The sequence below is a fragment of the Pseudoalteromonas sp. XMcav11-Q genome (assembly GCF_040104525.1).
Lineage (GTDB): Bacteria > Pseudomonadota > Gammaproteobacteria > Enterobacterales > Alteromonadaceae > Pseudoalteromonas.
Genome location: NZ_JBECOX010000004.1, coordinates 230687 through 288357, shown reverse-complemented (window position 1 = coordinate 288357; position 57671 = coordinate 230687). Strand labels below are relative to the sequence as shown.

At 42.0% G+C, this 57671-nt stretch carries 40 protein-coding genes and 1 pseudogene (2 of these 41 running past the window's edge); 24 read left to right on the top strand and 17 right to left on the bottom strand.

Features of this window, described 5'->3' with window-relative positions:
- The 9 genes from glgB to rluF all read left to right on the top strand — a co-directional run.
- Positions 1-1853: the 3' portion of a 1,4-alpha-glucan branching protein GlgB gene (gene glgB, locus ABMY45_RS08780; protein WP_349288766.1), read on the top strand. 388 nt of this gene lie to the left of the window's left edge; 1853 of the gene's 2241 nt are visible here — the last part of the coding sequence; the start codon falls outside the window, past its left edge; the stop codon is at positions 1851-1853.
- Positions 1847-3898 carry a glycogen debranching protein GlgX gene (glgX, locus tag ABMY45_RS08775; RefSeq protein ID WP_174169233.1) on the top strand — a complete coding sequence of 684 codons (2052 nt, stop codon included), beginning with the start codon at positions 1847-1849 and terminating at the stop codon, positions 3896-3898. The genes glgB and glgX overlap by 7 nt, the downstream gene beginning before the upstream one ends.
- Positions 3891-6374, top strand: coding sequence for a glycogen/starch/alpha-glucan phosphorylase (locus ABMY45_RS08770; protein ID WP_010605395.1), 2484 nt, complete (start codon positions 3891-3893; stop codon positions 6372-6374). The genes glgX and ABMY45_RS08770 overlap by 8 nt, the downstream gene beginning before the upstream one ends.
- A gap of 32 nt (positions 6375-6406) precedes the next feature.
- A complete protein-coding gene (gene glgC, locus ABMY45_RS08765; protein WP_010372983.1) occupies positions 6407-7681 on the top strand; it encodes a glucose-1-phosphate adenylyltransferase in 1275 nt (424 codons plus the stop codon).
- A 16-nt stretch (positions 7682-7697) separates the two neighbouring features.
- Positions 7698-9233, top strand: a complete 1536-nt coding sequence (locus tag ABMY45_RS08760; RefSeq protein WP_206471999.1) for a glycogen/starch synthase — start codon at positions 7698-7700, stop codon at positions 9231-9233.
- 258 nt (positions 9234-9491) lie between these two features.
- Entirely contained in the window at positions 9492-10709 is a 1218-nt protein-coding gene (locus tag ABMY45_RS08755) for an HDOD domain-containing protein (protein ID WP_174169230.1), read from the top strand.
- On the top strand, positions 10709-11806 hold the full coding sequence (locus tag ABMY45_RS08750; protein WP_227387912.1) for a DUF418 domain-containing protein: 1098 nt from the start codon (positions 10709-10711) through the stop codon (positions 11804-11806). The genes ABMY45_RS08755 and ABMY45_RS08750 overlap by 1 nt, the downstream gene beginning before the upstream one ends.
- Entirely contained in the window at positions 11799-12872 is a 1074-nt protein-coding gene (locus ABMY45_RS08745) for an ABC transporter substrate-binding protein (RefSeq protein ID WP_174169229.1), read from the top strand. Before ABMY45_RS08750 ends, ABMY45_RS08745 begins: the two co-directional genes overlap by 8 nt.
- Positions 12873-12937: 65 nt before the next feature.
- Positions 12938-13924 carry a 23S rRNA pseudouridine(2604) synthase RluF gene (gene rluF / locus ABMY45_RS08740; RefSeq protein WP_206472062.1) on the top strand — a complete coding sequence of 329 codons (987 nt, stop codon included), beginning with the start codon at positions 12938-12940 and terminating at the stop codon, positions 13922-13924.
- Between the two features lie 124 nt (positions 13925-14048).
- On the opposite strand, the gene minE is transcribed toward rluF, so the two are convergent.
- Genes minE through minC form a run of 3 tightly spaced genes read right to left on the bottom strand, consistent with a single transcriptional unit; the run spans position 14049 to position 15830 of the window.
- Complete coding sequence (gene minE / locus ABMY45_RS08735; protein WP_010372964.1) at positions 14049-14309, bottom strand: cell division topological specificity factor MinE; 261 nt, start codon at positions 14307-14309, stop codon at positions 14049-14051.
- Position 14310: 1 nt separating this feature from the next.
- A complete protein-coding gene (gene minD, locus ABMY45_RS08730; protein ID WP_010372960.1) occupies positions 14311-15120 on the bottom strand; it encodes a septum site-determining protein MinD in 810 nt (269 codons plus the stop codon).
- A gap of 5 nt (positions 15121-15125) precedes the next feature.
- Entirely contained in the window at positions 15126-15830 is a 705-nt protein-coding gene (gene minC / locus ABMY45_RS08725) for a septum site-determining protein MinC (RefSeq protein ID WP_010372958.1), read from the bottom strand.
- Positions 15831-15965: 135 nt separating this feature from the next.
- On the opposite strand from minC, the gene ABMY45_RS08720 reads away from it, so the two are divergent.
- Both ABMY45_RS08720 and ABMY45_RS08715 read left to right on the top strand, forming a co-directional pair.
- Positions 15966-16247 (top strand): YcgL domain-containing protein, encoded by a 282-nt coding sequence (locus ABMY45_RS08720; RefSeq protein WP_010605401.1) that lies wholly within the window; start codon positions 15966-15968, stop codon positions 16245-16247.
- Complete coding sequence (locus ABMY45_RS08715) at positions 16244-17260, top strand: lytic murein transglycosylase (protein WP_010605402.1); 1017 nt, start codon at positions 16244-16246, stop codon at positions 17258-17260. The genes ABMY45_RS08720 and ABMY45_RS08715 overlap by 4 nt, the downstream gene beginning before the upstream one ends.
- 195 nt (positions 17261-17455) lie before the next feature.
- Here ABMY45_RS08715 and ABMY45_RS08710 read toward each other — a convergent pair whose 3' ends face one another.
- From ABMY45_RS08710 to ABMY45_RS08700, 3 genes are read right to left on the bottom strand one after another with little or no spacing between them, the layout of a single operon-like run.
- Positions 17456-18454: a cytochrome d ubiquinol oxidase subunit II gene (locus ABMY45_RS08710; RefSeq protein ID WP_010372949.1), complete on the bottom strand. Its 999-nt coding sequence runs from the start codon at positions 18452-18454 to the stop codon at positions 17456-17458.
- The gene (locus ABMY45_RS08705; RefSeq protein ID WP_039495168.1) at positions 18447-19793 is read right to left on the bottom strand and encodes a cytochrome ubiquinol oxidase subunit I; all 1347 of its coding nucleotides are present in this window, start codon (positions 19791-19793) and stop codon (positions 18447-18449) included. The genes ABMY45_RS08710 and ABMY45_RS08705 overlap by 8 nt, the downstream gene beginning before the upstream one ends.
- Before the next feature lie 15 nt (positions 19794-19808).
- The gene (locus ABMY45_RS08700; protein ID WP_010605404.1) at positions 19809-20354 is read right to left on the bottom strand and encodes a MarR family transcriptional regulator; all 546 of its coding nucleotides are present in this window, start codon (positions 20352-20354) and stop codon (positions 19809-19811) included.
- A 249-nt stretch (positions 20355-20603) separates the two neighbouring features.
- Between ABMY45_RS08700 and ABMY45_RS08695 the strand changes: the two genes are divergently transcribed.
- From ABMY45_RS08695 to ABMY45_RS08680, 4 genes are all read left to right on the top strand, one after another.
- Positions 20604-21788 (top strand): ectonucleotide pyrophosphatase/phosphodiesterase, encoded by a 1185-nt coding sequence (locus ABMY45_RS08695; protein ID WP_010605405.1) that lies wholly within the window; start codon positions 20604-20606, stop codon positions 21786-21788.
- 475 nt (positions 21789-22263) lie between these two features.
- A complete protein-coding gene (locus tag ABMY45_RS08690; RefSeq protein ID WP_206472001.1) occupies positions 22264-23853 on the top strand; it encodes a sensor domain-containing diguanylate cyclase in 1590 nt (529 codons plus the stop codon).
- A 93-nt stretch (positions 23854-23946) separates the two neighbouring features.
- Positions 23947-25350: a TIGR00366 family protein gene (locus tag ABMY45_RS08685; protein WP_102058047.1), complete on the top strand. Its 1404-nt coding sequence runs from the start codon at positions 23947-23949 to the stop codon at positions 25348-25350.
- 174 nt (positions 25351-25524) lie between these two features.
- On the top strand, positions 25525-28071 hold the full coding sequence (locus ABMY45_RS08680; RefSeq protein WP_102058048.1) for a GGDEF domain-containing phosphodiesterase: 2547 nt from the start codon (positions 25525-25527) through the stop codon (positions 28069-28071).
- A 55-nt stretch (positions 28072-28126) separates the two neighbouring features.
- On the opposite strand, the gene hemH is transcribed toward ABMY45_RS08680, so the two are convergent.
- A complete protein-coding gene (hemH, locus tag ABMY45_RS08675; protein WP_174169225.1) occupies positions 28127-29146 on the bottom strand; it encodes a ferrochelatase in 1020 nt (339 codons plus the stop codon).
- Positions 29147-29382: 236 nt separating this feature from the next.
- Between hemH and ABMY45_RS08670 the strand changes: the two genes are divergently transcribed.
- Positions 29383-30936 (top strand): PAS domain-containing methyl-accepting chemotaxis protein, encoded by a 1554-nt coding sequence (locus ABMY45_RS08670; RefSeq protein ID WP_174169224.1) that lies wholly within the window; start codon positions 29383-29385, stop codon positions 30934-30936.
- Positions 30937-31036: 100 nt separating this feature from the next.
- Here the strand turns inward: ABMY45_RS08670 and ABMY45_RS08665 are convergent, their stop codons facing one another.
- From ABMY45_RS08665 to ABMY45_RS08635, 7 genes and pseudogenes are all read right to left on the bottom strand, one after another.
- Positions 31037-32503, bottom strand: coding sequence for a S41 family peptidase (locus ABMY45_RS08665; RefSeq protein WP_211865613.1), 1467 nt, complete (start codon positions 32501-32503; stop codon positions 31037-31039).
- Positions 32504-32588: 85 nt separating this feature from the next.
- Positions 32589-33848 carry an ATP-binding protein gene (locus ABMY45_RS08660; RefSeq protein ID WP_227387914.1) on the bottom strand — a complete coding sequence of 420 codons (1260 nt, stop codon included), beginning with the start codon at positions 33846-33848 and terminating at the stop codon, positions 32589-32591.
- Complete coding sequence (locus tag ABMY45_RS08655; protein WP_174169221.1) at positions 33845-34549, bottom strand: response regulator transcription factor; 705 nt, start codon at positions 34547-34549, stop codon at positions 33845-33847. Before ABMY45_RS08655 ends, ABMY45_RS08660 begins: the two co-directional genes overlap by 4 nt.
- A 36-nt stretch (positions 34550-34585) precedes the next feature.
- Positions 34586-35794 carry a site-specific integrase gene (locus ABMY45_RS08650; protein ID WP_102058052.1) on the bottom strand — a complete coding sequence of 403 codons (1209 nt, stop codon included), beginning with the start codon at positions 35792-35794 and terminating at the stop codon, positions 34586-34588.
- A 180-nt stretch (positions 35795-35974) separates the two neighbouring features.
- Positions 35975-37207, bottom strand: a complete 1233-nt coding sequence (locus ABMY45_RS08645) for a DUF642 domain-containing protein (RefSeq protein ID WP_174169215.1) — start codon at positions 37205-37207, stop codon at positions 35975-35977.
- Between the two features lie 253 nt (positions 37208-37460).
- Positions 37461-38309, bottom strand: a pseudogene (locus ABMY45_RS08640) (substrate-binding domain-containing protein); the annotation flags it as partial.
- A 265-nt stretch (positions 38310-38574) separates the two neighbouring features.
- Complete coding sequence (locus ABMY45_RS08635; protein ID WP_010605430.1) at positions 38575-39462, bottom strand: LysR family transcriptional regulator; 888 nt, start codon at positions 39460-39462, stop codon at positions 38575-38577.
- Positions 39463-40221: 759 nt separating this feature from the next.
- On the opposite strand from ABMY45_RS08635, the gene ABMY45_RS08630 reads away from it, so the two are divergent.
- Positions 40222-41445 carry an alpha-xenorhabdolysin family binary toxin subunit A gene (locus ABMY45_RS08630; protein WP_010605431.1) on the top strand — a complete coding sequence of 408 codons (1224 nt, stop codon included), beginning with the start codon at positions 40222-40224 and terminating at the stop codon, positions 41443-41445.
- Positions 41446-41553: 108 nt separating this feature from the next.
- The gene (locus tag ABMY45_RS08625) at positions 41554-43902 is read left to right on the top strand and encodes a hypothetical protein (RefSeq protein WP_349288765.1); all 2349 of its coding nucleotides are present in this window, start codon (positions 41554-41556) and stop codon (positions 43900-43902) included.
- A 386-nt stretch (positions 43903-44288) separates the two neighbouring features.
- On the opposite strand, the gene ABMY45_RS08620 is transcribed toward ABMY45_RS08625, so the two are convergent.
- Positions 44289-45473 (bottom strand): MFS transporter, encoded by a 1185-nt coding sequence (locus ABMY45_RS08620; RefSeq protein ID WP_239421578.1) that lies wholly within the window; start codon positions 45471-45473, stop codon positions 44289-44291.
- Between the two features lie 114 nt (positions 45474-45587).
- Here ABMY45_RS08620 and ABMY45_RS08615 point away from each other — a divergent pair, with 114 nt between their 5' ends.
- The 4 genes from ABMY45_RS08615 (at position 45588) to ABMY45_RS08600 (ending at position 51092) form a co-directional block, all read left to right on the top strand.
- Entirely contained in the window at positions 45588-46475 is an 888-nt protein-coding gene (locus ABMY45_RS08615; RefSeq protein WP_349288764.1) for a LysR substrate-binding domain-containing protein, read from the top strand.
- A 102-nt stretch (positions 46476-46577) separates the two neighbouring features.
- Positions 46578-47687, top strand: coding sequence for an alkene reductase (locus ABMY45_RS08610; protein WP_239421577.1), 1110 nt, complete (start codon positions 46578-46580; stop codon positions 47685-47687).
- Between the two features lie 221 nt (positions 47688-47908).
- Positions 47909-49804, top strand: coding sequence for a S9 family peptidase (locus ABMY45_RS08605; protein ID WP_349288763.1), 1896 nt, complete (start codon positions 47909-47911; stop codon positions 49802-49804).
- A 343-nt stretch (positions 49805-50147) separates the two neighbouring features.
- Positions 50148-51092, top strand: a complete 945-nt coding sequence (locus ABMY45_RS08600) for a hypothetical protein (RefSeq protein WP_349288762.1) — start codon at positions 50148-50150, stop codon at positions 51090-51092.
- Positions 51093-51154: 62 nt separating this feature from the next.
- On the opposite strand, the gene ABMY45_RS08595 is transcribed toward ABMY45_RS08600, so the two are convergent.
- Entirely contained in the window at positions 51155-52861 is a 1707-nt protein-coding gene (locus ABMY45_RS08595) for an alkaline phosphatase D family protein (RefSeq protein ID WP_349288761.1), read from the bottom strand.
- 106 nt (positions 52862-52967) lie between these two features.
- The gene (locus ABMY45_RS08590; RefSeq protein ID WP_349288760.1) at positions 52968-53891 is read right to left on the bottom strand and encodes a sensor domain-containing diguanylate cyclase; all 924 of its coding nucleotides are present in this window, start codon (positions 53889-53891) and stop codon (positions 52968-52970) included.
- Positions 53892-54094: 203 nt separating this feature from the next.
- On the opposite strand from ABMY45_RS08590, the gene ABMY45_RS08585 reads away from it, so the two are divergent.
- Positions 54095-55270, top strand: coding sequence for an efflux RND transporter periplasmic adaptor subunit (locus ABMY45_RS08585; protein ID WP_235367330.1), 1176 nt, complete (start codon positions 54095-54097; stop codon positions 55268-55270).
- Between the two features lie 2 nt (positions 55271-55272).
- A protein-coding gene (locus ABMY45_RS08580; RefSeq protein WP_349288759.1) for a multidrug efflux RND transporter permease subunit crosses the window boundary here: on the top strand, positions 55273-57671 show its 5' portion. It continues 784 nt past the right edge of the window; only the first 2399 of its 3183 coding nucleotides appear in the window; it begins with the start codon at positions 55273-55275; the stop codon falls past the right edge of the window.

The following is a 57671-nucleotide window of genomic DNA, read 5'->3' as shown; positions in this document are numbered from 1 at the left end:
TGCATTTAGGAGCACATCAAGTAGAAATAGAGGGTGTAATTGGGTTTCGCTTTGGTGTTTGGGCGCCAAATGCGTTGTCTGTTTCTGTGATAGGTGAGTTTAACCATTGGCAGGCCGTGCAGCATCCAATGCGATTACACCCAGCCAGTGGTGTATGGGAGCTTTTTATTCCGGCACTGGAGGTAGACTGCTGCTATAAATTTGCAATTACTACATTTGAGGGTGAGCGCATAGAAAAGGCCGACCCCTTTGCATTTAAAATGGAACAAGCACCGGGCACGGCGAGTATAACTCAGGCTCGACCAGCCGCTTTCACATTGAGCCAAGCAGATCATGATAAAAAGGCGCTGCGTAATAAAATCAATGCACCCATTAGTATTTATGAGGTGCATTTGGGCTCTTGGAAACGCCGAGAGGAAGAAGGTAATCGCTATCTTACGTATCGAGAGTTAGCGGACGACCTTATCCCCTATGTAAAGGCACTGGGGTTTACTCATTTGCAACTGATGCCTATCAGTGAATATCCTTTTGATGGCTCCTGGGGTTACCAACCGGTGGGGTTATTCTCGCCAACCAGTCGCTTTGGTGGCGTTGAGGATTTTGCTTACTTCGTTGAGTGCTGTCATCGTGAAGAGCTCGGATTACTTATCGACTGGGTACCGGGACATTTCCCATCAGATCCCCATGGTTTACATAAATTTGATGGCACACACCTATTCGAACATGCTGATAAGCGGCAAGGGTTTCATCCAGATTGGAACACCTATATTTTTAACTACGACCGCGCTGAAGTAAAAAGCTTTTTGTTGTCGAATGCGATGTATTGGATAAAAGAATACGCCATCGATGGCTTAAGGGTGGATGCTGTGGCATCGATGCTTTATTTGGATTACAGCCGTAAGCATGGGGAATGGGTGCCAAATCAATATGGTGGCCGTGAAAATCTAGGTGCAATAGAATGCCTCAAATCAGTCAATACCAAATGTTATGGCGTTGATGAAGGTATAATGATGGTCGCTGAAGAATCCACAGCTTGGCCCGGTGTTACCCGCAGTGTTGAACACGATGGTTTGGGTTTTGGTTATAAGTGGAATATGGGGTGGATGAATGACACGCTAAACTATATGTCCAAAGACCCAATTCATCGCAAGTACCATCACCATGAAATGACCTTTTCGATGGTGTATGCCTATTCTGAAAATTACATCTTGCCATTAAGTCACGATGAAGTGGTACATGGCAAAGGTGCGCTACTGAGCAAAATGCCAGGAGACGATTGGCAGCAATTCGCTAATTTACGTGCTTACTATGGCTTTATGTTTGCCCACCCAGGTAAAAAGTTGCTGTTCATGGGCGCTGAACTTGCCCCCCGAGAGGAGTGGGATCATAACCAACAACTCAACTGGAAATTGCTTGAAAGTGAAGCGCACCAAGGCGTGTATGAGTGTGTCAAAGCGCTCAATACGACCTATAAATCAACGCCGCAATTATTCGAGTGCGATAACAAATCAACAGGATTTAATTGGATTGATGGTGGGAATGCGGAGCAAAGCATATATAGTTTTGTACGCTATGGACGAGATGGTGTTACACCGCTGGTGGTGATAGCAAACTTTACGCCACAAACCCATTTTCAATTCCGCTTAGGCGTGCCGTCAGCGGGTGTGTATCAAGTTGTCTTAAACACGGATGACAAAGCATTTTGGGGGAGCGGCGTTGGAGTCGTTGCACATAAACAACAACTCATTGAATCGAAAAGCATAGCAAGCCATGGCCTTGAGCAAAGTATCGATATAACCGTTCCGCCTTTGGCAACCGTGTATTTGCAACTGATCTCTGGTGGCACATGCTAACCAGTTATCGCGGCGATCATCAATTATTGGGTGCAACGGCCAGTGATAAAGGCGTTAACTTTTGTGTTTATGCACCGAAAGCAAAACGCGTAACCCTGTGTCTGTTCGACAAAAGCGGCCATAGCGAAGTGAATCGGATAGGGATGTTTCGGCATGAGGGCGGAAATTGGTCATTGTTTATCGAGGGAGCACAAGTCGGAGACTTATATGGCTATCGTGTAGACGGAGAGTATAGTGCGGAAAAAGGGCTGCTTTTCAATGCTAATAAGTTACTCTTAGACCCATATTGTCGCGACTTTTTCGGTGAGTTTACTTGGAGTGAACGGCATTTTTGCCATTTGCCAGTAGGCCATTTAAACCCATCTGATAACGCCTGTGATATGCCAAAGAGTAAAGTGACGGCGATTGAGAAGTATCAAGGGAAGCGACCGAAGACTCCGTGGAGTAAAACGGTGATCTATGAATGTCATGTTAAAGGGGCAACTGTTAGGCACCCAGATATTCCAACTAAACACCAAGGAAAATATTTAGGGATTGCTGAACAAACCTTTATCGATCACCTCAAGCATATTGGTGTTACTGCGATTGAGCTGCTACCTGTGCATGCGTTTATCAACGAGCAATTTCTTACGACCAAAGGACTAAAAAATTATTGGGGATATAACAGCCTCAACTTTTTTACGCCACACAAAAGTTATCTCGTTAACGACGACATCAACGAATTTAAGGTAATGGTAGAGCGACTCCATCAAGCCGGCATTGAGGTTATTTTGGATGTGGTGTTTAACCATACTGCGGAAGGTGGTTTGGATGGCCCGACAATTAGCTTTAAAGGGTTTGATAACCTGACTTATTACAGTACCTTGCCGAGTAAGCCCAATGTCTACATTAATGACACGGGCTGTGGAAACACAATGAATATCTCGAATCCAGTGGTATTAAGACTTGTCTTGGACAGCTTGCGCTATTGGGTGGAATACATGGGGGTGGACGGTTTTCGCTTTGATTTGGCGACGATCCTTGCTCGTCAAGCCTCGGGATTTTCAAATCAACATGCATTTTTGCAAGCGATCCATCAAGACCCAGTGCTTAGCAAAGTAAAACTGATTGCCGAGCCTTGGGATATTGGTCCTGGTGGGTATCAACTTGGACAATTTCCTTCTCCGTGGCGTGAGTGGAATGATAAATATCGAGATACCGTTAGGCGCTTCTGGCGTGGTGATGAGGGAGTATTGCCAGAGCTTGCGATGCGTATTCATGGTTCCAGTGATCTGTTTGAACATAACTTACGGGGTCCTTTGAACTCCATAAATTTTCTTACCAGTCATGACGGCTTCTCATTGTTTGATTGGACGGCTTACGAGCATAAACACAATGAAGCAAACGGTGAGGCAAATAGAGACGGCCACAGTGAAAACTTTTCATTTAATTGTGGGGTAGAAGGATTCAGTGCCGATCCTCAAATCAATGAATTGCGTCTCAGTATGCAGAAAAATGCATTACTCACTTTGTTTTTATCCAAAGGGATCCCGATGATTTGTGCGGGAACCGAAATGGCACATACGCAAAGTGGCAACAATAATGCTTACTGCCAAGACAACTGCACTAGCTGGCTGGCATGGAAAAACCACCAGCAACACCATACTTTAACTTTTTTTATCCAAGATTTACTTGCGCTTCGTAAGCAATTTGCCGCGTTTTCTCACTCATTTTATGTCCATGACAGTGACAGTCGTTTTGCGGTGAATTGGTTTAATGAACAAGCAAAGCCGTTATCGCCTGAACAATGGCGAGAGCCGAGCCGCAAATGGTTGAGTTACACCATCACCGATCAGCAGTTAGGGCAAAGCTTATTGATAATATTGAACGCCAGTGAAAGTGCATTGCAAATAAAGCTGCCATTTAGTGCATTTTCATCTCATTGGCAGCAAGCAATCACCACCGCGGTTGAGCCGCAAAGACCAGAGTTAGATTCTTATTTACAGGTTCCAGCTAAGTCAGCATGGATATTTACATCAATCAAAGGGGATGAAAAGCATGGCTAATAAAAGTGCGCCAGTATGCGTGGTAAAACATTGGCAAGATGCACCAAAGATAGATGAAAACACCTTGAGTGATGATTTGACTCGTCACTTTTACTACACCTTAGGTCGAGACAAAGTAGGAGAGTCGCGACTGTATTTGTACCATGCATTAGCCTTGACCATTCGTGACCGATTAGTCGCCCGTTGCCGAGCAACCAAAGAGCACATAAAGAGTAAAAAGACGCGTAAAGCAGCTTATCTCTCGCTGGAATTTTTAATGGGTAGAGCACTGTCTAATGCGGTGTTAAATCTAGACTTAGAAGAACAAGTTCAAGCGGCATTACAAGAATACTGTACTGAGCTTGAAGAGGTCGCGCAGGCTGAACATGATGCAGGTCTTGGTAATGGTGGTTTAGGCCGCCTTGCAGCTTGTTTTTTGGATAGTTGTGCTTCATTAGCCCTTCCTGTTGTTGGTTACGGTTTACGTTACGAATTTGGGATGTTTAACCAAACCTGTGAACAGGGTCACCAAGTAGAGCAGCCTGATAACTGGCTCCGTGAAGGCCATCCATGGGAGCTTGCCGCACCAGAACAAGCCCGCAGAGTTAAGTTTTTTGGTCATGTTGAAGTACATACCGACAAAAATGGTAGGCAGCATCATGAATGGCTTGATACGCAAGATATTCTCGCCGTGCCTTACGACGTTCCTGTTCCTGGATATCGTAATGAGGTGGTAAATACATTAAGGCTATGGAAATCAGAGGCGACCGATGAGTTTGACCTCAACGAATTTAATGCCGGTAGTTATTCAGAAGCAGTGGCGAAGAAGAATCTCGCTGAGCAGATAACGATGGTCCTGTATCCCAATGATGCCAGTGAAAATGGCAAAGAACTGAGATTAAGGCAGCAGTACTTTTTATCCAGCGCGAGCTTGCAAGACGTGATTGCAACTTGGGTTGAGCAATATGGCGATGATTTCAGTGATTTTGCGGATTATCACGTATTCCAACTCAATGATACCCATCCCAGTATTGCCGTAGCTGAGCTAATGCGTATTTTATTAGACGATTACGAGCTGGAATGGGATGCCGCGTGGAAGATAACGACATCAACCATGGCATATACCAATCATACTTTATTGCCTGAAGCATTAGAGCGCTGGTCTGTGAGTTTATTTGAGCGCTTGTTACCAAGGTTGCTAGAAATTATCTATGAGATCAATGCCCGCTTTTTGTCGGAAGTTGCACTTAAATGGCCCGGTGATATCGAAAAGCAGCGCGCGCTGTCACTCATTGAGGAGTCTAGCCATCCTCAAATTCGCATGGCGTATCTTGCGATTGTAGGTAGTTATTCTGTCAATGGTGTTGCTGCACTTCATACCGAGTTATTAAAAGCTGGCTTGTTTAACGATTTCTATCAACTGTGCCCAGAGAAGTTTAATAATAAAACCAACGGTGTGACGCCAAGGCGCTGGTTATCGCATTGTAATCCAGAACTGGCACGATTGATTAGCGATAAAATTGGCGACGGGTGGCAAGCTGATTTTTCTAAAATTAGTGAACTACGTCGTTTTTACGATAACCACGCCTTCCAAAAGCAATGGTTAACAGTCAAACAAAACAACAAACAACGTCTTGCTGAGCTAATTGCTCATGAATGTCAGGTAGAGTTTGACCCAACTATGATGTTTGATGTTCAGGTCAAACGTATTCATGAATACAAGCGTCAGTTGCTTAACGTATTGCACGTTATCCATCTTTACGATCGGATCTGTCGTGGCGATGTGGCAGAGCTTGTTCCTCGTTGCGTACTGTTTGGAGGTAAGGCTGCACCCGGTTATTACATGGCGAAGAAGATCATTAAATTAATAAATAATGTTGCCAATGTTATCAACAATGACCCCGCGGCGAGGCCCTATCTTCGAGTGGCTTTCATGCCCAATTACAATGTCTCAAAAATGGAAGTGATTTGTCCTGCAACAGACTTATCAGAGCAAATTTCAACCGCTGGAAAAGAAGCGTCTGGCACAGGCAACATGAAGTTTATGATGAATGGCGCGATCACCATAGGTACTTTAGATGGTGCAAATATTGAAATACGAGAATGCGTTGGTGCAGACAACTTTTACTTATTTGGTGTAACTGCTGAACAAGCACAGCAAGTGCGCCAAAATTATCAGCCCCTTAAGATAATAGAAAGCAACAATGACCTTAAACGTGTTATGGCTTTGCTCGAAAGTGGTCACTTTAACCTATTTGAGCCTAATATCTTTGATGACGTAATCAACTCAATTAAGAGTAGTACCGATCCTTGGTTAGTGGCACAAGATTTTCCTTCCTATGTTGAGAGCCAGGAGCATGCGGCTCAAGCATATAAAGACAAGGAACATTGGCTGCGCATGAGTATTCTCAATACCGCAGCAAGTGGAAAATTTTCTAGCGATAGAACAATTCAAGATTACAGCGATGATATTTGGCGCTTGAGCCCAATGCAGTAGTCACCGCAAAAAAGTTATGGAGAGAAGAAATAATGCCTAATTATGCGAATCGTTATATTAGTACCCTCACTCGAGAAACATATGCTTTAATACTTGCGGGTGGAAGAGGTTCGCGCCTTCACGAGCTCACCAATTGGCGAGCGAAACCCGCTGTTTATTTTGGCGGCAAACATCGAATTATCGATTTCCCACTGTCTAACTGCATTAACTCAGGGATCCGACGGGTTGGTATTGCCACGCAGTATAAGTCGCACTCCCTTATTCGCCATGTTAATCGCGCATGGGGACACTTTAAAAAGGAACTTGGAGAATCTGTAGAAATATTGCCAGCATCACAGCGATATGGTGATGAGTGGTACTGCGGCACAGCAGATGCAGTTTTCCAGAATATGGATATTATTCGTCATGAGCTTCCCAAATACGTTATGATCTTATCGGGTGATCATGTTTACAGAATGGATTACGGTGGCTTACTTGCAAAGCACGTTGAGACAGGTGCAGATATGACCGTATGTTGTATTGAAGTGCCTTGTGAAGAAGCAGCGAAAACGTTTGGTGTAATGACCGTGGATGAAAGCAACCGTGTGCGTCGCTTTGATGAAAAGCCGGTAGATCCGACGTCAATCCCTGGAAAGCCAGGTGTATGTTTGGCGTCTATGGGGAACTATGTGTTTAACACTGAGTTTTTATTCGAGCAGTTAAAAAAGGATGCGGAACGAGAAGGATCTGGTCGTGACTTTGGTCATGATATTATCCCATCCATCATAGAAGAGCATAATGTATATGCGTATCCATTTTGCGACCCATCACATGAAGGGCAGCCGTATTGGCGAGATGTAGGGACGCTTGATTCATTCTGGGAAGCAAATATGGAGCTGGTTTCTCCTGAACCACAACTTGATCTCTATGATCCTCATTGGCCAATTTGGACTTATCAGGAACAGCTACCACCAGCTAAATTTATATTTGATGATGATGATAGACGCGGTATGGCCGTAGACTCGACGGTTTCTGGTGGCTGTATTATTTCTGGTTCTAAAGTTAAGCGTTCATTGCTGTTTTCCAATGTGCATGTTCACTCGTATTGTGAAATTGAAGGAGCCGTTGTGTTGCCTGGTGCCAAAATCGGGCGTAACTGCAAAATCAAAAACGCAATCATTGACCGCAGTTGTCAAATACCAGAGGGGATGACAATTGGTTACGATACTGACCTAGACAAAGAGAATGGCTTTAGAGTGTCGAATAAGGGGATCGTATTGGTGACCCGAGATATGCTCGCAGAGCTTGCGGAAAAAAATAATAAATGATCCATGTAGAGGTACTATGCATGTAATTTTAGTGGCAGCCGAAAACGATCGGTTGCCAAATTGTAAGGTGGGGGGCGTCGCAGATGTAATACGCGACGTACCTTATGCATTGGCGCAGCTTGGCATTAAAGTATCGGTAGTCACACCCGATTATGGCCAAGCTGCTTTAAATCGAAACTTAGTCGCTGATATTGCCGTCCCTTTTCGTCAACACCTAGAAACGGCGACTCTTTGGTCTGTTGAAGAAAGTGACAATGTCACTCAGTATGTCATTTCACACTCATTGTTTAGTGAGCATCACGGCGCTATTTACTGTAATGATCCTCACCAGCCCTTTGCGACAGATGCAAATCGATTTGCGTTTTTTAGTGCGGCAGTTGCTGAACTTATTGAACATGAGTTGATAGCTGAGATAGATGTTGTACACCTACATGACTGGCACGCTGCTGTCGTTGCTGTACTTCGTCAGTTTAGTCCAAGATTCAAACGCTTAAAGGCGCTAAGGACAGTCTATACTGTGCATAACCTTGCGCTTCAAGGGATCCGGCCTTTTAATCATGACTTTTCTAGCCTTGAGTCTTGGTTTCCGACACTCACCTATGATGGGCTCAGTATTTGCGATCCTAAATATCCTCACTGCTTTAATCCGATGCGAGCGGCTATTAATCTTTCAGACAAAGTGCATGTTGTTTCTCCTAACTATGCCAAAGAAGTGATGATCCCGAGTCATCCTGAGCTTGGTTTTTTTGGTGGCGAAGGGTTAGAAAGTGACATGCAGCATGCGTCTCATGAAGGACGGTTAGCAGGTATTTTAAACGGTTGTGTGTATGATGAGTCAGGTGACGAAGAGAATCTAATTTTTGCTGACTATTTGGCGCTTGCTGAGCAGCATGTGTTTCAATGGATGGCAAAATCAAGCCAAGTATTGTCTCGGTTTTACATTGCTCATCAGCGCATACTCGCTTGGCGTGACGAAGCCTTTAGCGGCAAGCTAATTACAAGTGTTGGTCGTCTCACCGATCAAAAAGCACTTATTTTAAGACAGCCTACCCAATCAGGCATTGTGCTCGATGACATTGCAAAAATAGCCAAGCACCAAGGAGCACGTATTGTGATTGTAGGCTCTGGTGACCCAAGTCTTGAGCAGCTATTTACCGAAGTAATGGCACGCCATAACAATGTCTTGTTTTTAAATGGTTATGGTAAAGCACTCGGCGAGCAACTGTACCCATTAGGTGATTTGTTTTTAATGCCAAGCTCCTTTGAGCCTTGTGGTATCAGCCAAATGCTTGCGATGCGCGCTGGACAACCTTGTATCGTACATAAAGTGGGTGGACTATATGATACGGTAAAACACAATGAAACAGGCTATTGCTTTGAAGGGGAAACACTCGCAGAGCAAGGTAATCAGTTTATTGCGATTTTTGAATTAGCACTTGCTGATCTGATAGGAGATTGCGAAAAATATCAACAACTCAGGCTGCAAGCTCGTATGCAGCGCTTTGACTGGTCTGATGTTGCACAAAAATACTGCGAACAATTATATAGATAGAAAAAACGTAGATAAAAAAATTTTCGCATCTGTGTTAAGTATTTAGCAATTGGCTCAGTTGCTAAACAAAAAACTAGGTCAAAGGTATCAAAAGATAGCTTTGGCCTTTCTTTTTTGTCATTTTGCATTATCTTTTAAGCTATTATTTTGATTCTTAATAGCTTAGGTTGATTTTCTTTATCATCATAAAGGGTTAAAATCTAAAAATTGCTAAACCAAAAGTGCGATTGTTCACTTTAGGTACGAAGGAGTTTTTGTTTGAAGGTTTTTGTGGCCCGCCAAGCCATATTTAATCGTAAAAAACAAGTTGTTGCATACGAATTGTTGTTTCGCGATGGTGTAAAAAATAGCTTTCCAAATATTGCAGATGATGCAGCGACAGCCAAGCTGATAATGAATAATCAACTTAACCTCGGCATGCGATATCTCACTTCGGGAAAGAAAGCGCTAATTAATATTGGTCCAGACTCATTACGTCAGGAGCTGTGTGAGTTTCTCCCAGCAAGTGATGTGATCTTAGAACTATTGGAGACTATTCCGCCAACAAAACAAAATTATGAGCGGATAAGAGGCTTATTTCACAGCAACTTTAGACTCGCGTTAGACGATTTTGAATACTCAAAAGAATGGGAACCTTTCTTAAAGCTCGTAAGGTTGATTAAGTTCGACGTCATGGAAAACCCGCTGGACACTATAGTGCCAGTGATTGACATGATTAAAGAGCGAAAGAACATTAAACTACTTGCGGAAAAAGTCGAAACCGAAGAAGAATTCGAGCAAGCTAAAAAGATGGGATTTCAGTTCTTTCAAGGCTACTTCTTTGCAAAACCAAAAATGATTGAGCAAAAAGACATTACTATCAATTATGTGATAGTCATGCTCATTTATGAAGAAGCACTCAAACCGAATATGAGTATTACGCGATTAGCCGAGTTGTTTGCTCAGGACACTGCGCTTGCGTATAAACTGCTAAGGCTTATTAATTCCGGCGTATTTCCGATCAAAAGTCGTATCGAATCTTTAAAGCAAGCCCTGGTATATTTAGGAAACGAGCGTGTAAAAAAGTTTGTAAACTTAATTATGACAGCCCACGTAGCCGAGGGAAAACCGACAGAATTAACACGCCTTTCTATCGTTCGTTCACGGTTTTGTGAACTTATCGCACAGCAAATATCGCCAGGGCTTGCCAATATGAGCTTTATGACAGGGTTATTTTCTCTGCTTGATGCCATTCTTGACAGGCCAATGGAGCAGGTTGTAAACAAGCTACCTTTTCCTGAGCAACTCCATGATGCTTTGATAGGCAAACCCAACACACTATATTATATTTTAAATATCGTTAGAGCCTATGAGTCTGGAAGCTGGTGGACTCTGCAGGATGCGTGCAGTTATTTAAACTATAAAGACGAAAACCTTCCTGATTTTCATGCCGCTGCGATAAACTGGGCTGATATGTATAAAAACCGTGTGTATTGATGAATAGAATTATTGCGATGGATGCGATCCGCGGGTTCGCGCTGCTTGGCTTGCTTTCCATGAATATGGTGCATATGGCCAATTTTGAGTTGGGTTATGTACCAGCTCAAACTGCCCACTATCTTGATCCGTTCTTCGCAATGGTTAACAGTATTTTCTTTGATGGTCGATTCAGAACCTTATTTGCCATGTTATTTGGGGCGGCATTGTGCATTCAGGTAGCAAAGACAGATGATCAGAGCCTTGCAAGACATCGACTAACATGGTTAATGGTTTTCGGTGTGTTACACGGTCTGTTGGTTTGGCCTGGAGATATTTTATTTAATTATGCGTTGAGTGGATTTGTAGCGCTACGATTTATAGATGCGAGCGACAAAAAGCTAAACCGCTATGCGATTGGATTCATTTTAGTCCCTTCTATTGCTATCAGCTTATTGCTATTAATTGATCCAGAACCACAAATAAATAGAACTTCAGAAGTCTACCTCGAGTTTTTGCAGCAAATTCCAGCAAGCTACTTAGAACTACTCATCCTTAATAGCCTGTACTTTATCATTATTAGTTTGCTTATCCCGGTTATTACTTTGTGGTATACCGCCGGGTTAATGCTACTTGGTATGCGTTTATATCGAAGTGGAATGTTTGATTTAGAGCGTACTGAACCTATTCATAAAATTAATTTGTTTGCCGTTGTAGCCATTATTTTGTCATTTGTAGGCTTTGTTCTTGAGCGTAAGCTAGGCGTCGAGTTTTTTGAAGGAATAGATTGGATCCTTGCGATACCCGTTGCGTTGTTTTATGTCGTTGTAATTAAGGCGGCAATGCGAGGTGCAAAACATCAACTTTGGAGTTTACAATGTGTTGGGCGCCTAGCGCTTTCGTTTTATCTTCTCCAGTCAATTGTGTTTGTAAGCTATTTTTACTTTATAAACCCGAACGCTATCAGCACTTGGGAGCGGGTGGATTATTTCTCGGCATTTGTAATTGCGTCTATAATTCAATTAGCCCTTGCGTCTATTTATTTTAAGTTGTTTAAGCAAGGCCCATTTGAGAAGTTATTGAAGTTGCTAGTAATACGAAGAGCCCGCTATGATTAAAAAAGTACTAATTGGGGTAGTGCTATGGATGGTGTGTTTTAGTGTTGATGCTAAACAGTCTTTAAATGTCTTGTTTGTTAATCCTTCTGTGCCTGGTGAACCATTTTGGCAGCGCGTCCAAGGCATTACAGAAGCGGCAGCGGATCAATTCGATATTAGATTAGATGTGATCTATGGAGAAGGAAACCGAATTATACAGCTTGCTGAGCTTAAAAAATATTTGAGTTATCGTGCTACTCCCGATTATGTCATCCTTATTAATTATCCTGGTGGTGCCGAGGAAAGCCTAAAGCTTTTAGAAAAATATGGTATCAATCATATTACTTTAGAAGAAACGATTTCTGGCCCTGAAAGGCAAGCGATTGGTAATCCAAAAGAACACTATAAGTATTGGCTTGGGGAAGTGCATCACGATAATGACCAAGCCGGTTACGATTTGGCAAAGCAGCTATACCAACAAGCTAAAACTAACGGTCATGAGACAATTTACCCTATTGCTATCAATGGTCACTATGGCACAGAGTCAGATATTAGAAGTAACGGTGCAAAGCGCTTTTTTGATGAAGTTGGCGTGGTGGTTCAGCAAACTGTCTACGCCGGCTGGTCAAAAGAACAAGCGCTTGATAAGACTAAGAAATTGTTGCACCGCTATCCAAAAACAAACCTTATTTGGTGTGCGTCAGATTTGATGGCGATGGGAGCTATCACCGCAGCAGCATCAAGCACCTCACAAATAGTGTTTGGTGGATTTGATTGGTTGTCTGACACTTTTGAGCTTATTGAACACAATGAGATGCAAGCATCCGTTGGTGGACACTTTATGATGGGGGCTTGGGCGTTGATTTCGGTGTACGATCATTATTATGGGCACCCTTTTTGGAAGGATAACACTGAACTTGCGTTTGATTTAACTGTGATCACCAAGGAAAATCTAGCTGACTATTACTGGATAAAGTCAGCGAAAAACTGGCAATCTATCGATTACAAGACAATGAGTCTTAGAGGAAAGCCTAAAGAGCAGTATCATTTTTCTCCTGAGCTATTAAGAAAAAGTTTGCAAAAGTAGAAATGCAGTAGTGTAAAGTGGTTGAAGCGATTACAATACGGGTTTTTACTCAAAGTGGTTGTATCGTGACAGAGCAAAAGCGCCTCAATAAATACATCAGTGAAACTGGATTCTGCAGTCGTCGAGAAGCTGATGACTTAATCGCCTCAGGCCGTGTCAAAGTAAATGGAATTCTACCAGAAATGGGCACCAAAGTGTCTGATGCTGACACTATCATCATTGATGGTAAGCCTTTGAAAGCAAAGCCAAAGGCTGTATTTATTGCTTATAATAAACCTGTTGGTGTAACTTGTACCACCGAGCGAAAAATCAGAAGCAATATTGTCAGTGCAATCAACTATCCTGAGCGTATTTTCCCTATTGGTCGCTTAGACCGTCCATCCGAAGGATTAATTTTCTTGACCAACCAAGGCGATATGGTCAATAAAATCCTTCGCGCCGGCAATAACCATGAAAAAGAATATGAGGTTGTGGTCGATAGGCCCATTGATGAGCGCTTTGTAAAACGTATGTCCTCAGGTGTTCCAATCCTTGGCACTGTCACAAAGCCTTGTAAAGTTCGTAAAACCGGGGCTAAGTCATTTACCATTGTATTGACCCAAGGCTTAAATCGTCAAATTCGCAGAATGTGTGAATATCTAGGATTTGAAGTAACACACCTTAAACGTATTCGGATAATGAATATCGATCTAACTGGCCTTAGCTCTGGTAAGTGGCGTCACCTTAGCGAAGACGAAATGCGAGCGATTAATCACGCCACAGAGTCATCGAGTAAAACGCAAGAGGCATCAGCGGGTGCTGGTGCGGGAAAACAGCATGATAAGCCTAGAAGTGAAGTTAGTGAGGTTGGTCGTCCAAAGCAAGATAGGCGAGCGCATAACAGCAAAGATCGAACAACTGAACTCGACAACCAAAATAGCGTTAAGCCTAAGCCAAAAACGCGAAATGGTGAACAAAATCACAGTCACAACAAACGTAAGTCAAGCCCAAAGCCCAATGCTAAGCCTGCAAAAAGGGTCAAAGGTACTTTGTCCTTAAATAAGAATAAGTGACCTGAAGTTCGGAAATTAAGCAAAGAGTAGGGCAATGTAAAGCCCCTTGACAGCTTAATTAGAATGGGCAAAACGAAATAAATAAGGGCTATAGAAATAGCCCTTATTACATTTACTCAAACTGTTACTTTTCATCATCAGGTAGAGTAACGTTCAATTCTAATACTGCTAAGTCATCCTCGTTTTGTTCAAACTGGACGTTGACAGCATCCGAATCTACTTTCACATATTTACGAATAACATCGAGGATATCTTGCTTAAGTTGTGGTAAGTAGTCAGGTGTACCACGCTTTGAGCGTTCGTGCGCAACGATGATTTGCAGTCGCTCTTTCGCTAATGATGCGCTATTTTTTTTCTCAGAACGAAAATAATCTAGTAATGACACCTTACCCTCCAAAGATCCGTTTGAAGATACCTTTCTTCTCAACTTGTAAGAAGCGGAAATCAACGACTTCACCTAATAAGCGGTTAATTGCATCGCTGTATGCTTGGCCTGCATCAGACTCTTGGTCTAAGATAACCGGTTGACCTGAGTTCGACGCATTAAGTACTGCTTTTGATTCAGGTATTACACCTAGTAAGTCAATCGCTAGAATTTCTTTTACATCGTCTACCGACAACATTTCACCGCTATCTACCCGCTCTGGGTTATAACGTGTAAGCAATAGGTGTTCTTTAACCGGCTCTAGGCCCATTTCAGCGCGCTTCGACTTGCTTTGTAGAATACCTAAAATACGGTCTGAGTCACGAACGGATGAAACTTCAGGGTTAGTTGCTACCACGGCTTCATCAGCGAAGTACAATGCCATCATTGCGCCTGCCTCAATACCTGCAGGGGAATCACAAATGATGAAATCAAATTCTTCTTTCATCTCATTTAACACGCGCTCAACCCCTTCTCGAGTGAGGGCGTCTTTATCACGAGTCTGAGAAGCTGGAAGAATATAAAGTTTTTCAACGCGCTTATCTTTAATCAATGCTTGATTTAAATTTGCTTCACCGTTGATAACGTTGACAAAATCATAAACAACGCGACGCTCGCATCCCATGATTAAGTCGAGGTTTCTAAGACCAATATCAAAATCGACAATGGCTGTTTTATAACCCTTTAGCGCTAAGCCAGTACCAATTGCTGCACTTGACGTTGTCTTACCAACACCGCCTTTACCTGAAGTTACGACAATAATTTTTGCCATCTGATTTATCCTTTGACCAAAGCTGTAATTTTTAATGATTCGTCTTGTTGTGTTATTTGAGCAGCTTGACCCCAGTGTTCACCTTGCAGCGAATCACTGATCCAATAACTCCCGTTTATAGACACCAGCTCAGCTTCTAAGCGCTGACAGAATATACTCGTGTCTTCTTGGCCTTGCGCACCTGCGATTGCACGACCACGTAAAGTACCGTAAATGTGCACGTTACCATCGGCGATAACTTCTGCACCATGACTTACAGCACCTAGCACGATCAGATCACGGTCTTTAGCATAAATTTGCTGACCACTACGTACCGTTCCGTTCACAATTTGAGCAGGAAGATAAACTTGTTTTTCTACTACTTCTGCTGCTTGAGATTGTGATGGGGTACTCGGTTGCACATCCCTTGAATAGTTTAGTACAGAAAACCCGGCTTCTTTGGCTAAGTCGTGCTGACTTTGAGTACCGCTACACACACCCACTGGATTGAGCTGTAAATCGACCAGTGTTTGCTTTAACTCTTTGAATTCTACAGTTTGCTCCTGAACATCAGCTAAATTAACGACAATTGGTGCACCTTGAAAAAATTTAGGCGCTTGCGAAATTTTGCTATCAAGATCTTGCCTTAACTTGGTCAGATCTAAAGAAAACAACTGCAGCACAGAGAGTGTAAATAGATTTCCTTTTAGTTCGAATGTTTGATTTGCCATATGTACTCAAATTTCTGTTACAACCGCCGCTAAAGCCTTATCTAGCTGACTTTAGCGCGTAGTAAAACTTTCCACAACTTACTAATAGCATGGTATAGTGACCGCCCATGATTAGCAAGAATTTATAGGCTTATAATGCTCACTGCCATATACAAAAGTCCAAAAAAAGCGGATACCTATCTTTTTGTAACTAAAAGAGATGATTTTTCCAATGTCCCTGCACCGTTAATGGAAACTTTCGGCACTCCTACCTATGTCATGATTATTGACCTTGCGAGAAGAACAAAATTGGGAATTGCTGATCTTGAAACGGTTAAGCAAAAATTAACTGACGATGGGTTTTACTTGCAACTTCCACCGCATACAGAAAGCTTGCTTGATGAATTTAGAAAGCAAAACGGAGTAACAGATTCGTGATAAAAAAAATTTCCCTACTAGTAGCCTCAGTTTGCTTGTCCACATCAGTCTTTGCTAATACTCAAGCGAAGTTTGATGAATACCTCAAAAACTTAAAACAAGAAGCGATTGACAAGGGCTATACACAACAATTAGTTGATGAGGCTTTTGCAACAGCAGTATTTAAGGAAAAGGTGATTAAGGCTGATAAATCCCAGCCAGAAATTGTCGAAACACTAGAAACTTATTTACCCAAGCGCGTCCCTGAATGGAAAATCCAACAGGCTCGCAAACTCTACAAAGAACACCAAGAATCTTTAGAAAAAATAGCAAAAGAATATGGCGTACAGGCACGGTTTATTGTTGCCCTGTGGGGCCTTGAAAGCAACTTTGGTCGTATTCAAGGCGGCTATCCAGTCATTAGTGCGTTGGTGACGCTTGCTTTTGATGGTCGTCGAGAAGCTTTGTATAAAAGACAGTTGTGGGCTGCGCTGGATATTTTAAGAGATGGTCACATCGGTCTGGATGATTTCAAAGGATCGTGGGCAGGAGCAATGGGTCAAACTCAGTTTATGCCAACTTCATTTACGTCTTATGCTGTCGATTATAATAAAGATGGTCGTAAGGACATTTGGACGACACAAGAAGATGCTTTTGCGTCAATAGCCAATTACCTGAAAAGTGTGGGCTGGAACGACGATCTCACTTGGGGTCGCCAAGTTAAGCTACCTGAAGGTTTTGACAATAGCTACATTTTAAAGCGTGGTACTAAAACGCACAGCGAATGGTTAAAGGAGTGGAGTAAATCAGAGCGTTCATTGCAGGAGTGGCAAGCGCTTGGTCTTCGTAGGATGGATGGCACTGACTTGCCAAAAGTGAATATCACAGCCGCTTTAGTGATGCCAGATGACGCCAATGGCCGGATGTACTTGGCTTATGACAATTACAAGGCTTTAATGAATTGGAATAGATCTTATTACTTTGCCTCAAGCGTTGGATATTTATCTGACAGAATAGGTTACCCAAAGATTTAGCCACAAAGTCAGACTTAGCCCGCTCGAATAGCGGGCTTTTTTATGCCTATTTATTGGATGATAAAGCTTGCTTCGCAGGCATTAGATTTGCAGTAAACAAAAAAGACATATAGCAAAGACGAGTAGTATTCATAAAGCAATAAAAAAGGCAGCGTCCAACTCGCTGCCTTTTGGTTGGGCTAATGTATGCAAGTGTCAATAGTAGGACAAAGGTTGAACCTTGCCCCAAAAGACTCGGTACGAAAATAACGTATATGCAATTAAGGTCGGCACCACAATGACTACGCCATATAATAAGAAAGTAAGAGCCGATGCGTCAGCGACCGCTTCGAAGATGGTTAGCTTGCCTGGCACTACGAATGGGTAAAAGCTATAAACTAAGCCGAAGAAGCAAAGCACAAAGATAAATGCTGAAATCAGGAACGGTAACCAAGCACCATTATCCGGCGACTTTGGTAGTTTCTGTAACACAAGTTCTAAAATTACAAAGAGCGACAAGCAAATAATCGGGGCTGGTAATACGACTAAGGCCATCGGGAGGTCAAACCAACGCTCATAGATCCACTCATTAATCGCTGGGTTGATGATAGATACGAGCAGCACCCCAACAAAGGCTACTCTCGCAAATTTTTTGCACCAGCTAATAGCATCTTGCTGCAATTGCCCTTCACACTTCATAATTAGCCATGCAGAACCAATCAAGCCATACGCGCAGACAACGCCAATTCCACTAAAGACCGCAAATGCATGGGCAAGAGGGGTATTTTCAAAGCCTATGACATAAAGCCCCAGCATATACCCTTGCGCAAATGATGTGAGTAGCGACCCAAATTTAAATACTTTGTCCCACCGCCTTTGGCGTTTAACTCTCGCTTTTGCTCTGAAATCAAAAGCGACACCACGCATAATTAAGCCAAAGAGTAAAAACACAACAGGAATGTAGAGCGCCTGCAAGATCATACTATGGGCTTGAGGAAATGCGATAAATGCGAGGCCTACAGCTAAAACTAACCACGTTTCATTAGCATCCCAAAATGGACCGATAGAGGCTATCATAGTGTCTGCGGTTTCTTTATCGTCCAGCGGGATCATCATGCCAACGCCAAGGTCGTAACCATCTAATATTGCATAAACAAGCACTGCGAGTGCCATTAAACCTGCATAGATGAGAGATAGATATTCCGGATTAAACACGAGTCACCTCCTCAGCAAATTCCTTCATGTCGTATTCTTCCACTTCTACAGACTTGCTAGCAGTGTGGAACAAAGTGCGAATATAAGCGTACAGTAAGATTGCGTATATCGTCAGATAGCCAATGAGTGTAAATAAGACGTTTTCTGAGGCAATTGTTGTGACTGCATCTTCAACTCTTAAGATACCACTGACGATATAAGGTTGGCGGCCAATTTCTGTGACATACCAGCCTGCGAGGGTAGCCACCCAGCCTGAGAAAGTCATCGCAACAAGCGTTTTCAGTTGCCACTTCGGTAACTCGCCCTTTTTCCATAATGTAAAACGAGTGACAAACGCAACTAAGATCATCAGCATGCCCATCCCAACCATGATTCTAAAACCGAAAAAGACGGGCTTAACAGGTGGGTGTTCACCTTTAAATTCATTAAGCCCTTTAATTTCACCGTTAACGTCGTGGGTAAGAATAAAACTTGCCATGTTAGGAATACCGAGCGCAAAGTCGTTGCGTCTTTCTTCCTCATTCGGAATTGCGAATAATAGTAGTGGTGCACCTTTCTCTGTTTCCCAAACCCCTTCCATTGCTGCAATTTTTTGTGGTTGATGTTTTAGCGTATTTAGGCCATGCAAATCGCCAACGAAAGCCTGCAATGGAGTAAGCAGGGCCGCAACTGTTAACGCAACGGTTAGCGCCTTTTTGGGGGCATGTTTTTCGTCGTTTTTCAGCATCCGATACGCACTGACACCAGCTATCAAAAATGAAGCCGTCAGTGCACTAGCTAGTAGCATATGGAAGAAGCGATAACCGAATGAAGGATTGAAAATAACTTCAAACCAGTCCGTGGGATATACGATACCGTCTCTAAGTTCAAAGCCCGTCGGGGTTTGCATCCAACTATTCAAAGACAGGATCCAAAATGCGGAAAGCGTTGTACCAATGGCGACGATAAAAGTGGCTAAAGTATGTATTTTAGGTGGTACGCGCTTCATGCCAAACAACATGATCCCTAAAAATGTTGCTTCCATAAAAAATGCGGTCAATACTTCATAACCGAGCAAGGGACCTGCAATATTGCCGACTTTCTCCATAAAACCGGGCCAGTTTGTACCAAACTGAAACGACATAGTAATGCCGCTTACGACACCGAGTGCAAAGGTCAATGCAAAAATTTTGACCCAAAAGCGATAAGCTCTTAACCAAACCGGGTGTTCGGTTAGGTCATACTTGAGTTTAAAAAACGCCAGAAACCAAGCTAACGCGATGGTTATCGTGGGAAAGAGAATATGAAAACTAATATTTGCTGCGAATTGTATTCGCGACAACAACAACGTATCAAGCATGACGCACCTCGCACTTTAAGACTTACGTAATAATTTATCCTTTAAATCTATTACTTTACTCACAGAAGAACCGAGCTTCATCAACGATTGCAATTGCTCTGGTGATAGGCGTTGAAGTTCCGCTGACCACTTAGTGACGGTTTCAAGTAGGTCATGAATGGATTGCATTTGCTGCTGTGCATACACTTCTTCTGGTGAGTTGGCGCTATCTAGGATTTGGTCACGAAGTAGAGTTAGTGTTGGGTCGATTTCCCTTTTTCTTCTCTCTTCAAATACGCGGTTAGCGAGATCCCAAATAGAGCCGTTTGGAGAGTAGTATTCTTTACGGTCGCCGGGAATATGATGCACCTTAACTAGTTGCCAAGATTGCAATTCTTTTATTCCCATACTCACGTTACCGCGTGAAATTTTTAACGCATCGGCGATTTCGTTCGCTGTTAATGGTTTTTCATTAATAACCAACAAACCAACCATTTGTCCTATAGTTCTGTTGAAACCCCAACGGCTTCCCATTTCGCCGCAATGAAGTACAAAATTTTCTATTTTTGGTGATAAGTTCATTGTTCTAAACTTTCAGTAATTATTGAAACTTTAATATAAAGGTCACTTTGACTTAGATCAAGCATTAATTAAGCTCAACTACAACATAGTGAAAGTTAACCTTCCCCGAATATCTATAATTGCCATCCACTGACCGCAAATCAATATAAATTTCAAATCATTGTGATTTAATGCGGCCACAATTACACGGATTATGCTGCACAGCCTCCTACTTTTGCAGCGGTACTCACATGACACGGGAATTTATACATGTTAAGAATCCTCCTTTTCACCTTATCTATCTTTAGTTGCACTGCTTTTGCTGAGCGCGCGACAACCATATTGATCTCCATTGATGGGTTTAGATGGGATTACATTGAAAAACACGATGCAAAGAATATTGCAAATCTTGCGAAGCAGGGCGTCCGCGCGACTAAGCTATGGCCTCAATATCCGACTAAGACATTTCCGAATCACTTATCTATTGTTACGGGTTTAAAACCAATCAATCATGGCATTGTCGATAATTACTTTTGTGATAAGAAGCGTGAAGAGTGTTATAAGATGGGAATGGGTAAAGTGGATAGCTCGTGGATAAGTGGTATTCCGTTATGGAATCTTGTAAAAATGCACGGGTATAAGTCTGCCGCGTATTTCTGGCCTGAATCAGACGCTAGAATCAATGGTATGACGCCTGACTATTACTATCACTATTCAAAACAAGCTGATTACAAGAACCGTCTAAATGAAATACACAACTGGCTAAAATTACCAAAAAGCGAAAAACCATTGTTTGTCGCCAGCTACTTTTCTCTAGTGGATACCATGGGTCATGAATACGGACCAGATCATGAAAAAACGAGAGAAGCGGTACAATTTGTTGATGGCTTAATTGGAGATTTTGTCGCTGTTTTGAAAAGGGACAAAATTAAAGTGAACTTAGTACTCGTTTCTGACCACGGTATGGCAAGCGTAGAGCCAAGCAAAGCCGTGATCCTCGAAGAGCTAGATATACCTGAAGATTGGACGATAAAAAATAGCGGAACGAGGGTGTCACTTTATGCGTTAGGTGATAAAGTCCTTGAAACAGAGACGCTTATACAGCAGTTACGTAAAAAAGCGAATGGTCGTTATAAAGTATTAAATCGTGAGCGAAAACTGCAATTAAATGGCGGTGAGTCTTCTCGTATCGGTGACATTATCCTGCAAGCAAAAGCACCTATTGTCTTTATGCAAAAGGGCAAGCAAGGCTATTATGGTACGCATGGGTATGAGGTGACACCTGATATGGCCGCATTTTTTGTCGCAAGTGGCCCTGCCTTTAAATCGGGTGTAACGATAGAACAAGCTAGCAATTTAGAAGTTTACCCAACACTTACACACATTATGGGGCTTAAGCCACTTAATGAGCTTGATAGTAGGGGGGAAAACCTATTAAAGCTGGTTAGGCAGTAAAACAGGCCATTTATTGTGTTCAGAGCCGATAAATAACGAGGCTCTGAACAAAAGCAGTAAAGCGCGCTACTTTTTATTGGAAGCCTTCATTAATCGTTTTGCTAAAGCAAAGACAATATAGACAAGAACCAAGGAATTAAGGACAAGCAATGCATCTTTATCAGATACGAACATCCATATCGCCGCGAGCGCAAGGCAAGCAAGTGTAAAGTGGCCAACTAGTGGATTGGTAGTCTTTTTCTTCATTAGAACTTCGCTGTATTTATGTTCAGATTATTTTACACCTGATAGCTGAGACAATACCAATAATCCGTTCAAAAAACTAAATATTTTTGGCTATGTGGTTATAATACCGGCACACAGAATGTGCACGTTCTTATTCGTTATTGGTCTGACCAGAAGTTTGATATAGATTAACTGTTTCATTCAAACGAATAGCTAAAATGTCATGGAAGTACATTAAAGAGAATTCTTAGTGGTACAAATAAATAAAGCAAAACATTGGTTAGACCTCAAAAAGCTCATACTCATTCTTGCCACATTATGCGTATTTACTTCGTTGCTAAACGCTCTGTTCTCAAGCTACCAAGTTCAAAAGCAAGTGATGGTAAAAGATACCTTGGAGGCAAATCGCGCTTATGCAACTAAGCTCGCGGATGTTACTGATCTCTTTTTACAATCAGTTTTGATGCAATTAAAAGCGTCGAGCGAAACTATCGCCTCGGAGCTAGATAACCCAGAGTTGGTCGATAACGAACTTAAGCAAATGCTTACTCGAACTCATAGTTTTGATTCAATCGTGCTAGTCAACGCCGATGGAGAAATTGTCGGTGCTCAACCCAGTTCACTCGGTGTTGTTGGGACTACGCTTATAAATGAAGCCGAAACATCGCCACTTCGTAAACAGGCACCTTTCATTGTAGGGCCATTTATCTCTCCCGCCGGAAATTTGATGGTGAGCCCAACACACCCAATGTTTGATAGAGAAGGTAAATTTGTCGGCTTTATCGCAGCTGGGATTTATCTAAAAGGAGATAATATCTTAGGGCGGCTTCTTGCTAACCACCATCATAAGGACAAAACCTATATTTTTGTTACTGGGCCAAATGGTAAACTTATTTATCATCATGACGATCATCGAATAGGACAAGATGTCACTGAAAATGAAGTTGTTGGGTCTCTGCTTAATAAAGTTTCAGGGTCAGCACAAGTGATAAATACCCAAGGCGTTGCGATGCTTGCGGGCTATGCTCTGGTTCCCACAAGTGGTTGGGGCGTAGTAGCACAACGTCCGTTAGAAGTTACCATGTCGCACCTTTCTAATACTATGCGGCACGTACTCAAAACTACCATTCCATTTACTGTACTTTTGTTAATTTGTGTACTTGGACTCGGAACCTTAATAGCAAAGCCCCTATGGCGATTAGCTAAGTTATCAGAGCAAGTGCAAGATGGTAGAAACATAGATTTTCCACATGTATCTACATGGTATTATGAAGCCGCATGGCTTTATCAGGCAATGCACAGCAGTGTTAAGAACTTAGGAGCACAGATCCAACGCTTTGACGATGAAAGAAAGCAAGATCAGCTTACTCATTTATTCAATAGACGAGGAATGGAAAAGTGGCTGGAGACTGCCTATGAGCAGCAAACTCCGTTTAGTATTATTGCGCTCGATATCGATCACTTCAAACATGTGAATGATACTTACGGCCACGATGTTGGTGATGTAGTAATCAGAAAACTCGCCGAGCTGATGCGCACTAATGCACGTGAACAAGATCACTTATGTCGTAGCGGTGGAGAAGAGTTTTTAATGTTTTTGCCATATGTAGACATTGATAAAGCAGACATAATTGCAGAACGCTTGCGTGCATGTACCGCTGAAACTGAGTTTGGTGAAGCTGGGCATATTACGATTTCACTTGGTATCTCTCACTGGCCGCTGTGCTCTGAGGATTTGCATCATGCACTTAAACTTGCAGACAGAAGTCTATATCAGGCGAAAGCAAACGGCAGGAACCGTGTTGAACATGCCGTTTTAGCCAATCACAATGTAGCATAATTGGAAATTTGATATTAAAAAGTGAAATTTGCTCCGAATATCGGTAAGATGCGTTGCAATTTTACCGTTACCAAATTTGGAGCTGTACTTTCCATGGCAAAAACATTGAAAGTTCCTCATACACTAGTCCTGCTACTAGGTATGATGCTAATTGCATTACTGTCGACTTGGATTATTCCACAAGGCTTTTTTGATACTGCAACTACTGACTCTGGCAGGCAGGTTGTGCTTGCTGGTACCTACCATATTGCAGAAGAGTCTGTTCATCTTACACCTTGGGATCTGCTAAAAGCTATTCCTCGTGCGTTTGCTGCTGCGCAAGACGTAATCTTTTTCGTTATGATTGTTGGTGGTGTGCTCGCAATCGCACGTGCAACAGGCACCGTTGATGCGTTGATTGGTCGTTTACTTGAGAAAAATGGCGATAAACCACAAAAACTCATTTTTATGGTAGTGTTCTGTTTTGCAATCGCGTCAAGCGCTATTGGTACAGCAGGCGAATACATCCCGTTTGTGCTGATTTTAGTTGCACTCTGTAAAGCAATGAAGCTGGATGCCATGACCGCTGTTGGTATGATCATTGCCGGCTATGGTATTGGTTACGGTGTCTCGGCATTCAACCCATTTACGGTATTAATTGCTCAGCAAATTGCTGAAGTACCTGTCTATTCGGGCATATGGTTGAGATTTGCTATTTTTGTTCCATTTGTACTGATTGGCTTTCATCATGTATGGAGCTATACAAAAAAGGTACAGCAAAACCCTGAGCACTCTATGATGAAAGACGTGCCTTGCCCACTGGCAGGTCAGGCTGCGCCAAGCTATCCGCAGCTTAATGGTCGTCATAGAACTATTCTACTTACCTTCATTGTTACGCTTGTCTGTGCGGTTTGGGGTATTGCGACTCAAGGATGGTATCTCTACGAACTAGGTGGCTTATTTATCGCCTGGGGTATCGTTATTTCAATTCTTGGTAAACTTTCAGCTGATGAAGCCGCAAACCGATTTATCGAAGGAGTCTCAGATCTTGTTACTACTGCAGTGCTTATTGGTGTAGCTCGCGGTATTGCACTAATTCTAGAGGATGGTCAAATTCTTCATACGATTGTACATGGTCTTTCAACACCACTTTCTTATGTCGCTGCGGAAGTTTCAGCTGTTGGTATGTTACTTATCCAAACGCTTTTAAATATGTTCATACCTTCGGGCTCTGGTCAGGCTTATGTTACCATGCCATTGATGGTTCCAGTAGGTGATCTAGTTGGTGTACCAAGGCAAGTTGCAGTACTTGCGTATCAGTTTGGTGATGGTTTCTCAAACATGATAGTACCGACCAATGCAGTATTAATGGGGATACTCGGCATGGCTGGCGTCCCATATACCCATTGGTTTAGATTCTGTATGCCGTTAATGGCTAAACTCATGGTAGCAGCGGCAACTGTGTTGGTACTCGCTGTGATGTTTGGTTATGGCTTGGACGTGCAACCACAACTGTAGATAAACAAATTTTCTTCTTAGATAGCGCCAATCGGCGCTATCTTGCTTTTACTAGACTCAATTTCTTTTCAAAAAGCAAATTTATTGATCTGTATTTATATTCTATGTAGTTTAATAAGCTATTATTATTTATTAAACAAAAATCTTGGTCGAGAATTAGCCATACAGACTTCTATGAATTTAACGTTTAGCCATTTTTACAATTTAACATCCACTAATCAGCGATATCAATTTGCATTGAAACAGCTGTTTGAACGGTTTGATGCGGATCATTGTTTTGTGGGTAAGTTTATCGATAACGATAAGCGCGTAAAGACCGTTATGTACCTGGCGGATGGTAAAGAAGTCGATAATATTATTTATGACCTAGAAGGGACGCCGTGTTTTGATGCTAAAGCAAGTAACGAAGTTTGCAGTGTTACCAGTGGCTTGCAACAACTTTATGAAGAAGATGAAATTCTTCGTGTTCTTAGTATAGAGGGGTATTTAGGGGTAACGCTAAGGGCCTTAGATCACAAACCAATAGGAATAATGGTCTGTTTGTTTAATAAAGAAAAACAAGTCAGCTTTGAAGAAAAATTGTGGTTTCAAGAGTTAGGACACCTGATCTCAACGGAGCTTAACCACAATTTAGAATTGACTAAACAAGGTATTTTACTAAAGCAACTTGCAAAAGGTGAGCAAATAGCGGACCTATGCACATGGACATGGCAACTTAAACAAAATAAGCACTACTTTTCCCCCCACCTAAATCATCTACTTAAGACAAAAGCTCATTCTCCGTCGCTGTCATTATTGCTCGATAAACTCACGATAGAAGATAGTGAAAGGCTGCGGATTGCATTAGAAAAAGTGAGGTTAGGTGCCGTTCGCAATACTGATTTGCAAGTTTCATTGGCCGCTCGCACGGAAAATCATGGGTTATTAAGAATTATTGGGCAAGTAGAGTCTGATGAGCAGCATAGCGATGAGTTTGTATTCACTGCGACTATTCAAGATATTAGCTATATTTCATCGCTAAATAAACAGCTCGAACTCACTAATGTTGTGTTCGAGCATGCTACAGAAGCCATTATGATCACCAATAATGAAAATAAAATCATTATGGTGAATCGTGCTTTTGAGCGGCTAACGGGTTATACCGGCTACGAATTGTTGGGCCAAGACCCCGCGGTGTTATCATCTGGTAAGCAAGATAAATCATTCTATGAAGCCATGTGGGCATCATTGAGCACGGTTGGCCATTGGAAAGGAGAGATCCACAACCGTCGCAAGAACGGTCAGATTTATCCTGAGGAATTAACACTGAGTGTGGTGAAGGATGAGCAAGGTCGAGTTGCTAACTACGTCGGCATTTTTAGAGATATTACCGAATGGAAGCGGAACGAGTCTCAACTTACCTTCTACGCCAACCATGAACCATTAACAGCATTATTAAATCGCCGCAGTTTTATGCAACGATTGGAAGAACAAATATCGGGCTCTAGAAGTAACAATACCAGTTGTTCACTGCTTTTCATTGGCTTAGACAGATTTAAAGAAGTGAACGATGTTTTTGGTCCAGAGATTGGCGATAAGGTACTTATTTCTGTAGCTAAACGATTAAAAAATGCAGTTCGCCAAAATGACATTATCGCAAGATATGGTGGTGATGAATTTGCGCTATTGCTCACTCATAGCGATGTAGAGAGCGCGCTTAAAATTGCTCAAAAGCTTTCACTGAAACTTTCTCAGCCCTATGTATTTAATGAAATTACTATAGAAGTCACTTGTTCTACAGGTATTGCACAGCTCGAGGCTGGCTCTCGGATCACCGCGGCTAACTTACTCAGAAACGCAGCGCATGCACTCAATAGCGTGAAAAAGACCGAGCGCGGACAGGTAGCCTTACACAATGCGGCAATTCAAAATGCCTATTTAAATAAAATAAAGCTTAAAGACAAGTTAAAGCAGGCACTGAAAGAAGGAGCGCTTACTGTTTATTATCAACCGATCGTTAATGCTGATACCAACCACATCACAAAGTTTGAAGCCCTAGTACGTTGGTTTGATGATGAATACGGAATGGTATCACCAGGTACTTTCATTCCTATTGCTGAAGAATTTGGTCTTATTCATTTAGTTGGACAGTTTGTACTTGAGCGTAGTTGCCAAGACTTAGCAAAGATCCACCAAGCTGGTTTTACAGAGGTTGGGATCTCTATTAACCGTTCTGTTAGTGAGTTTAAAGCCAGTATTAATCAGGTGAAGTTAATTACCAGTGCCATCGAAAAAGCAAAGATCCCGTATGAAGCAATTACCATTGAAGTTACCGAATCGCTTGCTACAAATCGCTATACTTGGAAAACGCTTAATCAACTGAGGGAACATGGGATCAAGGTTTCGCTTGATGATTTTTGTACTGGCTATTCATCATTAAGTAACTTGATAGAAAATCAGGTGGATTACCTAAAAATAGACAAAAGCTTTGTCGACAGCCTGATGTCTGATTACAACAAACAAGTAATGATTGACTGCCTCATTAAGCTCAGTGATAAGTTGGGAATTGGTGTGATAGCCGAAGGGGTAGAGCAGTTTACTCAACTCGAAAAATTACGAGAGCTCGGTTGTCATCACATTCAAGGATTCTTTTACAGTCCCGCAAAACCAATAGATGCCTGTCTTGAGCTACTCACAACAGACGCTTTTGCTGAACAAACACAAAGTGCGTTAGAAAAATAAAGGTGTGATATTTTGATATCACACCTAAAAATAGCAGATTGCTTCTGCGTCTTTATTACAGCAGTGGTTTTATCAGCGCTGTGATCGCTTTAATGTGATCATCACGGTCGTTTAGTGCGGGAATATAGCGATACTTTTCGCCGCCAGCAGACTCAAATACCTCTCGGTTTTCAACTTCTAACTCTTCGAGTGTTTCTAAGCAGTCTGCACTAAAAGCCGGACTTAAAATAGCGACGTTTTTAATACCTTGACTGGGAAAACTCTCAAGTGTTTTGTCCGTATAAGGTTGTAACCATTCTGCTTTACCAAAACGACTTTGAAAGGTAGTTATTACTTTTTCTTTATCAAGATTAAGTTTTTCAACGACTAAGCGAGTCGTTTGCTGACAAAAACAGTGATACGGGTCGCCTCTATCTAAAAATAGCTTTGGTGTACCATGATATGAAAATACCAATTTATCCGGCTCCCCATTCGCCTCAAGATCTTCGCTAATGGAATTAGCTAAAGATTCGACATAGAGCGGATGTTTGTGATAGCCATTAATAAAATGTAGCTCTGGTACCCAGCGCCAACCTCTTAGCACCTTTGAGATCTGATCAAAGGTTGAGCCTGTCGTTGCACTGGAATATTGAGGATATAGTGGCACGATGATAATTCTTGTGATGCCTTTTTCTCTTAATTTCTCAAGCCCTGATTCAATTGACGGGTTGCCATAGCGCATGGCGAGTTCAACTTCGATGTTTTCAAAACCTTCACTGCGTAACTGCTTCTTTATTTTATCAGTTTGCGCTCGACTAATGGTTATCAACGGGGAGCCCTCATCGGTCCAAATTGATTGATAGGCATGTGCTGACTTTTTAGGGCGAACACGTAAAATTATGCCATGTAAAATCATTAACCAAATTAGCCTTGGAATTTCGACTATACGGGGATCGGAGAGAAACTCCGCAAGATAAACTCTAAGTGCCTTAGCCGTCGGTGCATCCGGGCTACCTAAATTCGTAATAAGAATGCCCGTTTTGGAATTAAATCGGCCTTCATGGGGATTATCTGTAATGGCTGAAAAGCGAGACACTTAACGCTCCTTAGATTATCATTTTATTAGGGTTATTTTACAAGAAAGGCTATACGGGAGTAAGCCTAATTTCGATCTAAACTGGCATAAATCAATTTGCGCCTAAAATTAACTCACACTATAGTTGTAATTATCGTTAATTAATCCCTTCTCTATTGCTATTCATGGATTGAGGGCGTATTTTTCTGCAAATATTTAAGGGAAAATCAATTTTTTGTTAGTTTTGGACTTGTCTAATGAGAACCAACCACCCAGTAACCCAAAGAGAAAAAACCTTTCCTCGCGATGTAAAACTCATCTCCGTCACTGATCTGAAAGGAAATATTATTGACTGCAATCAAGCGTTTGTTGATGTTAGTGGATTTTCTCGTGATGAGTTAGTTGGTCAACCTCATAATATAGTACGACATCCAGATATGCCACCTGTGGCGTTTCAAACAATGTGGACGCAGCTTAAAACAGGCAAGCCATGGATGGGGATCGTAAAAAACCGCTGTAAAAATGGTGATCACTACTGGGTAGATGCCTATGTAACGCCAATAACAGAAAATGGCAAAATCATTGGCTATGAGTCGGTTAGAAGCTGCCCAGACAGGGCTACGGTTGAACGGGCAAGTCAACTTTATACAAACGTAAATACTAATAAAGGAAGCAGTTTCGGTCTTCCCAAATTACGCGTGGTTTGGCCAGTCTTTAACATCATCTCATCACTGGCACTTTGGTATTTTGCTTCTGAGTCTGCAGGATTTTTTTGGTTGATGGCAAATATGCTGGCATATTCAGCCTATGCAACTTGGCGCGATAAAGAACAGCTGAGAAGACTAGAATCTGAGTTGGCGCACAGTTTTTGCGATGAGATATCTGAGCAAGTTTATTCGACTTGGGATGGTACTATGGCATCAATCCAAGTCCGCTTAAAGAGCGAAAGGGCACACCTAGATACAATTCTTACGCGTGTTGAACATGCGGCGCAAAACGTATCTAAAGGAGCGCATACGGCGAGTAAAGAAGCGCGAGCCACCTATGCTGATTTACAAAAGCAGCAAACTGAGACTGAGCTTGTTGCCACAGCAATGAATGAAATGACAACAACCATCAACGATGTCTCTAACAGCGTGCAACTGAGTGCTAAAGATGCTCAGAACTCCCTTGATTTGACTTCTCAAACAGAACAGATCGCTAATAAAACTAAAATTGCTTTTGGTGATTTAAGTAATACCATTGCTGACATCCGCAATTCTGTTGAAGGTGTCTCTAAACAAACTGATAAAATTGCAGCAGCCGCACAAATTATCGAACAAATCGCTGAGCAAACTAATTTGCTAGCACTAAATGCAGCAATTGAAGCTGCGCGAGCTGGTGAGCAAGGTAGGGGCTTTGCAGTAGTTGCTGATGAAGTTAGACATCTAGCACAGCGCACACAAGAGTCGACGAAAGAGATCCATGCAATTATTGAAGAACTAACCAGCAGCACACAAGCGTCAGTAGACATTGCTCAGCAAGGCCAAGAAGAATCGCTTCACGGTATTGAACAGCTGAATCAAAGCACCGATATGCTACAACAAATCACCCAAGCGGTTATCCAAATTAGTGATATGTCGATGCAAATTGCAACTTCGGTTGAGCAACAAGCGGCCGTGTCTGATGACATTAATCAGCAAGTCGTAAACATTGCACAGCTTGCAAACAACAGCCTAGATAGCGCGGACAAAGTGCATCAAGAGAGTAAAGACCTAGAATCGACTGCTAAAGAAATGCACGAGTTGATTGTTCGTTTTAAGCGTAAGTGATGCTATTTAGTTGAGTTAAATGTAGTAGTTCAATCCATCGTTTTTTTGCTAAAATCCTTAAATGATAAAAAGGACATCGGTGGATGTCCTTTTTTCATAGTTAAGGCTCATAGCTTAGTAGTGACAATACTTTTTCAATCGCCGCATCTTTGTTCTCTTTTCTAAATGTGATGTCGAAGGGATCGACTTCAACGTCAACAGGAACACCTAGCACTTCCACATTCAAATCCAAACTATTTTCATAGTACTCATTACTAAGCTCATAAATCCAACCATTAGGCAGCATCCGTGGAAAAGTATCAGAGGTAGCACCAGCTGTAGCGCGTCCTACCAGTGTTACTTGAGGGAGCGCAGACATCGCCAACGCAAAGGTTTCGCCAGCACTGAAAGTACCGTTTGAGGTTAGAAGATAAATATCTTTAAGATAATATGGCCTGTCATTATCAGGCTCTGCATAAACCGATGTCAGCTGATGCAACGCCCCATCATAAAATGTACTAATATCCCAAACAAGCGTATTTTGTGAGATAAAGCGCTTGATTAATTCTAGTGCTTGTATGTCATGGCCACCTTCATTATCGCGAATATCAATAATCAGCTGATTAGTACGGGATAAGTCTGTGAAAATTTCATCCAGTAAATCGTTGAAAGCCGCATTGGCATAACTAATATCTTGACGCTCAATACCTGCTACATCAATAAAGTTTTGAAAATGATAGAGTTTCAAATAACCAATATGTTGACCACCAGTGTTAATCACTCCCCAATTAGGGCCATTCGGACTTTGCTGTTTACGTATTATAAAGTCTTGCTTTGTCTCTTGATCCAGATATTGTGCAATCGTCATTTGTAGTTGATTCGTTTGCGTTTCAATATATTTTTCAGCAAGCTCACCAGTCAAGTTTAGATCAACTGCTTCTCGTTCTAACCTTTTGAATAGGGTAGGTTTAGCTTCAAAATTTATCGGTTCTTCTTCAAGGCTAAAATAAAGCCTGGTGTGACCATCATTTAGTAGTTCAAGTATTTCACGAAATACGCCTAGTAGGTTTGTCTCATTGGCATCACTTAGCTGCCCAGCATACCGGTTATAAACAGCGTCCCAATCTACATTACGCTCAGAGAAAAATGCATAGTGATTTTTCATATCCAGCCAAAAAAGTTCAAAGATTGCCTGTGCGTCAAAGGTATAGTCACTTTTATCTGAGGTAGATATAAATCCGTCTTTACAGACTTCATCGAGACTGGATATTTCAGTGTATTTTACAGGGCCAGAATCGTAGGGTCGTTTATAGGTAAGCAAGCCTGCACTTTTGGCGCTAAACGCGTCAAATAACGGAAGAGGGTCTAATGTCAGAATTGGATAGCAAGAGGAGCCTGTTACTTGCCAGGTCACTAGACGCTCATCAACTATTTGTTTTATTTCACCATAATGTTCCGAATACCAAAGCTCATTTCTTTGCGTTTGTTGAACAACCTCTACGCTGCTTTTATTTTCGTCAAAGTGGCAACCAGCAAGGCCGATACACAAGATTAAAGTGATCGGTCTTAAGTTGAATTTTTTCATCATAACTTCCTATCGATTAAAATATGAAGTTATTTTAAAGTGTAAGTAGTGATTTGATTGTCGCGGATTTGTCAGGGGTTTGTCATAGTTAATAGATCAACATTGGGGACAAATTGATAGTTAGACATGCGCCACCGAGTTCACTTCTGCTTACCGAGACCTCAGCGTCATAGTTCAATAAAGTTTCTTTTACGATGGTCAAGCCAAGGCCTGCACCCCGTCTTCTTCCTGAGCGACTTTCATCTACCGTAAAAAAGGCTTGGAAGACTAACTCATGTTTATCTTCTGCAATGCCAATGCCATCATCTTCCACAGTTAAGAGAAGTTGAGCGTTACATAAACTTAGTGAAACACGGATCTGCTCGACTGCAAATTTATCAGCATTAACAATTAAGTTATGAAGCACGCGTTTAACATCTGTTTGGCAGGCTCTTATCCATACTGAGTTTGGACAATTTATAATTATAGGGTGATTACAATACTTTTCTAAAGTGACGATGTATTCATTAATTAGTGTACTCAAATCAAAATTGGAAACGCTGGTCTTTGCGGAAAACTGTTCTACTTTACTGAACTCCAAAATCTCATGCACCAGCATTTCAAGCTCTTCACATTCCTCAAATAACTCTCGAACCAGATTTTTGTTCTTTGGTGGAACATCAAGCAACTCAAGCTTGAGCTGAAGTCGGAATAATGGCGTTTTGAGCTCGTGAGATACGGCTCTGATCATATTCCTTTGCTGTGCAAAGGCAAACTCTAATTTTTCAGCCATTTGATTAAAGGCGTAATTGACACGTCCGACTGCTAAAAGTCCGGTATCAGCACGTTTAGATAACAATCCTTGTGCAATTAATTTACTAGCATGTTCTAACCTAGAAAGTCGAAATTGCAACCAAAGTGAGTGCAACAAAAATAGGACTAGGATTAGTCCTAAGGGTAAACCATACTGAATAAAATTGAGGATCGCCCCTGCAGAGCCTTGCACTCCAAGCGCAGAAAACGCTATTAACTCTTTACCTTGTATTTTTGCGATTACGGTTTGTAATTCCTCATCATAAACGTTTTCGATGACTAACTTAGTCGTTTGCTCAAATGCTGGTCTATCTAGTGTCTGTACTTTTAGATTACTTTTTTCTGAGATCTGGGCAAGTAAAGCTTGCCACTGAGCATCATCCAAGCCAGGGCGAGCTGCATCTAAAGCATAAACATAGGCTAGATAATCAAGCTCTACATCCTTTTTCAGCTCTTTTGAGAAATAACTTGTAGCTAGAGAAGTCAAAAGGGGATTTATCACTAAAAACAAACTAGCAAAGAGTAAGCTTGCAAATGCAAAACGTATGCTTGTCATTCAGTTTCCTTGCTATTTACAAAAATATATCCTTTCCCTCTTACAGTGATGAGGTGTTGATAGGGCATTTCATCACCGATAATCTTTCTTATCTTCATGATTTTATTGTCAACTGTACGATCGAAACCATCAAATGAGCGGCCGTACAGCTGAGTTGAAATCTGGTCGCGACTTAGAATAGAGTCAACATTAGACGCCAAAAAATGGAATAATGTGTATTCACTGTCTGAGAGACCAAGCGGTATACCATCTTGGCTTGCTTGCCTTGTCGATGAGTTAAATGAGAAGGGGCCAACACGGATCACGTGCCCGTTTTGCTGTTTATTCTCACTTTCTTCTGCTAGGCGAACTAGTTTTCGAAATCTCGCTAGGATAATTCGTGGGTTGACTGGCTTATGAATAAAGTCATCAGCCCCCATTTCTAATAGCGTAATTTCGTCTATATCATCGTGACTCGCGGTTAACACAATCAATTTACCATTGTACCTGTTTTGTAGTGACCTGCAGATCTCGAAACCATCTTTATTTGGCAACATCAAATCAAGCAATACAAAATCCGGCTGAAGTTGCAGGACATGCGCCAATCCGCTCACTCCATCATTTTGGATACTCACGATAAAACCATGTTTTTCAAAGAAGCGCCTAAGCAGTTCCGCAAGGCCTAAGTCATCTTCAATTATTACCAATGATCTTGAGCTCATATATACTCCTTAAAATCCAGACCGAACGTTCTGAGCCTAAATCTTCCGTTTCAAACCCGATTTGGCGCGTTCTTTAATATTTGTTTGAATATAAATTTGATCTGTTGTTGCGATTTTAGCGTGACCTAAATCTTCAGATAGATGTTTTAGCGGGCGGTGTTGCGCATCATGCGTTGCTCCTGTATGTCTTAGCCAGTGTGAAGTTGCGGCTTCGAGTTGCTCTGACTCTTCTGTAAAGCCATCTTCCTTTAGTTTAGCCACTGCTAAGTCAAAACTTTGCTGAACAATACGGCGTAATTGACGAACGTTCATACCGCCTTGGCCCCTTAGTTTATGAACAATTGGGTAGGGCTCATCAACGCGAGGTAGGGCGCTTAACCCCCGGTACTGCCGGTAACGCTTTAAATAACTGATAAAGTCTTCGCTAAGCGTTACATCCCTTAGCTTATTGCCTTTACCCATAATTCTTAGGTACCAAAAGTCATCTTGATCTTGCCAAAAGTGACTCATTACTGGTGACCAATGAGGGCGGTCAGATAGCTCTGAAATGCGTAAATACAAGCCTTTTAAGCAAGCTAATACGAAAAGATTTCGTTCTAGGTCCGGCTGCTGTTCACTTAAATCACGTGTTACACCAAAAACATATTCCCATTGCAAATCACTCAGCGTATCAGGAAGGTTGATTTGCGATTGAACAACTAAATACGGGCTATTTTTCTTAACCACTGGAACAAAGTTAGCAAATGATTTTTCTTCTAAAATGGCAAACTTGTAAAACACATTGAGCGCGGTAAACATTGCTGCCAACGTTTGCTGGCTAGCGCCGTTTTCTTTGAGAACAAATGGCCGCCAATTTTCGTTAACCTGACGGATACCTTGGTTTTGTTTATAACGCCACTGCACAGAAGTTTGTGTCCATGCGTTATCTGGCTCTACCACAAAATCCACATATGCCTCGATGTCTTCGCGTTTTAGCTCAAACACTGACTTCTCAGCAACCAGCCACGACCATAAATAAAAGCGCTCAAGCTCATTACGAAAGCGGTTAAAAGTTGCTTCAGACTTACGACCGTAAACATACAAAAACTGAAATAGGAACTGTAGCTCGCTATGTACCGGTATTGATTTACCTTGACGAGCCAAGAATTTTTCCAGCTCTGGATATTCATGCCCAAGCGTATCATCTTCAAGATGGGCGATTTGATACCTAAGCTGCTTTAAGGTGTCGACCAATGGTAAAATCATGATAAGTCCGATATTGGTTAGTATTGGACATATTATAGTGACATCTGCACATATTATGCAATACTGTGTAGATAAGCCTATAATTTACGTTATGTTAAATAGGTAGGTCGCGTCAAAGCGCCAAAACGAAAAAAGCGAGGGTTTCCCCTCGCCTTGTCTACAGTCTGCTTGTTTCTTAATTTATTCGCAGTAGTTGGCTACGTACGTTAAGTCGTTGATGTGCTCAGGGCCATCCATTACAAAGGTTGCTTCTGCAGTGTTTGGATCTAGTGTGTAGATCTTCGCGTCTTCACCTGAGTTACGGCCAGATACGTATAAGGTGCCGTCTGAGCTTACTGCTAAACCCGATGCCCAATTTACACCATGCTCGCCAACGAGATCTAAAGACATGTCGCCTTTATCTAGCGTGTAAAGTGCTTTACCTGTTAGTACGTAAATCACGTTAGTATCTGCTGAATAAGCGATATCACCGTGTGAGAAGTCGTCACCTGCATAGCTTAGTTTTCCAAGCACTGTTTTTGCGCCTGTTTGCATGTCAAACTCATAAAGATAAGTTTTGCTGCTTGCAAGTAATTTAGTACCGTCTGGCGTTACTGCTGAACGGTATAATGGCCATGAAACTGCATTAGCAGCTAAAGTCTGCTCTGCACTATCTAGTGAAACCTTCCAAAGTGATGAAGCTTTAGATGCACTGTCGTTTTGTTCCATAAAGTAAAGTGCACCATTGTGCGCAGCAATGTTTGAAGCTGTATTAGCGACGCCATCAACGTATGCATAGGTACCATTAACCATGTCGAATTTATAAACATAGCTATTGCTGTCTTCACCAAAGTTATTGATGCCGTACACGCCTACTTTACAAGTTACTGGAGGCTCTGGAGGTGTAACGTCTTCCTCTTCTGTTACGACTACGTTGTCTAGTAACGCACCATATGAGTCAGAAGTGCCTAACCCCTGAAAGCGTAATTGTGTCGAACTACCAGTCGCTTCAACCGTATACTCGTACTTTGTCCAGCCTCGGGTCGTTGCATTCATCGTCACTAGTGTGTTGTCACCAAACCATGCACGTGCACGATTAGTTGAGTTATTGTTTACCACTCGAGGCGAGTAATAAAAACTCACTTTATACTTTTTTCCAGCCGTTGTTGGGATATTCTGGTAGATTGTATAATTTGCAGTTGAGTCAAGCTCTAGGTATTGATTGCCGTTTTGAGGCACGATAATACCAAGGCTTTGCTTTTGAATTTCGAATCTGGCGCCTTCTCTATTCCAACCTTGGAGGTTGTCAAATAACGCCCAATCACCAGAAATATTGCCTGATGTTTCAAACGAGCCGTTAACGACTAAATTGTCGGCAGCACTTGCTGTACCAACAACTGATATTAACGCTAAGGTTGTAAAGTTAAGTTTCATAGCCACTCCAATAAAATAGAGTTAATGTAAATTTTTTGTTTACAATAACATCACTTAATATAATACCATTGTCGTATTTATTGAGTCAGCGGTCAATGAGTAACCGAAAAACCAGATTTTATGATGTTTTACGTCTCTAAATAGACTTTTTAATTGGTACTTTAGTATTGTTTTTTTGGCGTGAAAAATAGATGTCGAAACCTATCCGTCATTTTGACCGAGACTAGGGTTTCGTATAACAAAGTCATTAAAGCTAATGGTTAACGGTACATTTAAGAGCGTTTGTTTGGTTGCAGTAATGAAAGTCTAAGTAGTAGTTGTCCTTGGAAGGTGTCTGGCCAAGAGCTATCGTATTGTAAAGTAATTCCGCTCCTTTTCGGCCCATTTCAAAGGGGTTTTGGCCAATATTGATTGTTGAAAGTCCCTTTTCCAAAGCTTTAAGTTGCATCTCTTCTGTATCTGCGGAAATGATCACAGCATTGTTATTTTTTATCTTCTCTTTGTATGGTAATACGCGTTCAATATAATTAGAGTGAAATTGAGCGAAGCCAGCGACAGCAATAAAAATCGGGGGATTTTCATAATTTAGTAAGGTCAATAGTTGGCTTATCGCATCTTCGCGTTTACCCATTGTGTAAAGTGGGCATCGTTCGTACTCTTGCCACCCTTGCTTGAGATCATTCTCTGTTTTTGTAAGGTTGTCTATTGTATGTGTAGAGAGTGCATATCTAACGCCATTGATTCTTTTATCCAAATTAGGTGTTGAGTGATGACCTGTTTGAATACAAAACGATTGAAGCGCGGCCTTTTTATAAGGTTTAGCGGCTTCTCCAAGTGCAACACCAAATGCAAAGTTATCGGTTCCTACATAGGCGAGACGGTAATCTTTATGCTCTGTTAAAAGGTCAGAGTCAAAAGTGATCACTGGTATCTTCAATTGCTTTGCCTTTTTGAGCGAACGTGACACGAGATAGTTTGAATCGGTAGTTGATATTAATAACCCGTCTACCTTTTTACTCAATAGTTCATTAATAATTAGGCTTTGCGTTCTAAAATCTTGATAGTCGTCTGCACCATCGTAGATACACTCTACATTTGGATGTTGTTTCGCAAAGTCTACACACCCTTTATACGATTGTTCATAAAAGGTGTCATTTTTTAGTTTTGCCTACAACCGCGATGGTTATTTCCGCTTGAGTACTTTGGCTCAGTATCGCAAACAATATTAGCCCAAATACCAAGGTACAACGGGAGAATAGATTTTCCTTTAACTTCATGTTTAGAGTGAAATAATTTTCTTAAACTACTGCAAGCATAACGTAGATTTTTAGTAACGCAAATGAGGACAGCATTCCATCTGGCGCTCACTAGTGCATCGCAGCATTTTTCAATACAAATTGATGAGCATCCATATAGCTTTTAATAGCACTTTGCGCAATTCGTATCGTCGCGGGTACATCAGTACTACCTTTATGAATGCAAAATACTTCCACTTTTTCCAGCTCGAATTCGGGATCTACTCGCTCCAAGTTATGATTATTAAATGCGATGATTTCTGGCACTAATCCAATACCCAAACCGCTTTCAATGAGCCCTATTGTATCGCTAACGGAATTGGTTTTGTGATGTGCTTTGAATGAAAGCGGTTTAACGATATTTTGTGTTGTATGTATAAATTCATAATTTGTGACTTTGCTTTCCCAAGAGTTTGCAATGTAAGGAGCGGTTGTGTCGTTAAATTCACTGTCCTTTGCTTTATATAGCACGTCTCTAAATGAACCAATATATTGTTGTGATTGCTCCACATCTGTGCTTTTACCTACTCTAACAGCAAGATCTATCCCCCGCTCCACTAGATTGAGATGGCGATCTTCATTAATTAAATTCAGGCGGATTTTAGGGTGCGTTTTAATCAGCTTACATAGTGCAGGTGCAACGATGGTTTGCATCAAAGCATAGGATGTTGTCACTGTTAACTGCCCTGCCAGTACTGATTGCTTAGATCTTGCTTTCTCCCAAGCTAACTCTGATAAATGGCTGATTTCAAGGCAGTACGCATAGAAGTCTTTACCAACGTTGGTCAATGATTGGCTTCGTGTGTTTCTATATAGTAGTGGTGTTCCTATCTCTTCTTCTAGTTTCTTGAGATGTTGGCTGATCACTGATTTAGACAAAGATAACTTCTCCGCGGCTTTGGTCAGTGATCCTGACTCTACCACCCCCTTAAATATCATCATTCTTCTTAGTTTGTTCATTTAACTTCTCTTTTCACATTACTTTATAAGATAAAGACCGCCGCATCCAAATAAAATTACATAAATATTACATAAATTAAACATTTATTTTTAACAGTTATAAATGAAATATGTGTTTTGGTCTATACCAGATTCAGTGTTATTTCCCCTGCCTAGCTAAAAGTGGTTATTGATAATTTCCTTAATCGTTTTAGGTTTAACCTTGTTTGAATTTTTAAGTCATTTATATAACTTAAAGTGGCTGTACTAACGGGTAGTTACTTTGATTTTTCTAGCCAAGATCAGATAGCTGTCAATAGATTGAATTTATTTCTTCAACAAAGAACACGCGTCTCATTTATAGCGGCAGAAACATTGAGTTCGATTTTATGAAACAGTTTAATTAAGGTTGAATTTTGAGCGAAAGTGGCTATAAAAATAAGCTGTTAACTATCTGTTTGTAACAAAACCCCCCTACATCTATAGCTATGGATGGCCAGGTTACAGCTCGTTTTTGTTAACTTTCATTTACTTAATTTGTTGTTTTGTAGATTGTATCCCGTGCTGTTTGGTGTTATTGAAAATGCAACTAATTTCCTCAATTTGTTAGAAAGTGTAGAAGTTCTTCCATTCTCATTGTCCCTATATCAATAATATTAAAAGTACATTTAGTTAACATTTTAACTACATGCACTTTTATCTTCAGTTGCACCTTTTAAACTAGAATAGGTCTAGTGCAACTTAACAGTTAGAACACCGATTGATTGAGGAATATGAAAGATGAAATCAATTAAGTTAAAGAAAAGCGCAATCGCTATCGTAACGTCACTCCAATTATTTGGGCTTAGTCAGCTTGCAACTGCGAATACCGACGTCCCAGAAATCTCACCAATTATGTATGATACACTTCAAGGTGATATTGAAGGTTCACCGTTGTTTATAGATGTTGGCTCGAATGACTTCCTACTTACTCAGGAGCAATGGCACACAATTCAAGTTTTTGCTGAGTCAGCTGTTAGCTTACCTAATAACGAAGCTGCCTTTAGAAGTGCGACGCGATATCCAGCAGATACGCCTCTAAATAACGACTACATTGCACTAATGACAACCTTTGAATCAATCAATGCGTCGGGTCAGAATTGGAATCATAAGCTTTATCCTAGCATCATTGACCTTGCGACAAAATTAGCGAATTACTCCGATACCCATGTATTGCTAATTCAACCATTTATCGATGAACTAACAAAGCTACATAACGCGTCGCTAAGCGGAAATTTGCAAGCTGCTGAGCAAAGCAGACAAGTAGCAATTTCATTTCTAAACACCTTCATGAATTTTGTTGATGGTAATCTAACAAAAACCCAAACAGTGGTAGATCAACTTGTTGCCTTCCAGGGAGATTTAACTACGCACTCTGGACAATTAAATACACTAGAAGGCACTTTTGAGGACATTTTAAATAAAGACCAGCCAGCTAACATACGTGACCGAATTAGCACATTACAACGACGACTCAACGATCTGAATGATGAAAAGAGTGATTTGAAAACAGGCATTGGCTTAAGTAGTCTTGGCGGCGTACTTGGGTTAATCATTGGCGGTAGTATCCAAGGTGCTCAGTTAGAGGAAGTAAAGAGCGAGATTAATAAAGTAGAATCTCAAATTGAGACGGCGAATAAAGAACTCGCTCACGCGATGAGTCTTGCGGCCTCTTATCAAATTGCCAAAGGGCAAGTGGAAGGCATGAATGAAAAAATTGAAACTGCGCTGAGTAATGTACGCAAAGTTCAAGTGCACTGGCAGTCTTTGTATGGAGATATGCAATCTCTTCGAGATGTATTGACCCAATTAGACAGTGAAAATGCATTACGTAATGCCAATGTGATTGTTGCAGGGATCGTTTCTTCACCTCTTGCTAGCAATGCCAGCAACTCATGGAAAGACATTGCAGACAAAGCAAGGACGTTTCTACAAAACGCCTACCTGCCTACATCACAGCAGTAAACATCAATAAGTTTGAATTTTTAGCATCATAAATCAACAGCTATTGAGCGATCTACTCTCATAGAGCGCTCAATAGGTTGGTGTTTTATGTTGCAACAAGGAGTTACTATGAAACCAACTTTACTCAGCCTGTTGATTGGCTGCGCTTTTTCGAGCCAAGCTGCGACTTGGAATGAGCTATATAATCTTGAGCTAAGTCAAAACCTACCGAGCGTTACGACTTCAAATCAACAACAGATAGACACACAAAATTATTTGGTCTCGGCCTTACATGTCAATTTGAATGACGTGCTTACTAGTGCAAGAGATCATAATACTATCGTCATTGCTGCTGACACGGTGGAAATCGACCGAAACATGATTTTCGATGCGCCAAACAAACGAATTTTTATCGTCGCACGTAAAATAATGGGTAATGGTACGGTGAGTATCAATGTAGACACCCAAAATGCTCAAGCATCAACATTGGTATTTATGGCTGATAAAGTTGAGGCCAATATCAATATAATCACAGCTCATTCGCCAAGCGATGGTGAAATTGAACGCTTTAGTATTGCACCGGATTCGTTTGGTACGCTATATCAGGTAATACAAGGCAATAAGTTTGCAACGCCTGTTTCGCCAGCGTTAACGTCACTCATCTCTGTGCATAAAGAGTACTTTTTAGATGCATTTGAAAAGTCATTCGATATGGCGGCTTCTATCTATGATCAAAATCCAGCGTTAAGTATCGAGATGTTGAGCTGGCCTGAATCTATTTTAAACGCAGCTCATGATGTTAGAGAATCTTCCGTTCAAGCAAAGAATTTTTACTTGCAGCTTGCTAACTTTAAACAGTTTTTGTCGTACGCAACACTTAACAAAAACTATGTGCCTAGCCTATCCCGCGACTTTTATGAGTTAACGATTAAAGCATATATTGAAGCGATGGAAGCATATCAGGATAGCTATAGTAATTTTCAGCAACAAGGTCGAAGTTTAGAAAACAAACGCCAAGATCTCACTTTAATGCAGGATAACCTATTCGACGTTGCATCTGCTGAGCAACGAATTATCTCTCGCTCTGTAGAGCAACTGACGAGCTTGGTAAAGACACTTGATGAACAAAAAGCAGCATTCAGCGGACAAGAAAATAATGTCTTCTATTCTGGGGTCGAGTTTCAACAAGGAATTTTGGACTACAAACTAGATAAAATCACTGAAATTGGGCTTAAAGTACTTGAAACCGTAATTAGTGCGGGCACTGCATTTGCGGGTGCTGCGGGGGGAGATACCAGTGGCTTGAAAGACTTAGTTGCGAGCTTGCCCGCCACAATCCAAGAGATCAATGAGTTAAAAACCAAAATTGATGATATCGCGTCATTAATGGATAAAGTACAAACGGTTAGCGGCCAGTTAAACGTGTTATCACAAAAAACCGCTGATCCGTTTTCTAGTAGTGAGCTTGCACAAGAGTTCAATCGCCTTAATTCACTCATTCCGACCAAAGAAGAGGCAAATCGAATTTGGGACGAATTTTTAATAACTGCTAAGGCACAAATGAAAAAGGCCATAGATGAAGACATTGATGGTGCAAGTGACTACCTTGTTGCTATCGAAAAGTTGATTAATCATGGCAAGGCAATAGTTGCTGTAGAGATTGATATTGCCCAGGAGCAATCTAGACAGATAGATTTGCGCATCACCGCTGATGCAAAACTTAAACAGATCAATCGTATAGATGCATTTTTACAAAATAATCAAAACAGTCTAGATGAAATTCAGGACATGGAGGAACAGCTATTCCGGACTTTGAATAATCTAAAACGGCCGATATTTGTTGCACTAACAAACTATCAGGCGGCATTTAGCTACTGGTCTCTTGATGACACCATAGTGACACCAAGCCTTAATCAAAGTTATCAAGAATACCGTCACGACTTAGCTTTACTACGTGAACAAGAGGCCGCGTCATTATTGCGTTTTAACCCTCGACCTCAAGATTTTATGCTCACCATAGAAGAGTTAGATGCGCCGCAGCAATTGCTGGATTTTGCGCAAGACGGTGAAATGAGCTTTACGCTGTCGTTGGAAGATATTGATTTTTCCCAGTTTGATCGAGTTAGATTAGACGAGGTCAATGTTGTACTAGAAGGTTCGGGGTTAAATGAGAACCAGCGCTATGATATCGAAGTAAGATCTAGTGGTTCATATCAAGATAGGTTTAAAGGGCAATCCTATCAATTTAGTGCAGAGTCGTTATACCGATTGGTAAGTTACGAGCTGTTAGATAGTGAAACGACGCGCATAGATCCAATCACCAGTGGTGCAATCGCAAACGATTATGCGATTAATTACTTTAAACCAACTCCGTTTACCACTTGGTCAATTAAGCTGAAAAATCCACAGCTTTATGACTTAAGTAAAGTGACGAATATCAAAGTGTCGTTTAAAGGAAATGCGATCCCCAAACAATAGTGTAGCACTTGCACTTTAGCTTAGTAGGAGCCACTTCAGGTGGCGATCTTTAATAAAAGCTCGCAGGATTAACCTGCTCCTATTTTAGTGTGGCTTGAATATTTGCTAAACAAGATTGCCTTTCGTAGGAGCCACTTCACGTGGCGATCTTTTAACAAAAGCTCGCAGGATTAACCTGCTCCTACTCTGGTGAGGCTTGAATATTTGCTAAATAAGATTGCCTTTCGTAGGAGCCACTTCAGGTGGCGATCTTTAACAAAAGCTCGCAGGATTAACCTGCTCCTATTTTAGTGTGGCTTGAATATTTGCTAAACCAGATTGCTTTTTTCGTAGGAGCCACTTCAGGTGGCGATCTTTTAGCAAAATTCCTCCGGATGAGCCGCCACCTACTCTACAACTTGAGCCTTCAATAAAGATCTGTTATCTAGATAGCCACTAAAACGGGTTGCTAATAAGGCTGCAGCGCTGATAAGTGCCCCTACCCAAGCGGTGTCCTGCAGCGACATATTTTCAACAATTTGGCCACCTAAGACAGAACCGAGCGCAATTCCAACGTTGAAGGCAGCGATATTCAACCCCGATGCGACATCCACCGTTTTTGGACTAAACTTTTCGGCTAGCTGTACAACATAGACCTGAAGACCAGGTACATTTCCAAAAGCAAATGCTCCCCACACTAGTACTGTTATCACCACGCCGATTTTCGACTGCATGGTAAATGTCAACACAGCCAAAATGACCGAGAGTAACGCGAAGATGATGGTCAGAGCGCTTATCGGCCCTTTTTTATCTGCTAATTTTCCGCCATAGATATTGCCAACTGCAACAGATACGCCATAAACTAGCATAATAATACTGACTGTAGCGGCGTTAAAACCAGCTTCCTGTTGTAAAATTGGCGCAAGATAGGTGAATGCCGTAAAGGTTCCACCGTAGCCGAGTATGGTCATAAGATAGACGAGCAGTAATCTGGGTTGCAATAATACCTTTGCCTGCTCAGATAGATTGGCAGATGCGCTTTGCTTTAGGTTCTTTGGAATTAATAATGCACTTCCCAAGAGAGCGATAACACCTAAAGCAGAAACTACTAGAAAAGTGGCTCGCCAGCCAAACTGTTGGCCAATCCAAGTACCCAAGGGGACACCTGTTACGAGCGCAACGGTCAGTCCCGTGAACATAATGGCTATGGCACTTGCCTCTTTGTCTTTTGAGACCAAGCTAGTTGCAATCGTAGAGCCAATCGAGAAGAACACACCATGAGCGAGTCCTGTCATGATCCTCGCTAAAATGAGGCTTTCATAACTTGGCGCTTGCCACGCAAGCAGATTGCCAAAGACAAATAGTGCCATCAAACTAAGTAATACAGATTTCCTATTCCATCGCCCTGTCAGTGCGGTTAAAACGGGCGCACCAACAGCAACGCCAATGGCATATAAACTCACCAGTAAACCTGCACTTGGCAGCGAAACTGATAAATCGGAAGCAATGGTCGGTACTAAACCAACAATGACAAATTCGGTGGTACCAATGGCAAATGCGCTTAATGTCAGCGCCAGTAATGCAAGCGGCATAAATAACCTTTTTAACGTGATAAGCAATAAGTTGGTGTAGTGTGAAAGCTTTTTTATTTGCAAAAAATAGCGAAAATGACAAAATACTTTTGTAGAAAATGAAAAGGAATACACATGACCGTTAGCTCAAAAACCGAAGATCTAGAAGCTTTTATCTGTGTTGTCGATACTGGGAGTTTTTCCGCTGCAGCAAATCTGATGGACGAACAAGTTGCAAAGGTTTCAAGAGCAGTAACTCGACTGGAAAAGTCCCTGTGTGTAACCCTATTCAATCGAACGACTCGACGGATAGAGTTAACCGAAGAAGGAGAGCTATTTTTACGCTATGCGCGGCAGGCACTCAATACCATTGAGCAAGGTGAAGAGGCGTTAAAGCTGTTACGATTTTCGCCAGCTGGTAAATTAAGAGTGGATGCTGCAAGTCCTTTCGTTTTTCACCAGCTTACGCCTATATTAAAAGGTTTTAATGAGGCCTTTCCCGATATTACTTTGGAAATAACAAGTCATGACAGCATCATCGATTTGCTGGAGCATAAAACCGATATCGCAATACGAATTGGTGACTTGGCTGACTCCAATCTTCATGCGCGTTTGTTAGGTCGCAGTAAACTTCATCTTGTAGCAAGCCCTGACTATTTAAGTAAATTTGTAGGTAATGAACCACTGATTGATCTTCCACATCATAACTTGATAGGTTTTACCGATGCCCCACATCTCAACGTCTGGCCTTTACAAAATCCGCAACAGCTCAAGTTTTCTATTAGCGCATCCAGTGGCGAGACCGTGAGGCAATTATGTATTGCTGGCCATGGCATTGCACTGCTATCTAACTTTATGGTGAGGCAAGATATAAAAGCCGGAAGACTTGTTGAAGTTTTTACCGAGCAAATTATTTCGCCAAATCGCAGAGAAGCAGTACAAGCCGTGTATTATCAAAATAGTGGTGTATCCTCTCGGATTTCGGCATTTCTAGACTACATTGCGCCTAGGCTCACGCTATAGTTTTTTCATTTTTTACAAATATATTTTGTATTTATTGCTGTTAATGAAAATATTTTAAATCGTTAAGCTTCTCATAGTGAAAATAAACATTGAGGAGGCCAAATGGCTGATTTATTTGAGTCGATTAACTTAGCAGGTAAAACACTGAGCAATCGTATAGTGATGCCGCCTATGACCCGCTCGCGGGCAAGTCAACCCGGGGATATCCCTAACAGTTTGATGGCAACCTATTACGCACAACGTGCAACGGCTGGTTTAATTATTAGTGAAGGGACACAAATATCGCAACTCGGTAAGGGGTATGCTTGGACACCGGGGATCTATTCAGACGCCCAAGTTGCTGGCTGGAAACAAGTCACAAAACAAGTGCATGATGCAGGCGGTGTTATGTTTGCGCAGCTTTGGCATGTTGGGCGAGTATCGCACCAAAGTAATACCGCTGGGCTTCAGCCGATTTCAGCTTCAGCAATTCAAGCTCAGGGTGTGAAAGTTTTCATCGATGAAAATGACTCCCCTGATTTTATTCAAGCTCAAACACCTAGAGCAATGACCCAAGCAGACATCAATAATGTTATTAACGAATATCGACACGCTGCACGTAACGCGATGCAAGCAGGATTTGATGGAATTGAACTGCATGCAGCGAATGGTTATTTGATTAATCAATTTTTAGACTCTCACTCAAATCAAAGGACTGATGGCTATGGTGGCTCTGTTGATAACCGCATTCGCTTTTTGCGTGAGGTCGTGACGGCGGTGAGTGAAGAAATTGGCAGTGACAAAGTGGGTGTTAGACTTGCGCCGCTTACTACCTTAAATGGTACAGTAGATGAAAACCCTGAGCAGACATACCTCGCGGCAATTAAACAGCTAACTGCGCTCAACGTATGCTATGTGCACATCGCAGAAGCGGATTGGGAAGACGCGCCAGATATGCCTCTGAATTTTAAATACGCAATTAGAGAGGCATTTAATGGCGTATTAATCTATGCCGGAAAGTATACGAAAGGGCGCGCCCAACAAGCTCTTAATGAAGGTTGGGCTGATATGATTGGGTTTGGTCGTCCTTTTATCTCAAACCCTGATTTGCCCTACAGGCTGGCAAATGACTTGCTCTTAAATGAACATCAGTCTGAGACATTATTTGGTGGCGGTGAACAAGGTTATACTGATTACCAAACTCACGCCTCAAATCCAATTAACGTAAAATAGGCTAAAAGTTAGCTTTCAATCTGCGTATGAATTATTTAATGCGTACGCAGCCCCAATAATGACCATTTTAAGGTGAGCACAATGTAGCTAACTTTTGTGCTTGTTTCTCCTGAATTACCGCTAATGATAGTTTATGTAAATGTATATAGATTGGAGTTTGGTCTAAAAATAGATAATAATGTTGGCAAATTAAAGGAACTTAATACACTATACTTCAGAAAATGAAAAATATAATTCTATTTGCCACTGCACTGCTCTGCACCATCTCTGCTAACGCCCAGTTACCCGTAGAGAGTTACGCACAACTACCTAATATGAGTAAAGTTTCACTCTCACCCAGTGGTAAGGCCGTTGCGTATTTACAAAATTATGAAGGAAACCTTGTTCTTACTGTTCATGACCTAAAAACGCATAAAAAAAATTATATCCTGCAAACTGATAATAAAACGATAGCACTTGGTTGGTACGATTGGGCCAGTGATGACATGCTCTTATTTGGTGCGAATTACACCAAAGTGCAGCGAGGTGTAAAATACACCTCATCTCGTTTATTTAAATTTGATTTAAAAAATCCTACGGATGAATTAGTTCAAATCAACCGTGCTTATCGCTATGAAATTTCGGCACAATTTCAAGATGACGTGATTAGCATACTGCCAGAACAACCAAACAAGATATTGGTTCAAACTGACTTTGATATGGCAAACAAGCCGAGCGTTTATATCTTAGATATAGCTAAAGATAGACGCGAGAAAGTTGTTCGAGCAAGAAGAAAAATATCTAGCTGGATAGCCGATCAACAAGGCAATGTAAGAATGGGTTATGGGTTTGAAGGGATCACTGCCTATTATATGCTCTATGATAATGAGACGAAGGATTTAACCGATTTCTATACCTTTCAGGCTCGTGGCCCGGAAGCTATCCATATTCTTGGATTTGATAAAGACCCAAATATTATTTACCTCACCGCACTTCATAATGGTAAAAATGCGCTGTTTAAAGCAGACATTACTAAACGCCCGCTTTTACCTCAGCTTATTTTCTCCGATCCAGACTATGATTTTGATGGCAGTATCATTTATTCACACGACGGCAGAGCCATAGGCTTCAGCCATTCCAACCTTGATAACTCGAGAATTTACTGGGACGAAGACCGCAAACGCCTTCAACGCTCACTTAAAGCGGCATTACCAAACTACGACACCGTTGTTATAAGTATGAGCGCGGATAATAAAAAATACATAGCGTACGGCGATTCAGACCAAGACTCCGGTACATATCTGATTGGTGACAGAGAAACCAGCTCTTTGGCAGGGTTAGGACGTTTATATCCGGATATTACCGGTGACAATTATTTGGGCAAACGAAGGGTATCGTTTAAAGCGCGTGACGGCCTAGAAGTTGAGGGTTACTTAACCCTACCTAAAGCATTCGATGCGGCTGCTCCAACAATCATCTTTCCACACGGTGGACCATACTCTCGCGACTACGCTGGCTTTGATTACTGGTCTGAACTATTGGCAAGCAGAGGCTTTGTGGTTTTCCAACCTAACTTTAGAGGCTCTTTTGGTTATGGTTTTGACTTCTTTAATGAAGCAAATCAAGGTTGGGGAGGAAAGATGCAAGATGACTTACAAGATGCGGCAAACTGGTTGATTTCAGAAAAGTATGCACTCAAAAATAAAATTTGTATAGGTGGTGCAAGTTACGGCGGCTATGCGGCACTAATGGCTGTGGTAAAACATCCTGAAACGTTTCAATGTGCAGCAAGTTTTGCCGGTGTTACAGACTTAGAATCGATAGTCAGTCGTGCGCGCTTTTTCACAAACAAAGAGCTTGTTCGTGACCAATTTGGACAAGATATTGATAAACTAAAAGCACAATCTCCTGTTAACTACGCTAAGCAGATTAGCCGCCCCGTGTTACTTATTCATGGTGATGACGATAAAGTCGTGCCTGTGAATCATAGTCGTGACATGGCAGATGAACTTGAAGATCATGACAAGAAGTTCAAATACGTAGAGCTCGAGGATGGCAATCACCATCTGAGTTATCAAGCACATAGAGTGAAGACGCTTACTGAGTTTTTAGCTTTTTTCGAAAAACATCTTAAGTAACCTGAGGTTTGGATAAGGAATGTTCCAACTTATTGTTGCTAAGCCACAACTTAGTTTTTTCCTTGTCTAGCCAGCAAGTTTTAAGGAAAACACCGCTTCTGCGTCCTGCTCTCGCTAAGGTACCTACATCCTGTAGGCAAGGCGAATTTACGCACCAATAGCTGGCTATTGGAAGTGAATTCAACGAAGTTAGCGCTAAAACTGGCTGCTAGAAAGGCATTAATTATCCGCAGCTCAGGTTAAGTAGCAAAGCGCCGCAATTAGCGGCGCTTTTTATTGAGAGAGCGACTTCTTCTGCCACAGAGTTGATGTATGATAGGGGCTAACATAAAGGAGAATTATTGTGCAGCTCGTTAAATTATTCGCCATGGCATTGATGCCTATGCTCAGTGTATTTCAGGCCTCGGCAGCGTCATTTTTAGTCTTTGGTGATATGCCCTATACGGAGATAGACAGAGGCATGTTGATGCCAAATGGTGCTCTGCACGAAAAGGTAAATGATATACAGCATGATTTTATGGTGCACGTAGGTGATATGAAATCCGGTGCTGAGCCCTGTACAGATCAACTGCTTAAGGATAATTATGCCCTGATCTCAAATGTAAGTAGTCAACCTTTTGTATTCACTCCCGGAGACAATGATTGGACTGACTGTGACCGTGAAACCCTGAACCCTAGGTTTGATGAATTAGAGAGATTGGATTTCATCCGTAAACACTTTGCGGTGCAAATACCTGAGCTACCGGCCTTTAAACGCCAGCAAACAGTACCAGAAAATCAATCTTGGATAGTGGATGATGTGCAGTTTTTAACCTTGCATGTACCAGGCACCAACAATGGTCGCAGACAAATCTTATTATCCGATAAAAAAGTAGTGTACGAAGAATCTCATCGTCGTGATGTAGAGAATATTAAGTGGTTGGACAGCTTGTTGACGCCAAACCATAAAGCCGCGGTGATATTTCTACAAGCCGACCTATATCAAAAAGAGAAGCATTCAGGACGTTGTGATAAACACTCGAAAGCTCAGTGCGATGGCTATCAATTATATCGAGAGACACTTGCAGAGTATGCAGCTCAACTCAGTTATCCGTTGCTGTTGATACATGGAGATACGGGAGAGTTTTGCTTTTCTGAACAGTCAAAAAATTTATGGCGTCTTAACGCCCCTGGCGACTTTCAATATTTAGATATTGCAAAGGTTAAAGTTAAGGGAGGTAAAAAGAAGCCGTTTAAGGTAACACCGCTTCTTTCGCAAGATAAAATAGCTAAATGCAAGGGGCTGTAAAGCCCCTTTACACACTTTTTACGCAGCTGTACATGAAGCGTAGCGCGAATAGCTTGCCGTAACTACAGTATAAGCTCGCGCTGTTTATTGTGGCTTTCAAACTGCTCTTGCTTGACTGTATTGACAAAATGCCACTCACTTTCCACCTTCTCTTTTGTGAAATTAAGCGTTAAATAACCACGCTGATGAATATTGGCATATTCAAGGTCATCGACTAGTAATTGCAATGCCTCAGCGAATTGTAGCGCCTGCTCATCGCCTAATTGCAAGTAATACTCAAGCCCTGGAGAGCTGACTGAAGCTGTCGCATATTCTTGACCACAAACGGCTCCGCTTGCATCGCAGAGCTTACCTGACCAGGCGTTGTGCGTATCTCCAGCAACGACTACTAAGTTTTTATTGGCCGCTTTTGCTGTTTGTAAAATTACTTCACGTTCAATCGGATAGCCGTCCCATGCATCCAAATTATATGGTGCGGTATACGTGACTCGCGCTTTTTCTTGTGCAGACAATGTTGAGTCACCAGCAAGCAGCCTGCCCTTTATTTGAGCAAGCTCTGTTAATTGCGTCGGCATTTGTGCGGAAGGGTTGGCAAGAGACATGAGCAGCTCGACTGGGATCATCATTTTAGTCATCAATACTTGTTGCCCTAAAACTTGCCATTTCGCTGTTGAATTTTTCAAATTATCGGTGAGCCAAGTCAATTGGTTAGCGCCTAAAAGCTGTTGCGAAGGCGCGGTGAGATCCGCCTGAAATCCGGCAAAATCCACTTGTCCTGTCGTGGGGTCAATGTAATTTTGATAGTCGAGTGCTTTAGCTCGGCTCTCGTGACGAGTATCTAGCATATAAAGTGATAACAAGTCGCCAAATTCAAATTTACGATAGAGGCTCTCAAGTTGATCCTTAACCATCGGACGCACAGGCATCCATTCATAGTAGGCTTGCAGTGCAGCAAGTTTGCGGGCAGCGTACTCCCCTTCTCCCTCGTTATGGTTTTCAGCGCCATCCATGTATGAGTCATTGCATACTTCATGGTCGTCCCATACCGCAATAAATGGCGTACTGGCGTGGAGAGCTTGCAGACCAAGGTCCGTACGATATTTTGCATAGCGACGACGATAATCATTTAATGTAATAATCTCGCTCGCATTATCTGCATCCAGCCCTCGCCCCATGGCGTCGGCATTTTCAGTGGCGTACCCACCCATACCATATTCGTATATGTAATCACCTAAGTGTAACACCGCGTCTAAATCGCTGCGTTTTGCAGCCTCTGCATAAACATGAAAGTAACCTGCCGGATAATTTGCACAAGACATGACGGCAAGTTTTACCTGAGTTACATCGTTGAGGGGCAAGGTTTTGCATTTACCTATGGGTGAATGCGTTTCCTTAGTGACGAAGCGATAAAAGTAGCGGCTATTTGCAGCAAGGCCATTAAGATCTACTTTAACGGTGTAATCGTTTTTTGCTAATGCGGCAAGCTGGTGGCTTTGTAGTAAGACACCAAAATCTTCAGATTCTGATACTTGTAGAGTGACATCCACACTGTTAGGTGTGCCTTCAGGAGTGACTCGCGTCCATAATATAATGCTATCAGCCAAAGGATCGCCACTTGCGACACCATGGTTAAATGCGACAGCAAAATCATTGCTTGCAACCGCTTTACTATCACTGCTGCCGCAACCTACTAACGAGACGCTAATTGTCGCTGCGCCAACGCCCATTAATGCACTTTTAATAAAATCTCGACGGGTAAAACTTGCCATTATTATTGTTCCTTAACTGCAAAATGCGCCATATAGGGCGCACTTATCTACTACTTGAAGAAACTAGCTTAGTTAAGCATTATTACAATTTAACGATTGGTCTTAATTAGTGCGGGTTTGGAACAACGCGATTTCTGCCACTGCTTTTAGCTTCTAGTAACATCGTATCTGCACGACGAATAATGCTCTCGACGCCAGACTCACCTGCGCCAAATTCAGCAACCCCAAATGAGCTGGTAATATCGACCTCTTCACCGACCGCAATTTGAAATGATGCCTGCTCTATCATAATGCGTGCCCGCTCGGCGACTAAGATTGCCCCCTCTAAGCCAGTATTAGGGAGTACCAGAGCAAATTCCTCTCCACCTAGCCGAGCTATTAAATCCGTGTCTCGTAACATGTCAGAGAGTCGCGAGCTCACGTGAACCAGCACTAGGTCTCCCGTTTCATGGCCAAATTGCTCGTTAATTGCACGGAAATTATCGAGGTCGGTCAGTATCACACTAAATGGTGTTCTGTAACGTTCATATAACCTAATTTGACTGTCAATTTTATCGCTTAACTGCCTACGACTGGCGACGCCCGTTAATGGGTCAGTTTTAGTAATAAAATCGAGCTCTTTACGTAAGTGATCGAGTTCGCTATGCATCGCTTTTGTTGTGGTAATGTTATCTCCGTAGATAACAAAGGCATCATTCTGCAGCGAAAAACATCGTAATCTGAAGAACTCACCACTTAAGGTATCAATTTCAATTTCTGGATAGTCTAATTCACAGCCGTTGCTTAAGGCTAAAAACCATTCCGTGAGTTCATCCCCGTCGATTCTGTCATCAAACGTATCGTCTGTTTGTGGGTCGAAGATATTACTCAGTGTGCGTCCTGTTATGTGAGACGAGGGTTGTCCAATTAGCTTCGCCATTGCTTTATTGCAAAATTCAAGAACCGACTTGCTGCTAACAATAGCAACTGCATCGTCACTTTTATTGAGCACTTCACTCAGTAGGGATTGTAAATGGTTAGCGTTAGACATAATTCAATTCCGTTAGGCTTTTTGTTATTTTAAATCAATCGGGAAGATTTATCTTAGATCTCGCGCAAATCACACAAAAAAGACATTTTGATTTCGTTATCTACATCAATTGGTTCTAATTTAGCACCAATCATATTCCATTTCACTTATGTTTAATGCAACAAATGAAACGTATAGTTACCTCCATACACAAAGGAGGAACTATGTTAAAACCAACGCAACTCGCAACGATTATTTCTGCTTTGCTATTGCTAAGTGCATGTGGCGAAGCTGAGCAGGCAAGCAGTCAAACTCCGCCTCTTCAACCAATTGATGTAGCACCAACACCGCAAATTAGCATTGCTGATTGGCACACCTATACAACACGCCTTTCTTCTCCAAACGAAGTCGCACTTCGCGCTCGGGTCACAGGAGTTATCGGCTCGGTAAACTTCAAAGAAGGAGATACGGTGCACCAAGGCGATGTTTTATTTGAGCTGGACGATAGAACTTTCTTGGCTGAGGTTGCCAGTCTTGCCGCACAAGTGAAACGTGCCGAAGCGGCCCTTTCGCAAGCAAAAAGTGAGTCAGCGCGTGCGCTTCGATTAAGCAAGCAAAAAGCGATTTCAACCGAAGAAGTCGATGCCCGTGTTTCGCTTACCGCACAGCGTGAAGCCGAACTAGATGCGCTTCGCGCTTCATTTAAAGCAGCTCAACTAAACTTAGAGTTTAGCAAGATCACAGCACCAATCAGCGGCAAAATTTCATTTGCTGAGGTCACTCAAGGTAACACCATTAGAGCAAACGACACCTTGCTTACGACGATAGTCGCAACCGATAAGATGTATGCGTATTTTGATATCGACGAGCGAACTTGGAATAGCCAGTTTGCATCAGTGACGGAAGGTGAGCCGCTTCCTGTGAAATTACAGTTATTGGGCCGTGAGTCACAGCCAGTCATGGGTGAGCTAGACTTTATTGACAACGCCATTGATGACCACTCCGGAACCCTAAAAGTACGCGCTTCTTTTGATAACCATAGTGGACAATTACGACCTGGCTCGTTTGCGCGAGTGAGTCTTTCATCCGGTGAGCAAAACGATCGAGTATTAATTCCAGACCGCGCAGTGGGTACGGATCTTAAAAATCGCTTTGTTCTTGTCGTCAACGACGCGAATACACTTGAATATCGTCTGATCACACTCGGTAATCGCTATGGCGAATTTCGTGCAGTTGAATCGGGTTTAGCCGCAGGAGAGCGTATCGCGGTAAATGGCCCAGCGCGTGTAGGCCCTGGCATGCCGATAAGCCCAAACTCAGTGACGCTTACCTTGCCAGATAACATCGCCACAGAAGTGGTTGCGATGACGCCAAACGATTCTTCACAAGGATTAAACTAATAATGAAATTTTCCCATTTTTTCATTAAACGGCCTATTTTTGCGGCGATGATGTCGCTTGTGATATTAATCGCAGGAGCCATTTCCCTTTTTCAGCTTCCCGTTAGTGAGTATCCAGAGGTGGTACCGCCGACGGTTGTGGTATCTGCAACTTACCCCGGTGCAAACCCAAAAGTCATTGCTGAAACCGTTGCAACGCCACTTGAGCAAGAGATCAATGGTGTTGAGAACATGCTGTATATGTTTTCTCAAGCAACCAGTGATGGTCGTTTAACGCTTACCGTGACTTTTGCACTTGGTACTGACTTGGACCGCGCCCAAGTTCAAGTACAAAACCGTGTAAATAGCGCTATTCCAAGATTACCGCAAGAAGTACAACGTTTAGGGGTTGTGGCTGAGAAGGCGTCACCAGATCTCACTATGGTGGTGCACTTGGTATCGCCAAGCGGCTCACATGATACAAGCTACCTCTCTAACTATGCCGATATTTATGTCAAAGATCAGATAGCGCGCTTGCCGGGAGTTGGTGATGTGAAGCTATTCGGCGGCGGTAAATACGCCTTGCGGATATGGCTAAACCCCGAGCAATTGGCTGAAAGAAACTTAACCGCAAGCGATGTGGTTCGAGCAATCCAACAACAAAACCGCCAAGTAGCAGCTGGCTCTTTGGGTGCTCAACCCACAACGAATGAAAATCAATTCCAAATTCTGTTAAACGTTAAAGGGCGTTTGGTAGATACCAGTGAATTTGACAATATTATTGTCAGCGTATCGAACGATGGCGCGATCACTAGACTCAAAGATATTGGTCGTGTTGAGCTTGGACAAGATAACTACGCGTTAAGAGCTTTGCTAGATGGAAACGAAGCGGTGGCAATGCCGATTTTCCAGCGTCCTGGTTCTAATGCGATAGAGCTGTCGGATCAGGTGCGTGAAACCATGAAAGAGTTATCGACACGTTTTCCTGAAGGGGTTGAGTACGATATTGTTTATGATCCGACAATTTTTGTTCGTGGCTCAATCGATGCGGTAATTTCAACATTATTAGAAGCCATCGTACTTGTGGTATTAGTCGTTATCTTATTCTTGCAAACATGGCGCGCTTCGATTATTCCGCTGGTAGCGGTGCCTGTATCGTTAGTTGGTACTTTTGCTGCAATGCAGTGGCTTGGTGTTTCTATCAATACTTTGTCGTTGTTTGGTTTGGTACTAGCAATCGGTATCGTGGTTGATGATGCCATTGTCGTGGTTGAAAACGTTGAGCGTAATATTGAAAACGGTCTTGCGCCCTTCGAGGCAACTAAACAAGCGATGTCAGAGGTGACAGGCCCTATTATAGCGATTGCGTTGGTGCTTTGTGCAGTGTTTATTCCAACTGCATTTATTACCGGGTTGTCAGGCCAGTTTTACAAACAGTTTGCCCTCACGATCACAATTTCGACGCTGATCTCGGCATTTAACTCATTAACATTATCACCAGCGCTAGCTGCACTACTATTAAAGCCGCACGGTGCTAAACCAGACAAACTCACAGTGGTGTTAGATAAATTGTTTGGTCAGTGGCTATTCAAACCGTTTAATCGCTTTTTTGATAAGGCAGCTCACGGCTATGTTGGACTGGTAAAAAAACTTATTAGACTGAGCACCATTGTGTTGGTGGTTTATTTAGGGTTAATTTTTGCTACCACTAAGTTGTTTAGCACCATCCCTGGTGGCTTTATTCCACAACAGGACAAACAGTATCTTGTTGCGATTGCCCAACTGCCAGACGCTGCGAGTTTGGATAGAACAGAAGCCGTTGTACGTGAGATGGAACAAATTGCACTACAGACTCCAGGCGTTTTACATTCCGTGTCTTTCCCTGGGCTTTCAGTAAATGGTTTTACAAACAGCCCAAATAGCGGGATTGTATTTGTTGCCCTAGATAAATTTGAAAATCGCACATCGCCAGAGTTGTATGCGTCTTCAATCGCTGCGCAGCTTAATCAGAAGTTTGCCATCATAGATGAAGCGTTTGTCGCGGTTTTCCCACCGCCACCAATACAAGGGTTAGGCACCACAGGTGGATTTAAACTGCAAATTGAAGATAGAGCAAACCTTGGCTTTGAGAAGCTATTCTCTGACTTACAAGCAGTGATCGCAAAAGCGCAGCAGCAACCGGAGCTAATGGGACTGTACTCAAGCTTTAGGATCCAAGTACCACAAATGGACATTGATATCGACCGTGAGCAAGCAATGGTACAAGGCGTACCGCTCGAGGAAGTGTTTAATGCATTACAGATCTATTTAGGTTCAATGTACGTCAATGACTTTAACTTATTTGGTCGCACTTATCAGGTTACCGCTCAGGCTGACGCGAACTTTCGCTCAGATCCTGCACAAATTTTGTCTTACAAAGTAAG

Coding starts and splice junctions, on each gene's coding strand:
- glgX (WP_174169233.1), top strand. CDS start 1,847: ATGCTAACCAGTTATCGCGGCGATCATCAATTATTGGGTGCAACGGCC.
- ABMY45_RS08770 (WP_010605395.1), top strand. CDS start 3,891: ATGGCTAATAAAAGTGCGCCAGTATGCGTGGTAAAACATTGGCAAGAT.
- glgC (WP_010372983.1), top strand. CDS start 6,407: ATGCCTAATTATGCGAATCGTTATATTAGTACCCTCACTCGAGAAACA.
- ABMY45_RS08760 (WP_206471999.1), top strand. CDS start 7,698: ATGCATGTAATTTTAGTGGCAGCCGAAAACGATCGGTTGCCAAATTGT.
- ABMY45_RS08750 (WP_227387912.1), top strand. CDS start 10,709: ATGAATAGAATTATTGCGATGGATGCGATCCGCGGGTTCGCGCTGCTT.
- ABMY45_RS08745 (WP_174169229.1), top strand. CDS start 11,799: ATGATTAAAAAAGTACTAATTGGGGTAGTGCTATGGATGGTGTGTTTT.
- minD (WP_010372960.1), bottom strand. CDS start 15,120: ATGGCAAAAATTATTGTCGTAACTTCAGGTAAAGGCGGTGTTGGTAAG.
- minC (WP_010372958.1), bottom strand. CDS start 15,830: ATGGCAAATCAAACATTCGAACTAAAAGGAAATCTATTTACACTCTCT.
- ABMY45_RS08720 (WP_010605401.1), top strand. CDS start 15,966: ATGCTCACTGCCATATACAAAAGTCCAAAAAAAGCGGATACCTATCTT.
- ABMY45_RS08705 (WP_039495168.1), bottom strand. CDS start 19,793: ATGCTTGATACGTTGTTGTTGTCGCGAATACAATTCGCAGCAAATATT.
- ABMY45_RS08700 (WP_010605404.1), bottom strand. CDS start 20,354: ATGAACTTATCACCAAAAATAGAAAATTTTGTACTTCATTGCGGCGAA.
- ABMY45_RS08695 (WP_010605405.1), top strand. CDS start 20,604: ATGTTAAGAATCCTCCTTTTCACCTTATCTATCTTTAGTTGCACTGCT.
- ABMY45_RS08685 (WP_102058047.1), top strand. CDS start 23,947: ATGGCAAAAACATTGAAAGTTCCTCATACACTAGTCCTGCTACTAGGT.
- ABMY45_RS08680 (WP_102058048.1), top strand. CDS start 25,525: ATGAATTTAACGTTTAGCCATTTTTACAATTTAACATCCACTAATCAG.
- ABMY45_RS08670 (WP_174169224.1), top strand. CDS start 29,383: ATGAGAACCAACCACCCAGTAACCCAAAGAGAAAAAACCTTTCCTCGC.
- ABMY45_RS08665 (WP_211865613.1), bottom strand. CDS start 32,503: ATGATGAAAAAATTCAACTTAAGACCGATCACTTTAATCTTGTGTATC.
- ABMY45_RS08660 (WP_227387914.1), bottom strand. CDS start 33,848: ATGACAAGCATACGTTTTGCATTTGCAAGCTTACTCTTTGCTAGTTTG.
- ABMY45_RS08655 (WP_174169221.1), bottom strand. CDS start 34,549: ATGAGCTCAAGATCATTGGTAATAATTGAAGATGACTTAGGCCTTGCG.
- ABMY45_RS08650 (WP_102058052.1), bottom strand. CDS start 35,794: ATGATTTTACCATTGGTCGACACCTTAAAGCAGCTTAGGTATCAAATC.
- ABMY45_RS08645 (WP_174169215.1), bottom strand. CDS start 37,207: ATGAAACTTAACTTTACAACCTTAGCGTTAATATCAGTTGTTGGTACA.
- ABMY45_RS08635 (WP_010605430.1), bottom strand. CDS start 39,462: ATGAACAAACTAAGAAGAATGATGATATTTAAGGGGGTGGTAGAGTCA.
- ABMY45_RS08630 (WP_010605431.1), top strand. CDS start 40,222: ATGAAATCAATTAAGTTAAAGAAAAGCGCAATCGCTATCGTAACGTCA.
- ABMY45_RS08625 (WP_349288765.1), top strand. CDS start 41,554: ATGAAACCAACTTTACTCAGCCTGTTGATTGGCTGCGCTTTTTCGAGC.
- ABMY45_RS08620 (WP_239421578.1), bottom strand. CDS start 45,473: ATGCCGCTTGCATTACTGGCGCTGACATTAAGCGCATTTGCCATTGGT.
- ABMY45_RS08615 (WP_349288764.1), top strand. CDS start 45,588: ATGACCGTTAGCTCAAAAACCGAAGATCTAGAAGCTTTTATCTGTGTT.
- ABMY45_RS08610 (WP_239421577.1), top strand. CDS start 46,578: ATGGCTGATTTATTTGAGTCGATTAACTTAGCAGGTAAAACACTGAGC.
- ABMY45_RS08605 (WP_349288763.1), top strand. CDS start 47,909: ATGAAAAATATAATTCTATTTGCCACTGCACTGCTCTGCACCATCTCT.
- ABMY45_RS08595 (WP_349288761.1), bottom strand. CDS start 52,861: ATGGCAAGTTTTACCCGTCGAGATTTTATTAAAAGTGCATTAATGGGC.
- ABMY45_RS08590 (WP_349288760.1), bottom strand. CDS start 53,891: ATGTCTAACGCTAACCATTTACAATCCCTACTGAGTGAAGTGCTCAAT.
- ABMY45_RS08585 (WP_235367330.1), top strand. CDS start 54,095: ATGTTAAAACCAACGCAACTCGCAACGATTATTTCTGCTTTGCTATTG.